Origin of the sequence: Enterobacter sp. RIT418 (assembly GCF_003057745.1) — a bacterium.
In the GTDB taxonomy this organism is placed as follows: Bacteria; Pseudomonadota; Gammaproteobacteria; order Enterobacterales; family Enterobacteriaceae; genus Enterobacter.
Map to the genome: position 1 here is coordinate 396,331 of NZ_QBJD02000001.1, position 56,269 is coordinate 452,599.

Genomic DNA, 56,269 nt, shown 5'->3' on the forward strand with positions numbered 1-56,269 from the left:
CAGCGGTGATATAAGGCTCGCATTCGGCGGCGTTGATAATCAGAGTCTGGATTTTGTCTCCGCCGCCGCGCAGCTTGGTGCCGGTCGGGAAGCCCGCGCCGCCCAGCCCGGCCACGCCGAACTGATGGATACGTTCGATGAGCGCCTCGCGGCTGTGGGCGCGATAGTCGCTCCAGCCGTCACGATCGATCCAGCGATCTTCGCCGTCGGCCTCAATAATCACGCTGAGTTCCGACAGCGCGGAAGGGTGAGCAACGGTATGGGGAGCGATCGCCACCACTTTACCGGAGGTCGGAGCGTGAACCGGCAGCATGCGCCCGCGCCCGAAGGTCAGCGGCTGGCCGCGCAGGACGCTATCGCCTTCCTTCACGCACAGCTCGCCCTCGGCGCCGATATGCTGTTTAAGTGGCATCACGTAGCGCGTCGCCAGCGGAAGCTGGCGCAGCGGCGTGCCGTTGGACTGGGTTTTCATTTCGGGCGGATGAATACCGCCGTCGAAATCCCAGATCTTCTCTTTTCTGAAAGCAGAAAATAACTTAAGCATGTTGTTCCACAGGAATGATACGAACCGGAATGGTTTGAAGATCCCACTTCCAGCTGTCGGTAGTCGTTTCAACCGGGCGCAATTCTATGCACTGCGTCGGGCAGGGGGCCACGCAGAGGTTGCAGCCGGTGCACAGATCCGCCACCACGGTGTGCATGGCGCGGGTGGCGCCGACGATGGCGTCTACGGGGCATGCCTGAATGCATTTGGTGCAGCCAATGCAGTTGGCTTCGTCGATCACGGCCAGCATCCGAACGGGCTCCTGCACGTCTTCGTCACCTTCTGCAGGCTGAGGATCAACGTTCAGCAGCGCGGCAATTTTCAGCATGACCGCTTCGCCGCCGGGCGCGCAGCGGTTAATTTTTTCGCCCTGAACGCCCACGGCTTCAGCATAGGGGCGGCAGCCCGGATAGCCGCACTGCCCGCACTGGCTCTGCGGCAGAAGCTCATCAATTTTTTCGACAACCGGGTCGTCCTCTACCGCAAAACGGCGTGAGGCATAGCCCAGAATGAGGCCAAACACTAAACCCAGCACGCTGAGCGACGCGATGGCAATCCAGATAGTACTCATTACAACTTCACCAGACCGCTAAAGCCCATAAAGGCCAGTGACATGAGCCCAGCGGTCACCAGCGCGATGGCGTTCCCGCGAAACGGCGCGGGGATATCCGCCGCCGCCAGACGTTCGCGGATAGAAGCGAACAGAACCATGACCAGAGAGAAACCGACGGCGGCAGAGAAACCGTAAAGCGCCGACTGCAGGAAGTTATGGCCGAGGTTGATGTTAAGCAACGCAACGCCAAGCACCGCACAGTTGGTGGTAATGAGCGGAAGAAAAATCCCCAGCAGGCGATAGAGCGCCGGGCTGGTTTTGCGTACCACCATTTCGGTAAATTGCACCACCACCGCGATGACCAAAATAAAGGCCAGCGTGCGCAGGTAGATCAGATCCAGTGGGATCAGAATCCAGGTGTCAATCCACCAGGCGCAAATGGACGCGAGGGTCATGACGAACGTGGTCGCCAGCCCCATGCCCATTGCCGTCTCCAGCTTTTTGGAGACGCCCATAAACGGACATAGGCCAAGAAACTTCACCAGCACAAAGTTGTTAACCAGCACAGTGCCGACGAAAAGCAGTAAGTAATCGGTCATTATTTAGCCTGAAATAAAAAAGCCGCCTATTATCGGATAAACCACAACGGGCGACAACAGGTTAACTGTAAGGTTATTACGGATTCACGAACGTATTTTTCACGCGCGTCGAGCGCTTGAAATAGGGCACCAGAAGGGCCGCGGCCAGCAGCGGGAAGAGAAGCTGCCGCACGGCGAGCAGGTCCGAAACCGGTGAAAAGGCAAACGCCTTCACGGCCAGCAGCACGGAGACCAGCAGCCAGATGATGTAATGCTTCGGCACGCTTTTGCGTCGCTTAAAGAAGGCAATCGTCAGCCACAGCGTGTAGTACCACATGGCAATCGCAAACACGAAGGAGACAAACCACATCGTAATGTTCAGCGCGCTCTGCGACATTAAGGTCTGCAGGGCGTGAGGGGTTATTAATGCGGTGGTATAAAGCAGAAGCGCCAGCGATGCGCTTAATAATGCAACCAGCAACCATGCCAGCGGGGCGATTAACCAGCCTCCAATTCTTTCTCCAGGCGATGCGGTCATGAGCTCTCCCATAAGTCTGCGCGAAATGTTGTACGGCTAATTTGCAGGGCGGAGAGTATATAACATTTCGCGCCGATGGCTACTGACTTATACGACGTAGCGCCATACGGACTTCGGCACCTCGCCCACGTTGAACAGACGCCCGCCTGAAACAAGCTCAGCCCGGCGATGGTCGGCGGCGCGATACATATTGATAATGTCCTGATTATCCGACAGCGTGTAGTTCAGGTGATCAAACAGTTTTTCCAGACTCTCAAGCGAATTGATTTTACGAAATTTTAATAAATAGTCCTGAACTGTCATTCTAATAATCTTCCATATAAAAGTGAGTCCTACCCAAGAGGTAATTCGTCAGAATAATAAACGGATTAATAAAGACGTAAACTGCTCACTCAGTTGATGCGCTGAAATTAGGAGTTTTCTCTGAAGAAATTCAGGCATCAGACGATGCCTGGAAAAGAAGGTTAACTCTGTTCAACACCGCTCGCAATAAGTTATCGACAGAACAGTCCATCCGTTATGATTACGTCGGATTACTTAGGCTGTGCGGCCGTAACGGGCTCTGGCGGCTGGTAGTTATCGATATGGCTCGCCACCCCGAGTGAGATAACCGAAACACCCAGAACAACCCATCCCGCTAATTCAATGATTCGAGTAATAATTGACGTCATGATTGGCACTTGCAATTTATCCATAAATTCAGATTGCGGATGTTACAGCGCGTTATTCATCACGGCAAGTGCTTTGGGAACGGTTCCCTTAAACAAAATCAGAAGGTTATATAAATGTAACAAAAATGGCTGACACAGAGTGCTATCTTTAAAGCATTGGCACTGTAATCATCCGTCATGGCGCAGGAAATGCCAGCATGAAATACGAACATCACGAGAGGGTAAGGCTATGAGTGAAAACATTCGTGTCGGACTGGTTGGCTATGGATACGCCGGTAAAACGTTTCACGCGCCGCTGATTTTCGGTACGCCGGGGATGGTGCTGGCCGCGGTTTCAAGCAGCGACGCGGCAAAAGTGCATTCTGACTGGCCCAGCGTTCCGGTGGTTTCCGAGCCTAAGCATCTTTTCAACGATCCAAATATTGATTTAATCGTCATTCCCACCCCTAACGACACCCACTTCCCGCTGGCAAAGGCCGCGCTCGAGGCCGGTAAGCACGTTGTCGTTGACAAGCCCTTTACCGTGACGTTGTCACAGGCTCGTGAGCTGGACGCGCTGGCAAAGGGTCTTGGCAGACTCCTGTCGGTCTTTCATAACCGGCGCTGGGACAGCGATTTTCTGACCGTGAAAGCGCTTATCGCAGAGGGGACGCTGGGGGAGATCTCCTTTTTTGAATCGCACTTCGATCGATTCCGACCGCAGGTGCGGGATCGCTGGCGGGAGCAGGCCGGGCCGGGCAGCGGTATTTGGTATGACTTAGCCCCGCACCTGCTCGACCAGGCCGTAAATCTCTTTGGCCTGCCGGTCAGCCTGACCGTCGATCTGGCCCAGCTCAGGCCCGGCGCCCAGACCACCGATTATTTCCACGCCATCCTCAGCTACCCGCAGCGGCGCGTTGTGCTGCACGGCACGATGGTGGCCGCAGCCGAGTCTGCGCGCTATATCCTTCACGGCACGCGCGGCAGCTACGTCAAGTTTGGCCTGGATCCGCAGGAAGATCGCCTCAAAAGCGGCGAGCGCCTGCCGCAGGAGGACTGGGGTTATGACATGCGCGACGGCGTGTTGACGCGCGCGGAGGGGGAGATCATGGTGGAGGAGACGCTGCTGACGATCCCGGGGAACTATCCGGCGTACTATGCAGCCGTCCGCGATGCGCTCAACGGCACGGGCGAAAATCCGGTCCCGGCAAGCCAGGCGATTCAGATTATGGAGCTGATAGAACTGGGGATAGAATCTGCCAAACATCGCGCCACGCTTTGTCTGGCATAACGTAGAGATATTTTGTAGGCCGGGTAAGGCGTAGCCGCCACCCGGCAAAAAGGTTTACGCAGCGGACACCTTGTCCCGCAGCGCCTGCTTCTCTTCCTGCGTGAGGAAGGCCATCTCCAGGCCGTTAATTTGCGCCTGGCGAATCTGCTCGCGGCTCAGGCCGGCCTGTGGCGCGGCGATGTTGTATTCATGGATAATATCCACGCCCTGAACCGCCGGATCGTCCGTGTTCAGCGAGGCCAGCACGCCGTGTTCAAGGAACGTTTTCAGCGGATGCTTATCCAGCGTCGCCACGGTGCTGGTCTGAATGTTGGAGGTCAGGCAGGATTCAATCCCAATGCGCTGCTCGGCGAGGAAATCCATCAGCGCGCGATCTTCAACCGCCTTGACGCCGTGGCCGATGCGCTCTGCGCCCAGCTCGCGGATTGCCTGCCAGATGCTTTCCGGACCGGCGGCTTCACCCGCGTGTACGGTAACATGCCAGCCCGCGTCGCGCGCGCGATTGAAGTGGGAGAGGAAGAGGCTGCCCGGGAAGCCCAGTTCATCCCCCGCGAGATCCACGGCGGTGATGCGATCGCGGTGCGCCAGCAGGGCATCAAGCTCCTGAAGGCAGGCCGCTTCGCCGAAGGTGCGGCTCATAATGCCAATCATGCGGGCCTGAACGTCGAAGGCCTCGCAGCCTTCGCGAACGCCCTCAATGACCGCTTCCACTACGCCCGCAACGGGCAGGCCGTGGGTCATTGCCATATAGCCCGGCGAGAAGCGCAGCTCAACGTAGTGAAGGCCATTGCGGGCCGCATCCTCAATGTTCTCAAACGCCACCCGGCGGCAGGCGTCCAGCGAGGCCAGCATCTTCACGCCCCAGTCGAGTTTGCTCAGAAAGCTGACCAGGTCGGGCTCGCTGGAGGTGACCTGAACGTGCGGGATGAGCGTTTCGAGCGTTTGGGCTGGAAGCGTTAAGTTGAACTGGCGGCCAAGATCGAGGATGGTTTGGGCACGAATGTTGCCGTCAAGGTGACGATGAATGTCGGTGAGGGGAAGGCGTGTATCAATCATGGTCGCACTCTTTTCTGGTTAAAGTGCGCCACATTATAAAAACAAAACGAGGCAAAAAGCTATTTGCGCAAGGGAATATTCCGTTGCGCAAATGGTTTACAGAAGAGCGTTAATCCCCGCGATAAGCCGCTGAACGCCTTGCTCAAGCTTGGCGCGCGGGCAGCCCGCGTTCAGGCGTACGAAACCACTTCCTTCAGCTCCGTAGGTATATCCCGGCATGATCGCCACCTTTTGCTGCTCGATCAGTACTTTTTGCAGCGCGTGCTCGTCGATATTCAGCGGGCGTAAATCAATCCAGGCAAGATAGGTCGCCTCCGGCGGCTGCCAGCCCAGTTTCGGAAAAGCACTGTTTAACGCGTGCGCAATGTAGTGCAGATTTTCTTCCAGATAGCCGCGCAGGGCGTCCAGCCACTCCGCTCCCTGCTGATAGGCAGCGATGTGTGCGGTAAGCGCCAGCACGGAAGGGGAAGAGAGCCCGTCGCGGCCCTTAAGGGCGCTCAGGTAGGCATTGCGGCTTTCCGCATCGCCGATAAGCCCGTACACGCCGGTAAGCGCAGGGATATTGAAGCTTTTAGAGCCGGACGTCAGCAGCGCCCATTTTCCCTGCGCCACCGCGCTCCACGGCGTGTGTGCGTGATTGCTCCAGACCATATCCATATGGATCTCATCGCTGATTACGGCGACGCCGAAGCGGGCGCAGAGCGCGGCCATGGTCGCCAGCTCGTCCCGCGTCCAGACCTTACCGGTCGGATTTTGCGGGCTGCACAGCAGCAGAATTTTGTTCTCTGGCTTCGCCAGCTCGGCTTCAAGCGCTGCCATGTTGCCCAGCCAGCCCGAGGCGCTTTTCTCCATTGCAATCGGCACAACGCGGCGCCCGTTGCCCTCGATGGCTTTATAGAACGCATCGTAAGCGGGGGTATGAACCACAACGCCGTCACCGGGATTTGACCAGATGCGGATCAGCTCGGACGCCATGTAAATGACGGACGGGCCGTAAACCACGGATTCGGTATCGATATGACAGCCAAAGCGCTGCTGGAACCAGTGGGCCACGGCGGCCAGAAACTCATCGTTTTTCCAGCGGCTGTAGCCAAACACGCCGTGGTTAATGCGCTGGTGCAGCGCCTCGGTGATGCAGGGGGCCGTGGCAAAGTCCATATCGGAAATGGTAAAGGGCAGCAGGTCGGCGGCGCCAAAGCGGTCGGCGACGTAGTCCCACTGCGTACACCAGGTGCCGTGGCGATCCACGACGGTGGAAAAATCAAACATGACGGTGCTCCTAAAAGTAAAACCCCCTCGTGGCGAGGGGGCGAGGCATCAGGCTTCTACTGTTCGCATCAGGGTGGCCAGCTCGTCCTTCACTGACTGCACCTGCGGGCCGATGACCACCTGCAAATTGTGCTGATTCAACTGTACCACGCCGATAGCCCGGTTGGCTTTGAGCGCGTCGGTGTTCACTTTAGACATATCCGCTACCGACAGGCGCAGGCGGGTAATGCAGTTATCCAGCGAGGTAATATTATCCGCGCCGCCCAGCGCCGCCAGAATGGCCGGGGTGTTATAGCCGGATTTCCCGACCGTGCCCGCCACCGCCTGCTCTACGCTGGCGGTATCCACGTCGCGACCCGGCGTTTTCAGGTTAAAGCGGGTGATAGCGAAGCGGAAGATACCGTAGTACACCGCAAACCAGATAGCCGCCACAACCGGCACCAGATACCACTTGGTGGAGAGGCCGTGCAGAATGCCGAACACCACGAAGTCGATCACGTTGCCGTCGGTGTTGCCGATGGTTACGCCCAGCACGGCCATCACGGTGAAGCCCAGGCCGGTCAGCACGGCGTGGATCAGGTACAGCACCGGCGCGACGAACAGGAACAGGAACTCGATTGGCTCAGTTGTACCGCCCACAACGCAGGCAATTACGCCGGAGATCAGCAGGCCTTTAATCTTGTGACGGTTTTCCGGGCGAGCGCAGTGGTACATCGCCAGCGCCGCGCCCGGCAGGCCGCCGAGGAAGGCCGGCATTTTGCCCTGAGACAGGAAGCGGGTAGCGCTCTCGGAGAAGCCGTGCGTCGTTGGGCAGCTCAGCTGCGCCTGGAAGATGGTCAGCGCGCCGCTCACGTCGTGGCCGCACACGTCCATGGTGCCGCCCGCTTCGGTAAAGCGGATCAGGGCCACCAGAATATGCTGCAGGCCAAACGGCAGCAGCAGACGCTCGCCGGTACCGAAAATCATCGGGCCGAAATCACCCGCGCCGTTAATGATGCGGCCAATACCGGTAATGCCCATCGCGAAGACTGGCCAAATCAGCGGAATCACCAGGCCGAACAGCCCCATGACCACCAGCGTGATGATCGGCACAAAGCGGGTGCCGCCGAAGAAGGCCAGCGCGTCCGGCAGGCGGATGTTATGGAAGCGCTCGTGCAGCATCCAGATAATCACGCCTGCAATCACCGCGCCGAGGATGCCGGTGTCGATAGACTGAATGCCGATTACGCTCTGGATATTGTTCGCTTTCAGTACGGCTGCGTCGGTGGTCGGCAGAATGCCTTTCGCCGTCAGCCAGAAGTTAACCGCCAGGTTCATGACCGCGTAGCCAACAAAGCCCGCAAATGCCGCAACGCCTTTGTTCTCGCGCGCCAGGCCCAGCGGGATGGCGATGCAGAACATGACGGGCAGGAAGCTGAAGGCAAACGAGCCGACCTTACTCATCCAGATAAAAATCGCCTGCAGCACGGGGTTGCCGAGGAACGGGATGAGGGTAATAACATCGTGACTGCTTAGCGAGCTGCCGATCCCCAGCATGATCCCGCAAAAAGAGAGAAGCGCCACGGGCAGCATAAAGGTTTTACCCAGTTGCTGGAAAAACTCCCACAGCGATATTTTTTGTGCTGCTTTCGCCGTCATAAAACGACTCCTTGGTGGTTTAAACGATAATAACCTGCTTTTGATGGCGAGAAGATAAAACGTTTTACCAAAGTTTAGTGCGCGCTGAATCACATTCCTGTTCTTTGAGTGGTAGTATAAAGAGACCTTATTGATAAAACGTTTTACCGATCTCATTACAGGGAGTCACGCCACGCATGGCTGTAGCGAAAAAAATCACCATTAATGACGTCGCGCTGGCGGCGGGTGTTTCCGTCAGCACCGTTTCGCTGGTGCTGAGCGGGAAAGGGCGCATCTCTTCCGCCACCGGCCAGCGGGTTAACGAAGCCATTGAACAGCTTGGATTCGTACGTAACCGCCAGGCGTCGGTGCTGCGGGGCGGGCAAAGCGGCGTGATTGGTTTGATTGTGCGCGACCTGACCTCGCCCTTTTACGCCGAGCTCACTGCCGGGCTGACCGAGGCGCTGGAAGCGCAGGGAAGAATGGTGTTTTTACTGCACGGCGGGCGGGAGGCGGAGCAGCTTCTCCAGCGGCTGGATATGCTTCTTGCGCAGGGCGTAGACGGCGTCATCATTGCCGGGGCGTCCGGCGTGGGGAGCGAACTGTGCGAGCGTGCCGCAGCGAAGGGCGTACCGCTGGTCTTTGCCTCGCGCGCCAGCTACCTGGATGAAGCCGATACGCTGCGCCCGGACAACATGCAGGCGGCGCAGATGCTCACCGAGCATCTGATCCGTCGAGGCCATCAGCGCATTGCCTGGCTCGGCGGGAAAAGTTCCTCCCTCACGCGCGCCGAGCGCGTCGGGGGCTACTGCGCCACGCTGATTAAGTACGGCCTGCCGTTCCACAGCGAATGGGTGGTGGAGTGTGAGTCCAGCCAAAAGAGAGCGGCAGAGGCGATAGGCACGCTGCTGCGCAGCAATCCCACCATCAGCGCGGTGATTTGCTATAACGACATCATCGCGATGGGTGCGTGGTTCGGCCTGCTGCGCGCGGGACGCCAGAGCGGCGAAGGCGGCGTGGAAACGTTCTTCGGCCAGCAGCTCGCGCTCGGAGCCTTCGCCGACGTGGGGGAAAACGCGCTCGACGATCTGCCGATAGTCTGGGCGACCACGCCCGCTCGGGAGATGGGCTACACCCTGGCAGACAGAATCATGCAGCGGATTGAAAAGGCGGACGTGCAGGTCGGACACCAGATCGTAGCGGCACGGCTGGTGACGGTGAAATAAACGCAACAAGCTGGAATCGTAGGCCGGGTAGGGTGCAGCGCCACCCGGCAATAAAAAGCCCCTCGTCGAGGGGCTTTGTTTTTACTGCTGTGGTGCCGGAGGCGCTGCCGGTACCGCGGGCTGCGGCGCGCCCAGGGTTGGCATACCAAACATACCGACAAAGTCTTCCAGCGGCATTTTATCGCCGTTCAGCGTAACCTGGCCACTTGCGTACTGCAGGCTGGTGGAAATGGTGTTGTCTTCCACCTTGGTGATGCGGAACATCTGGCCCATCGCCGCCAGGCCTTTCACCTGCTGGCTCGCCAGCTTGCCGGCGTCCTCATCCCCGTAGCCTTCCAGCTTCGCAATCTGGGTCATAAACTCGGTCGCCATATCCATCGGAATGGTCAGCTTGCTGTCGAGCGACTTCATGCTGCGGTCTACTTCCTGCGCCAGCGTCTGCGGCTCGCCCGCGGCGGCTGCCGGATCTTTCAGGAACAGCGACAGGTTAAGGTTGGTTTCGCCCTTGCTGTTTTTCCAGCTCAGTGGCGCAACGGTAATGACAGGTTCGCCCTTGAGCAGGATCGGCAGATTGTTAAACAGCACGGCCATAGCCTGCTGCTGATACACTTCCGGGTTCTGCTGCAGCGCGGCGTCGGTGAGCAGGGCCTGGCTCTCTTTGCCGTATTTCTGGCTAAATTCATGCCACGCTTTGCCGTCGATATTGCCGATCTTCATCGAAAGCCTGCCGGTGCCCAGATCCTGATTCTGCACCTTCAGGCTCTTAAGGGTGTAATCCAGCTGCGTGTTGATGCTCTTGCCGTCTTTGGAAACGTCGGATTTACCGTCGAGATCCATCCCCTCCAGCACCGCCATCTCTTTGCCCTCAACGGCAATGGCGAGCTTTTCAAGGCTCAGCTTTTGGTCGCCAATGCGCTCATCAAAGTCGGTCATGCGGCTGTTGCCGCTGGCTTTGATGTTATTAAAGGTGAGCTGAACCTTCTGGTTGTATTCGTTAACCGCATTGACCAGGCCGCTTCCGGCTTCACCCGTCAGGGAGACGGTTTTACCCTCGCGGTCGGCGTCAAGCTGGAAATTACCGCCGCTGAAGGCCACCTTATCGGTGCCGTTTTCGTAGTTCAGCGCTTTCAGATCGATATCGGAATGGGTATCACCGGAATAGCTGATGCGGGTGTTGATCTCAAACGGGGACGTATTTTTAGCCATGTCAAAGAGCGGTTTCGTTATCTCATTGTTGACCAATACGGTTCTGGCAGACGCCATTGAGGGGATCAGATTAAATCTCTTCAGCTGCGCCAGCGGGAAAGGGCCGTGGCTGACCGCTTCGTCCAGCACCACGCTTTGCCCAGGCTTGAGCCATGAATTTTGGCTGCCCGCGACGGGCTTCACCACGACCTGCATATGGCTGGTAAAGACGCCGCGCTGGTAATTCTGGTAGCTCAGCTCAATGCCCGCTTCAGGCGCGCTGCGCTTAATTTCGCTGTTTGCCTGCGCCATCATCTCGGCCAGACGGCCTTCCAGCTGCTTGCCGGTAAACCATGAAGCACCCGTCCAGACCACGCCTAAAGCAACAATTACGCCTACCGCTACGACCGATTTTTTCATTGCGATTATCCCTAAAATGAAACCAGGCGGTCCATAACCGCCCGGTGATAAAGTCTTTATCTAGCTTAGCAACATTTGTTAAAAAATTCAGTAAACGGCCTATAGCTTATTGAAAACGCGCGCCAGGCGGCCGGTGCCGCTCACGCTGACCGGAGATTCATTTGCCGCCACGAATGCCGACTCGCCGGGCTTAAGGACAAGACGCTGCTCGCCCTTGTGCAGGGTAGCTTCGCCTTCCACGCAGAACAGGATTGCCGCGCTCTCCTGAGCGATAGCCGTTTCTGTCTGGCTCAGATCGTGCAGTGAGAACGCAAAATCCTCTACAGGAATAGGGAAGTCCAGCTCCGCGCCGTGCTGCACGGGCCGGGTCAGCAGCTCGGCCGCCGGCTTGGCGACAAACTTGACGTTGGCAACCAGCTCGGGGATGTCGATATACTTCGGCGTCAGGCCCGCGCGCAGTACGTTGTCGGAGTTGGCCATGACCTCGAGCGCGACGCCCTGCAGATAGGCGTGCGGCGTTTCTGCGAACAGGAACATCGCTTCGCCCGGGTTCAGCTTCACCACGTTCAGCAGCAGCGGGGAGAACAGGCCGCTGTCGTCAGGATAGAATTCTGAAATGAGGCGGATCGTGTCCCACGGCTCGCCCTGATGGTCGTTCAGCGCGGCCTTAAGCACCGCCAGCGCGTGCGATTTCTCCTCGTCCTGCATGTTCAGCAGGCTGGCAAACAGCTGGCTCAGGCCTTCGGCGTTCGGGTTTTCCAGGAAGTGGGCGATGGCGTTGTTGGCGCCCGCGACAGGTTGGAGCAGGGAAATGATCTCTGAAAATTCCCGGAAGGCGTTCATCGCCAGGAAGGGGGTCAGGGCGAAAACCAGCTCCGGCTTGTGGTTAGGATCTTTGTAGTTACGCTCTGCGGCGTCTAGCGGGATGCCGGCGTCATTCTCCTTCGCAAAGCCAATCTCAGAGGCTTTTTTATTCGGGTGAACCTGAATGGAAAGCGGCTGGTCGGCGCACAGAACCTTAAACAGAAACGGCAGTTCACCGAAGCGATTCGCCACCTTTTCGCCCAGCAGCGCGGCTTTATCCGCGTCGATTGCGTCGCGCAGGCTGCGGGTTTCACCGTTTGCGTCAGCAATTTTTGAGCTGCTCTTCGGGTGCGCGCCCATCCACAGTTCTGCCATCGGCAGGTTATCCGGGTTGGCGATACCGTAGAGATCCGTTAACGCAGTTTTACTTCCCCAGGCGTAGTTTTGCACCGAGTTGATGAGTTTTTGCATTATCAAGCCCTGATTTTAATGTGAAATTAACTTCGCGTATTAAAGCAATAAACCGCGTGGAAGTAACCTTCGGATGCAAAAAGTCGTACTAGTCTCAGTTTTTGTTAAAAAATTGTGTAGGATAAGCTAACTCGCTTTTAAGCCGGGCAGCGGAACATCTGCCCTCACTAACCAGACCGAAGCAGTAAGTGAGAGAACAATGTCGAATAAACCCTTCCATTATCAAGATCCTTTCCCGCTGAGTAAGGATCAGACCGAGTATTACCTCTTAACCCGCGATTACGTTTCCGTCTCTGAGTTCGAAGGCCAGGAGATCCTCAAGGTTGACCCGCAGGCGCTCACGCTGATGGCGCAGCAGGCCTTCCACGACGCCTCCTTTATGCTCCGTCCCGCGCACCAGCAGCAGGTTGCCGATATCCTGAGCGATCCGCAGGCCAGCGAAAACGATAAGTACGTTGCGCTGCAGTTCCTGCGCAACTCCGATATTGCCGCCAAGGGCATTCTGCCAACCTGCCAGGACACCGGCACGGCGATCATTACCGGCAAAAAAGGCCAGCGCGTCTGGACCGGCGGCGGTGACGAAGCGGCGCTGGCGCACGGCGTTTACAACACCTACACCGAAGACAACCTGCGCTATTCGCAAAACGCGGCGCTGGACATGTACAAAGAGGTTAATACCGGCACCAACCTGCCCGCGCAGATTGACCTCTACAGCGTGGACGGCGACGAGTACAAATTCCTGTGCATCGCCAAGGGCGGCGGCTCGGCCAACAAAACCTATCTCTACCAGGAGACCAAAGCGCTGCTCACTCCCGGCAAGCTGAAGAACTATCTGGTTGAGAAGATGCGTACGCTCGGCACCGCGGCCTGCCCGCCGTACCACATCGCGTTTGTGATTGGCGGGACCTCGGCGGAAAGCACCCTGAAAACCGTGAAGCTGGCGTCAACCAAATATTACGACGGCCTGCCAACCGAGGGTAACGAACACGGCCAGGCGTTCCGCGACGTGCAGCTTGAGCAAGAGCTGCTGACCGAAGCGCAAAACCTGGGGCTCGGCGCGCAGTTTGGCGGTAAATATTTCGCTCACGACATCCGCGTGATCCGCCTGCCGCGTCACGGTGCGTCTTGCCCGGTCGGCATGGGCGTCTCCTGCTCGGCGGATCGCAACATCAAGGCGAAGATCAACCGCGACGGCATCTGGATCGAAAAGCTGGAAAATAACCCGGGAAAATACATCCCTGAAGCGTTGCGTAAAGCGGGCGAGGGCGAGGCGGTACGCGTTGACCTGAACCGTCCGATGAACGAGATCCTGGCGCAGCTTTCCCAGTACCCGGTCTCGACGCGCCTTTCTCTGAACGGCACGATTATCGTCGGCCGCGACATCGCGCACGCGAAGCTGAAAGAGCGCCTGGACAACGGCGAAGGCCTGCCGCAGTACATTAAGGATCACCCGATTTACTACGCGGGCCCGGCGAAAACGCCTGAGGGGTATGCGTCCGGCTCGTTAGGTCCGACCACGGCGGGCCGCATGGACTCTTACGTTGATCAGCTTCAGGCCAACGGCGGCAGCATGATCATGCTGGCGAAGGGCAACCGCAGCCAGCAGGTGACGGACGCGTGCCACAAGCACGGCGGCTTCTACCTCGGCAGCATCGGCGGCCCGGCAGCGGTGCTGGCGCAGGGCAGCATCAAGAGCCTGGAGTGCGTGGAATATCCGGAGCTGGGTATGGAAGCCATCTGGAAAATTGAAGTGGAAGACTTCCCGGCGTTTATCCTGGTGGATGACAAAGGCAACGACTTCTTCAAGCAGATCCAGTCTTCACAGTGTTCTGCGTGCGTGAAGTAATCTGACCACATTACCCGACCACCGTTTCCGGTAGGTCGGGTAAGCGCCACCCGACGCATAAAAGAGCGCACAAAGCGCCATATCGTTTCCCAGAAGTCATCAATACTTATCCTTCAGGCATGTGAGCAATCCCATCTTTGTTATCAAGGAGAAAGTAATGACTACGGTACGCCATGAGAAAGACTCGATGGGCGCAATCGAGGTTCCGGCAGACAGGCTATGGGGCGCACAAACCCAGCGTTCGCTGGAGCATTTCCGTATTTCTACCGAAAAGATGCCCGTCTCGCTGATTCAGGCGCTGGCGCTTACCAAGCGCGCGGCGGCTAAAGTGAATCAGGATTTGGGCCTGCTGGCGGCAGAGAAAGCCACCGCCATCATCAGCGCCGCCGACGAAGTGCTGGCGGGCAAGCATCCCGAGGAATTTCCCCTTGCCATCTGGCAGACCGGCTCCGGCACCCAGAGCAACATGAACATGAACGAGGTGCTGGCGAACCGGGCCAGCGAGCTGCTGGGCGGCGTGCGCGGGATGGAGCGAAAAATCCACCCGAACGATGACGTCAACAAAAGCCAAAGCTCTAACGACGTCTTCCCGACCGCGATGCACGTGGCGGCGGTTATCGCTATTCGCGAACAGCTTATTCCGCAGCTGAAGGTTCTTAAAACCACGCTTAATGAGAAAGCGCAGGCCTTCCGCGATATCGTCAAAATTGGCCGTACGCACCTGCAGGACGCCACGCCGCTGACGCTCGGCCAGGAGATCTCCGGCTGGGTGGCGATGCTGGAGCACAGCCTTAAGCACATCGATAATAGCCTGCCGCACCTGTCGGAGCTGGCCCTCGGCGGTACGGCGGTCGGTACCGGGCTCAATACCCATCCGGAGTACGCGGTGCGCGTTGCCGAAGAGCTGGCGGCGATTATCGGACAGCCATTCGTGACCGCACCGAATAAGTTTGAAGCGCTGGCGACCTGCGATGCGCTGGTCCACGCCCACGGCGCGCTGAAGGGGCTGGCGGCGTCGCTGATGAAAATCGCCAACGACGTGCGCTGGCTGGCCTCCGGCCCGCGCTGCGGCATCGGCGAAATCAGCATTCCTGAAAACGAGCCGGGCAGCTCGATCATGCCGGGGAAAGTCAATCCGACCCAGTGCGAAGCCATGACCATGCTCTGCTGCCAGGTGATGGGCAACGACGTGGCCGTGAACATGGGCGGCGGGTTAGGCAACTTCGAGCTTAACGTCTATCGCCCGATGGTGATCCACAACGTTCTGCAATCGGTTCGCCTGCTGGCGGACGGCATGGAGAGCTTTAACGCGCACTGTGCGGTCGGCATTGAGCCTAACCGCGAGCGCATCAGCCAGCTGCTGAACGAGTCGCTGATGCTGGTAACGGCGCTCAATACCCATATCGGCTACGATAAAGCCGCCGAAATTGCCAAGAAGGCGCACAAGGAGGGGCTCACGCTCAAGGCCTCCGCGCTGTCGCTGGGCTACCTGACGGAGGACGAGTTTGACGCCTGGGTCCGGCCGGAAGCGATGGTCGGAAGCCTGAAATAGTTACTCTGCAACGTACAGGTGTAGCCGCGGAATGATAAGACGCAGCGGCTGCGCCTGGGGCTTATAGCGATGCTGAACGTTTTCGGCATCGTAGTTCAGCAGCTCGCCAATATCCGGCACCGCCGCTCCCTGGTCCTCGTCATAGAGCGCAATCAGCGGCGTCGGGCAGGCATACTGCACCTGCTTTTGTTCCCCGGAATACCAGACGCGAGCGATGGGCTGCACCTTCACGGGACGTTTGATCTTCAGGCGGGCCTGCGGCGGCAGCGACGCAATGCTTTGATACTCCTGCTCCAGACGCTCGATCCACTGCTCGCGGGACCACGGCGCTACCGTCCGCGGCGCGCGCAGGCTTTTTTCGAGCAGGGCGAGAACCTCATTGCGGGTAAAGTTTTTGATGATGTGCTTGTTGGCCCAGCCAAAGCGCAGCGTGGCGGGACGGCGCAGCGTCGTCAGCGTGCGGTAGGCGTTAAGCGTGATCAGCCCGGGCAGCTGGCGGTGCACCCACTCAAAGCGGGCGGCGGGGGCCAGGCCTGACTCTACGGTCACGATCTTTTCAAATGCGGCTTTCAGCGCGTTGATATGGGCGATCTGCGCTTCCAGCGACTCCCGCGTCTGCGCATCGGTTTGCAGGCAGATAACGCCGGGCAGGCGCACGGCGGCCTTGCTGCTGCGGTTTTCCGACTGTTGCTGGATAAACAGATGACGATAGTGCGCAAGCGCCAGCGTCAGCCCGGCGCTGCCGATATGCTGTTTCACTTCAATGGTCGCCAGCGGATCGTGCTCAGCGCCCTTGACCACGTCGGGCAGGGAAAAAACGCGCGCGGCCAGCAGCCGGCAGCTCTGCAAATGCTCTGACAGGGTGAGCAGCGCGTGCTCGATTTCCCGGAAGGTGGTGTTCAGCCGCTCGATGAGATCGTAAGTCGCCATAGTGCCTCTCATTAGTTACAACATACTTACGGTATAGCACAGCACGCCGGGTCAGGCCAGCGTGCGGTTAAGGTCATGCAGGAACGGGAAGGGGAATGTTGTGGTAGACCGGCCACTGAAAGGTAAAGCATGCGCCGCCAAGCTCGCTCTCGCCGCAGCGAACGGACCCACCCAGTGCCTGCGCGATGGAATGGACAATCGCCAGCCCAAGGCCGCAGCCGCCCGTGGCGCGGTCGCGGCTTGGATCAAGGCGCACAAAAGGCTCGAACACCTTCTCGCGCTCCTCGGCGGCAATGCCGGGGCCGTCATCTTCAACCGTCAGCGTGGCCTGGCTTCCCTGCAGATCTAAACCGATCCGCAGGGTTGTGACACTGTAACGCATGGCGTTGTTGACCAGATTATCCAGGACGCGCTCCATCAGGCGCATATCCAGCGCCCCGTAATCTCCCGGTGCTAGGGCGGTCAGCAGCGTGCGCTGCGGATTAACGCTTTGAACATCTTCGATGTGGGTGCGTACCCAGGCGGGCAGATCCAGCGTGGTGAGATTGAGTTCGGTTTGCGGTCGGTCCAGGCGCGCGTAGGTCAACAGCTCTTCTATCAGCGCTTCAAGCTGGCCGATATCGCGATTGAGCGCCAGAGACTCCGCCTCGGTAAGGTTCTCGCTCATCTCGAGGCGGTATCGCAGGCGTACCAGCGGGGTACGTAGCTCGTGAGCAATACCGTCAATCAGCTGTTTCTTACTGGCAATCAGCGCGTTGATGTTATCCGCCATCTGGTTAAAGGCAATCCCCAGGCGGTCGAAGCTGGACCCGCTGTCGAAATGTATCCGCTCGGCCAGATGCCCTTCGCCAAAACGCTGCGCGGCGGATTCCAGCTTCAGCATGTCCTGCCAGTGCGGGCGCATCCAGATGAAGACCGGAAACGCGAGGGAAATGGCGATAAACGCCAGCAGCGCCATGTCCAGCAGCCGCATCTGGTGCAAATAGTAGAGATAGGGCACAGGCCCCACGGCCAGCACGTAGTGGCTGCGGGGAATGCGCTGAATGAAGGTGTACTTCTCGTCAAGCGCCACGATATCGCCGTCGCGCAGGCGCTGCATGGCAGGCGCGTCTAAGTCGAAATCCTTAAGTGGTTCGATACGAAGATCGAATGACAGGTTCAAATCCAGCTCTTTCATCGTCCGCGCCCAGTCGTGCGGCGGAATTTCCCGCAGTTCGCTGCGCATCAGGTAGAGCGAACTTTTCATCAGATCGTCCAGCGACTGCCGGCCCGCGCGCTCGGCGGTGAACTTATAGACCAGCCCGACCAGCATGGTCATCACCAGAAAGCAGACAAACAGCAGAAGATAAAACTGGACGAACAGCTTTTTCATGGAGTCTCACCGCTCTTTATTAGGACATGACGTAGCATGGGCCGAGGGCTGGTGAATATCCACCAAATTATGCTTTCACGCAATATGTGGCACGCCGTTTTGCAGGGAGGAAAAGGCGAGCACTCTCTCGCCTTCAGTTTCCAAATGACTTTGAATGTGCCCGGTTTCTTTCCGCAACGAGTTCAGCGTAAGCGGCTTCGAGTATCCATAGACAGTTTGCGCCATCGCGCGTTGTCAGCAATGCCATCCGGGTACGGTGGTAGAACGCATCAATTTCGGTCCATGTTTTCTCCGCTGGGGGAGTACAAACAATTTCGCTCCCGAGCATATGAGGCCATTTCCCGGCATCAATGGTCCGCAGGGCTTCTAGCGTAACGCTGGGATTGGTGCCAAGTGCAGCCGCCATTGCATCCTCAAGCAGCAGCGCCTCGCTCGCGTTTGCAACCGCGGCTAACGCGGGCGTCTGATTGAGCCACTGTGCATCACCCGCTGTCACGCCGCGTAACGCAACGGGCCAGTTAACCGTGCCAGCAAATACGGGCAGCGTAATCCCTGTGAACAGTAGAACAGCCGCCGCGCGCTTCACCTCACCACCTCTAACTCACCGCCTTCGCGGAGGATTTTCCTGCGCGTTTTCAATGAGAGAATAATGCACCCTGCTGAAGCATAACCCGCCGGTCCCGTTATGTGTTCACCATGTATGCGAAACGCTGAACGCCCGAAAGTGTCACCCGACGTTTGTTCAAGAATAATGGTCACAGGCCCCACGGAGTTTGAATGCCCCGCAATTTTATACGTGCCGCGCGGTAGCGGACCAAGTCCCTTGACGTGCTGTCTGTCAGGATTATTTTTATTCGTCAGGGCACCCGAGTAGCCGGTTTTTATCAGCGTACCGTCTTTGTATATTTTCCCGGTTGACTGCTCATATTTCCATGCCATTACATTTATTCCTTATGCAGTTACGCGGACGTTCCATCCGTCCCGGTGTATTATATTTCCATCGGCATAGCGCCAGGTGATTTTTTCGTAAAGCATCTCAATAAGCTCTATGTGTCCATGCTTCTCATTGCTGGCGTCTTTAATATCCAGCATCAAAGGACATACGCTAATGATTTTTACCCCTTCCATATATGTTGAGAAGTATTCGACTTCCTGCCCGGCATCGTTGATCTTATAAAATCTCACTTCTGCAGATTCGAGACGCTGACCAGTCGCAACGGCTTTATACAGATAAGGGCTCGATGCATCGATCTCTTTATAAAAGAGAAGGGCGAATGCGCTCGCAGGCCTGTTGCCTTGCCGCTATGCATGTCTGTGGGCTGCATAACACCATGATTTATGCCGATTATTTCAATGGCGCCTTCTCTTCCTTTCACCGCCACCGAACCCTGGATGGGCATACCGCCCTCATCCTTTAGCCATAAGTAGGCTGGAATTGCCATGTTAACTCCTTTTAATATTTCCTCATAATATGCGCGAATATTAATAAGTGATCGGTAAGAGAAGATATTAGGCAGGAAGTGCTATATGTAATATATCCCATGGCATGCGAGAAAGATTTTTTATTTTGATGTTGTAATATACATTCCTTAATGTCTCGATTAATAAGGGGGCGCGTTATGATAAGATGTATTAGGAAACCTTGTTGAAAAATTCAAAATTTATTTCGGAAATATTTAACGCCTGCAGTACCTCTCGGTATTTTCAGGCGTATTTAAGCACTATTATGCAGATTGCAACGCAATCAGGTTTCCCAGGCGTGCGGCGCAAACAGGTAGCCTTTGTTACGCACGGTCTTAATGCGATACGGTTCCGTTGCATTATCCAGCAGCTTCTTGCGCAGGCGCGAAATGGCAACGTCCACGCTGCGGTCCATTCCATCGTAGCTTACGCCGCGCAGGTTTTTCAGCAGGGCGTCACGATCCATGATTTGCCCGGCGTGCGTGGCCAGCTCCCACAGCAGGTCGAAATCTGCCGTTGAGAGCGCGACGGGCTCGCCGGAAAGCATCACCTGGCGGTTAACCGGATCGATAGAAAGGGTGCCGAAACGCATCGCTTTATGCGGCGTCAAAGAAGAAGGCGCAGGCTCGTGTTCATTGCTGGCGCGCTGGCGCAGGTGCAAGCGCAGGCGTGCCAGCAGCACGGCGGGAGGCGTGGTTTTGAGGATATAATCATTTGCCCCCATCTCCAGCGAAAGAATGTGGTTCATATCGCTGTCCAGCGAGGTTAACAGCACGATCGGGCCGTGCCACTGTGCCCGCAGGTCCCGGCAGAGCGTCATCCCGTCTTTACCGGGCAGCATGATATCCAGCAGCACCAGATCCGGGTTTTCGCGCATGACCACCTCTTCTGCGCGATCGCCGCGAGGCTCAACAATAACGTCCATATCGTGTTTGCCGAGATAGGCAGCAATCAGTTGCCCAACCTCTGGCTCATCTTCCACATAAACAATCTTATTCATACAGCGTCTGTTATGGCGAAAAATGCCAACATACACCGCAGAACCTTAACCTTCCATTAATCTTTCAAAATTAACGCCGGTTCCGCTATGCTGCGTTTTATTGTTACTCGAATGTTATAGGGAAAGCGATGGGACTGCTGCTCAAAGCCGCGCTGGGAGCGCTGGTGGTGTTGCTGATTGGCGTGCTGACGAAAACGAAGAATTACTATATTGCCGGACTTATCCCGCTGTTTCCGACCTTTGCGCTGATTGCGCATTACATCGTGGCGTCAGAGCGCGGCATCGAGGCCCTGCGCGCCACCATCGTGTTCGGCATGTGGTCGATTATTCCCTACTTTTTGTATCTCCTGTCGCTGTGGTATTTCACCGGCGTGATGCGGCTGCCGCTTGCCTTGGGCGGCGCCGTGGTCTGCTGGAGCCTCAGCGCCTGGGTCTTAATCTTCTTCTGGAGCCGATTCCACTAGCGCAGCGGGCGCCCGCCATCCACGGCAAAGGTTCTGCCAGTGACATAACAGCTGGTGAGCAGGTAGTCGATCAGGTCGATCACCTCTTTTTCGCCGGGCGCGATCTTCATCAGCGATTTATTGAGCGCCTGCTGACGGTACTCCGCGTCATCGCCTTCGTTAAACAGAATCATCGCCGGGGCAATGGCGTTCACCTTAACCTCCGGAGCCAGCTTGCGGGCAAACGAGCGGGTCATATTATCCAGCGCGGCTTTGCTGGCCGCGTAGGCAATATGCTTGTCGCTCCCGCGCTCCACGACATAATCCGTAAAATGAATAATATCTCCGGCCGCGTGCCCGTGGCCGCGCAGCAGTTCCTGCAGAGCATGGTTGAGCAAATAAGGGGCGTTGACGTGGATTTGCAGCATGCAGGAGAGCGTTTCGCCGAGCGGCGTGCCGGGCGTTTCTGCCTGCCATGCGCTGGCATTGTGAACGATCGCCCGCAGCCCGCCGGTTTCAGCTTTTACCTGCTCGGCAAAGCGTAGAATGCCTTCGTCCGTGGAAAAATCGGCCTGAATACAGACGGCGCCCGCTTTGCGTAGCCCCTCAATGGAAGGGTATTCGTTACGATAGCTGACGATAACCGGATGGCGGAGGTTGAGGAAGTGATGGGCGAGGGCGAGGCCGATGCGTCGGCCTCCTCCGGTAATCAAAATTGGGCGTTGCTGTGCGTTTCCCATCATTTTCTCCTTTCAGTTCAACAATGGGAAAGGTTTGATTATCCCATTAACATCCACGTTGCCGGCACGGCCGCGACCAGTAGCAATCCAATCAACGCCATTTCGCGGCGCTTCAGCGCGTTTTCCAGCTGGTGGGTACGACGCGCGTAGATAAACACCAGCAGGCCGGGCGCGTACAACACCACAGACAGCAGCAGGTGCATCGGACCGGAAGCATATAACAACCATAGCCCGTAAATGCAGGCACCGACACCGACAACATAGTGTGCCGGTCGGGTAGCGATTTTTAACAGATATGCGCCGACGAGGAAATAGGGTACCAGAATCATTTCGGACGCGATGGTCAGCAGGATGTTGTAGTCCGAACCTGTGAGCCAGATCAGCACCAGGCAGACCTGCACGCTAATGTTGGTCAGCCACAGCGACGCCGAAGGCGCATTGTTTTTATTCTGGCGCGCGAACAGGCGCGGAAACGCCCGGTGCGTGGCGGCCAGGAACGGTACTTCTGCCGCCATGATCGTCCAGCTCAGGTAAGCGCCGCATACGGAGACGATCAGCCCAGCGGCAATCACCACGTCACCCCATGGACCAAGCATTTTCACCATCAGCCCGGCCATTGACGGGTTACGCATCTCCGCAAGCTCAGGACGTGCGACCACGCCGAGCGAGAGCAGCGTGACCAGCAGATAAACGCCCAGCGCCGCTAAAACGGCCAGCAGCGTGGCGCGTCCTACGTCGCGCTTGTTGCGCGCGCGGGCGGAAACCACCACCGCGCCTTCCACGCCGATAAACACCCACAGCGTGATCAGCATGGTGTTTTTCACCTGTTCCCAGACGGGAACGCCTAGCGCGAGGCCGGTGAAGTCAAGGTTGAAGACGTCCAGACGAAAGGCGATAAACGCCAGCACGATGAACAGGCCCAGCGGCACCAGCTTGGCGAGCGTCGCCACGAGGTTGATGCTGGCTGCGGTCTGAACGCCGCGCAGAATAAGCAGATGGACAATCCACAGCAGCACCGATGCGCCCACGATGGACTGCCAGGTGTTACCGTCGCCGAAAATACGCAGCTCGGGCGTGTCGGTAAAGAAACTGAGCGCCGAGAAGACGATCACCAGATACGATACGTTGGCGATCACCGCACACAGCCAGTAGCCCCAGGCGGAGCAGAAGCCAATCAGCTCGCCGAAGCCCGCGCGCGCGTAGGTGAAAATGCCGCCGTCAAGATCGGGGCGAATGCGCGTTAACAGCAGCATCGCAAAGGCCAGCAGCAGGATCCCCACGCCGGTAATGCCCCAGCCAATCAGCAGCGCGGCAGGGCTGGCGACCGCCGCCATGTTCTGCGGCAAACTGAATACGCCCGCGCCCAGCATTGAGCTTAAAACGAGTGCAGTCAAAGCACTCAGGCCAAGTTTCTTTTCCATTGGCTTCCTGTTATGAAAGGTCGAAATCCAGAATAATTATTTCGCACAGGCGCATAAAAATGGTGGATCACACTAAGGCGCGGAATTTTACGGAGAGTCGTGAAGGCATGCAATGATGTGCAACAGAAATTCACATAAAAGTGACAAAAAAAGGGGCAGCATAGCGCTACCCCTGAAGTAAACGACTCGTTATTTGTACAGGTCGGCGCTGATGGTCATGTTGTTACCGCGTTCCTGCCACTGGCGGGTAATGTGGTAATACTTCGCGCCTTTCTTCGCCGCACGCTTGGCAACCTGATAAGACACTTCCGTTCCGTTGCCGTAGTTGCCGGTAAACTTGATGCTGTCGAACGGGACCATCTGCGCAGCAGTGGCGTTGTTCAGCTCTTCAACTTTGGTGCCGTCCGGTAGCGTGACGGTGTAACGGCCACCTTTGGTGGTTTGCGTTTCAAAGAAGCGGCCCACTTCAGCGCTCGGTGACGCCGTGGTGGCGACGCCTGGAATTTCAACTTTCTTCGCTTCTTCACCGCCTTTCGCTAACGCCGCGCGGCCCGCGTCGGAATCAGCAGGGATAGCGTCCGGGCTTTGCAGCACGCGTTTTTTCGCATCTTTTTTATAGATAAATGCGGTAATACGCTGGTTGCCGCCCTGGTTAGCATCAACCTGACGCACGATGTAGAAGGAGTAAGCGCCTTTCGCCTTCGCGGCCTTGGTGATGACGTCATTGACTTCCGGCTGGCTGCGGTAGAAACCCTGAACGGTCACGGTGTCGTACGGCTCCAGGGCAATAGCCTGATCTTTAGGCAGTTCAACGATACCGTTAATCACGCGGTTTTTTGGCTCATCGGCCGACGGCGCATTTTCTTTATACAGCGCAATCGTCACGCGCTGGTTGCCGCTGTTGCCCTGATCGGATTGATCGAGCACGTAGAATGAGGCAGCGCCGTTTTTATCGGCGGCTTTGGATGCCGCGTTAACCGCGTCACCAATGGAGTTGTAACGACCCACAATGACCGTCTGGTCAAAAGGTTTTAACGCTGCCGCTTGCTCCGGCGTTAACTCTGTCGCGGCATTCGCAGACAGGGCGGTCGCAGAAAGAAGAGCGGACGCCAGGAGTGTGTTCTTAAGCTTCATAAAAATAGTCCTTCGCCTTGCGCAAACCATGTACTGGTATTGTTGTTAATTTGAAAACGGCCTCGATTATGGCATTTAAATCCTATTGCTGTCTGCGCCATTTTTCACACCCCGTGCCCATGGCGTGATGCGATTCGATAACATTTGCTCATATGTTGAAAAAACAGACGTTTGACAAGTAAAACTGATAAAGCATATGACTTTTACAAGTTAATTTAATGTTAATGAGTTGTTCTGTTATGGGGCTATATCATGTTTTTACCGCTTCGCTTGCGCGATTTATCGGTTCTGGCAATGATTTAAAGGTAAATATCGCTGTCAGCGACGCCGATCGCCTATTTTTCACAGATAAAGTAAGAAATAGTGTTTTCAGGCGGTAGATCGCAGGCGGTATTTTCAGTAGGTTATAGAAAGTTTGTTACTGTTTTATTTTCCGGGGTTTATCATTCTTCGCGGCTGTCAATAGCGCGAAAAATGACACGGACCGCGGGCATTTATCGACAAACCATCATCAATAACCGATGGAAGGGAAAACTATGCGTATTGGGGTACCAAAAGAACGGTTTGCCAATGAGACCCGCGTAGCGGCCACGCCGAAAACGGTGGAGCAACTGCGTAAACTGGGTTTTACCGTCGCGATTGAAAGCGGCGCGGGCAAGCTGGCGAGCTTCGACGATGAAGCCTTTATTCAGGCTGGCGCGGAAATAGTGGACGGTGCTGAGGTGTGGCAATCACCGGTCATATTAAAGGTGAACGCGCCGGAAGAGAGTGAGATTGCCCTGCTGAACGCAGGCACCACGCTGGTAAGCTTCATCTGGCCTGCCCAGAATCCTGAGCTGATGGAAAAACTGGCGGCGCGCGGCGTGACCGTGATGGCGATGGACTCCGTGCCGCGTATTTCGCGCGCGCAGTCGCTGGATGCCTTAAGCTCGATGGCTAACATCGCCGGCTACCGCGCGATCGTCGAGGCGGCACACGAGTTTGGCCGCTTCTTTACCGGTCAGATCACTGCCGCGGGCAAAGTTCCCCCGGCGAAAGTGATGGTGATTGGCGCCGGCGTGGCCGGCCTTGCCGCCATCGGCGCGGCGAACAGCCTGGGGGCGATCGTTCGCGCCTTTGATACCCGCCCTGAAGTGAAGGAGCAGGTACAAAGTATGGGCGCCGAGTTCCTTGAGCTGGACTTCAAGGAAGAGGCGGGCAGCGGCGACGGCTACGCGAAGGTGATGTCTGAGGCATTCATCAAAGCGGAAATGGCGCTTTTCGCCGCGCAGGCGAAAGAGGTCGATATTATCGTTACCACGGCGCTTATTCCGGGCAAACCGGCACCGACGCTGATCACCCGCGAAATGGTGGATTCCATGCAGCCGGGCAGCGTCATTGTCGATTTGGCCGCGCAGAACGGCGGCAACTGTGAGTACACCGTGCCGAACCAGGTGACCACCACCACCAACGGCGTGAAGGTCATCGGCTATACCGATCTGCCGGGCCGTCTGCCTACGCAATCCTCCCAGCTGTACGGCACCAACCTCGTCAACCTGCTTAAGCTGCTGTGCAAAGAAAAAGACGGCAACATTACCGTTGATTTTGACGACGTGGTCGTGCGCGGCGTAACGGTCGTGCGCGAGGGCGAAATCACCTGGCCTGCGCCGCCGATTCAGGTTTCCGCGCAGCCTCAGGCGGCACCGAAAGCCGCGCCAGAACCCAAAGAACCGGCAAAACCGGCTTCTCCATGGCGCAAATACGCCATCATGGCGTTGGTCATCGTCCTGTTTGGCTGGCTGGCAGACGTGGCGCCGAAAGAATTCCTCGGCCACTTCACCGTCTTCGCGCTCTCCTGCGTGGTGGGTTACTACGTTGTGTGGAACGTTTCCCATGCGCTGCATACGCCGCTGATGTCGGTCACCAACGCCATCTCCGGCATTATCGTGGTGGGGGCGCTGCTGCAAATTGGTCACGGCGGCTGGATCAGCTTCCTGAGCTTCATCGCGGTGCTGATCGCCAGTATCAATATATTCGGTGGTTTCACCGTGACTCAGCGCATGCTGAAAATGTTTCGTAAAGGCTAAGGGGTAGCATATGTCTGGAGGATTAGTGACGGCCGCATACATTGTGGCTGCAATCCTGTTTATTTTCAGCCTGGCGGGGCTTTCCAAACACGAAACGTCTCAGCAGGGAAATAACTTTGGTATCGCCGGGATGGCGATTGCGCTGATTGCCACCATCTTCGGGCCGGACACCGGCAACGTGGCGTGGATCCTGGTGGCGATGATCATCGGCGGTGCGATTGGTATTCGCCTGGCAAAACGCGTTGAGATGACCGAGATGCCGGAGCTGGTGGCGATCCTGCACAGCTTCGTGGGCCTGGCTGCAGTGCTGGTGGGCTTTAACAGCTACCTGTACCACGAACCGGGCATGGAGCCGATCCTGGTGAACATCCACCTGACGGAAGTGTTCCTCGGCATCTTCATCGGTGCGGTGACCTTCACCGGGTCGATTGTGGCCTTCGGCAAGCTGCGCGGTAAGATTTCGTCTAAACCGCTGATGCTGCCTAACCGCCACAAGCTGAACCTGGCGGCGCTGGTGGTCTCTTTCCTGCTGATGGTGATCTTCGTGCGTACCGAAAGCGTGGGCCTGCAGGTTCTTGCCCTGCTGGTGATGACCATCATCGCGCTGGCGTTTGGCTGGCATCTGGTCGCCTCGATCGGCGGGGCGGATATGCCGGTTGTGGTATCCATGCTGAACTCCTACTCCGGCTGGGCGGCCGCGGCGGCAGGCTTTATGCTGAGCAACGACCTGCTGATCGTGACCGGTGCGCTGGTCGGTTCCTCCGGTGCGATTCTGTCCTACATCATGTGTAAGGCGATGAACCGCTCGTTTATCAGCGTCATTGCGGGCGGTTTTGGTACCGACGGCTCATCTACCGGTTCCGATGAGGAAGCGGGCGAGCACCGCGAAATCAGCGCGGAAGAGACGGCGGAAATGCTGAAAAACTCGCACACGGTCATCATCACCCCAGGCTACGGCATGGCGGTGGCGCAGGCGCAATATCCAGTGGCGGAAATCACCGAGAAGCTGCGCGCTCGCGGCATCAAGGTGCGCTTCGGTATTCACCCGGTTGCGGGGCGTCTGCCGGGCCACATGAACGTGCTGCTGGCGGAAGCGAAAGTGCCTTACGACATCGTGCTGGAGATGGACGAAATCAACGATGATTTCTCCGATACCGACACCGTGCTGGTTATCGGTGCTAACGACACCGTGAACCCGGCGGCGCAGGACGATCCGCGCAGCCCAATCGCCGGAATGCCGGTGCTGGAAGTGTGGAAGGCGCAGAACGTGATTGTCTTCAAACGTTCGATGAATACCGGCTACGCAGGCGTTCAGAACCCGCTGTTCTTCAAGGAGAACACCCACATGCTGTTTGGCGACGCCAAGGCCAGCGTGGATGCGATTTTGAAATCACTCTGACAGGGTAAAGCCCGGTGGCGCAAGCTTACCGGGCCTGGCAATCCGTAGGCCGGGTAAGGCGAAGGTGCCACCCGGCAAAAAAAAACCGCCGGTATCCCGACGGTTTTTTTTCATCTTACGGATTAATCGTCTTCGTCGTCGTCCAGCTCAACCGGCGTCTGGTACTGATCCGGCTTGATGACCAGCAGGTCACAGCGCAGGTGGTCGATCACCTGTTCTGCGGTATTGCCCAGGAACGCGGCTGAAATGCCGGTACGCCCCACGGTGCCGAGCACCACAATCCCCGCCTGCAGATGCTCTGCCAGATCCGGGATCACTTCTTCAGGCAAGCCTTTTTCCACGTGCGTCATTTTTTCATCGATGCTGAACTTCTGGCGCAGCGCTTTCATCGCCAGCAGGTGCTGGCCGCGAATGGCGTCGTTATAAACGCTGGGGTCAAACTCCGGAAGTTCGATAGCGATGTTGATAGGCGTTACCGGATACGCGCCGACAAGATGCACTTCGGTGTGGTTAACCTGATCGGCAAGCTGAATGGTCTCCTTCACCAGCTTCTCGTTCAGCGAATTGTGATAATCCTCTTCGCTTGCCAGGTTGACGGCAACGACCGCTTTTCCGCCTTCCGGCCACGGCTGGTCTTTAACCATCCACACCGGGCACGGGCATTTGCGCAGCAGGTGCCAGTCGGTTGGGGTGAAGATAACGGACTCCAGCTTGTCGTGCTGGTGCGCCATTTTCAGCAGCAGGTCGTGTTCGCCGGAGATGACTTCCTGAATGATGGCTTCGAAAGGTCTGTTGTGCCAGACAACTTTGATCTCAATAGGGACGCCCGCTTCCAGGTAATATTTCGCCTGCTCGCGGATCCACGCGGTACGTTGACCGATCACGCCCTGACGCATTGCGGTGCGCTCGTCAGGCGACAGAAGGGTGGTCATTTCGTATGAGAAGTCATAGATCGGCAAAAACGCTTTGATTTTGCCACCAATCCGTTGATGTAAATACACAGCACGCCGTAATGCGGGTTGATCGTCCTGGTTAGGATCGATGGCCACCAGCATGTTTTGATACTTTGCCATACAGGTCTCCTTACAACTGTCACCACAGTCTGTAATTCAAAGAGTAACCTATATATGTTGAATGAAACAGGGGGGAGAAGTTTGCCAGATCAATAATTACGAAAATTTATCGATCTGGCATCGGCGGTGCGGGGAGCGTTAGGCCACGTTGCGAGCGTGACCGGCGAGGATCGCCAGCGCTTCACCGTTTTCAATGGTGATGTACTTACCTTTTACGGCCAGCATACCGCTTTTCTGGAAACGTCCCAGCAGGCGGCTGATGGTTTCAACCGTCAGGCCCAGATAGTTACCGATATCGCCACGCGTCATGGTCAGGCGGAATTCGCGCGGGGAGAAACCACGCTCCGCGAAACGGCGGGAGAGGTTATAGATAAAGGCAGCCAGACGCTCTTCCGCGTTCTTTTTGGACAGCAGCAGGATCATGTCCTGATCGCCTTTGATCTCGCCGCTCATCAGGCGCATCATCTGCTGACGCAGGTTAGGCATTTTACCGGACAGGTCGTCCAGCGTTTCGAACGGGATTTCGCAGACCATTGAGGTTTCCAGCGCCTGAGCGAAGCTCGGGTGGTGCCCCGTACCGATAGCGTCAAAGCCGACCAGATCGCCCGCGAGGTGGAAGCCGGTGATCTGCTCATCGCCCTGTTCGGTGATGGTGTAGCTTTTAATGGTGCCAGAACGGATAGCATAGAGCGATTTAAGTTCGTCTCCCGCCTTAAACAGCGTCTGCCCTTTCTGAATAGGCTTCTTGCGCTCGATAATATTATCAAGCTGATCGAGCTCATGCTCATTCAGGGTAAACGGGATACAGAGCTGGCTGATGCTGCAATCCTGGCAATGGATAGCACAACCGCCAGACTGAATGCGTCGTATAATTCGCTTTTCCGGGATCATAGGTTTGCTCAAGCCTTAATTGATATTGGTCAATTTTAACATCTTTTTGGTAAGTACGTAAGCCTGGCAAACCGCCAATAAAGACAAGAGAGGGCAACGTGTTGCCATCTCTTTGATATTCCACAGATTTAATAAGGATTTTTAGCCTAACCGGAAGAAAATTAAGCACTAAAAGCCTGGCATTTAGAGCAAAAGATACCCTTCATGGCGCAGCAACCACTCCTTGCGCTGCACGCCGCCGGCATAGCCCGTCATGGTGCCGTTGCGGCCAATCACGCGGTGGCAGGGGACGACAATGCTGACGGGGTTAGAGCCATTCGCCGCGCCCACCGCGCGCGCGGCGCCTGCGCGCCCAAGCTGCTCCGCGAGCTGGCCGTAGTGCATGACGTGTCCACAGGGGATCGCGCGCAGCGCCTGCCAGACTTCGCGCTGGAAAGGCGTTCCTCCCGTCGCGGTGGGCAATTCATTGATGATGCCAAGATCGCCTTCAAAGTAAGCCGTAAGCTTATCGCTCAGCCCGCCGGGGTTAGTCGCGCCAATGCGTTCGTAACCCTGAGCGCGATAATGAATGTTGAGTAACTCCACCATGCGGTCGCTATGCTCTTCCCATTCGACGGCGCGCAGATTGAACTGCTCGTCCGCGAGCACCCACAGCGGCCCAAGCGGGGTGTCGATTTTATCTTCGAGTAATCTCAGCATCCTCTTATCCTATGTGTTCGAGCCTGGCGCGCTTCGCGATCCTGTCGGCAGATCGACACAATATCACGCCAGCGGCGTTTTCAGCCATACTCTGAAATGGTAAGACGCATTCTCTTTAAATAAGTGGATGTTAATTCTGGGGTAATATTGAGAGGGGAAATAAGTCAGAACCAGACAATAAAAAAATAGAGCCTGTCGACATCAAACAGACCCTATAGAACACACAGCAGTATATCCTTTCGCATATCCCGCGAGTTTTGTCCATCAGGCAGGTATAATGAGTTATAACAGTTAATCGCCAAAAAGAAAGTAAATTGAGTGATTGATTTCACGTATTTTTAACTTAAATTTTATATTTTATCGATGCTGAAATTTTAATTAAGGAACGTTTAATCTTTTCGTTTGCTTATTTGATATATTCTCTCGGTAATTATTTATTAATATTACTTATATTACGATCTTCCCGGTCATTGAGACATGCATCGGGCGCGGGTATAGTACAGGCTCAGATGTAGCCGGAGGATTTCCATGAACCCTGACGACAAATCCCTTTTTCTTGACGCCATGGAAGATGTCCAGCCCCTGAAGCGCTGCGCGGATGTCCACTGGCAGCCGGGCCGCAACGCGCGTCCTCGCCAGGAGATCGACACCGAGCAGTTGGATAACTTCCTGACCCTGGGTTTTCTGGAACTGCTGCCGCTTGACGAGCCGCTGGCGTTTCAGCGAGAGGGGGTACAGCAGGGGGTTATTGATAAGCTCCGCGCAGGTAAATACTCCCGCCAGGCCAGCCTGAACCTGTTACGCCAGCCCGTTGAGCAGTGCCGGCAGATGCTGTTTTCCTTTATCCGCCAGGCAGTCCGCGACGGGCTACGCAATCTGGTGATTGTTCACGGTAAAGGGCGTGAGCAATATTCCCATCCTAACGTGGTGCGCAGCTATCTGGCGCGCTGGCTTGCGGAGTTTGACGACGTGCAGGCGTTTTGCGTGGCGCTGCCGCATCACGGCGGCAGCGGGGCGTGCTACGTATCGCTGCGTAAATCAGATGAGGCTAAGCAGGAGAACTGGGAGCGGCACGCCAAGCGCAGCCGCTAGCCTCCTGATAAACGCGGGCGATTTTACTCGCCCGCGCTTTCATTCAGAACGTTTCCCAGTGGCTATCGCCCGTGCCCGCGCTGGCGGTTGCCGGTCGCAGGAGCTGCGGCGTTTTAATGGCTGCGGCGCGTGGAACCGCGGCGTTTTCCTGCACGTTCAGGCGAAACGCCGCCACGGCCTGGCGCAGCTGCTCGGACTGATCTTCCAGCGCGGCCGCGGCCGTAGCGGATTCCTGCACCAGCGCGGCGTTCTGCTGGGTGACGCTGTCCATCTGCGATACCGCCAGGCTCACCTGCTCAATTCCGCGGCTCTGCTCGTCGGACGCGGATGAAATTTCCCCCATAATATCGGTCACGCGGGTGACGGCAGCGACGATCTCTTTCATCGTATCGCCCGCCTCGCTGACCTGCTCAGAGCCGGTATTGACCCGGTTCACGGAGTTCTCAATCAGCCCTTTGATCTCTTTTGCCGCCTGCGCGCTGCGGCTTGCCAGCGTGCGTACTTCGCCCGCCACCACGGCGAATCCGCGGCCCTGTTCTCCGGCGCGGGCGGCCTCCACGGCGGCGTTAAGCGCCAGGATATTGGTCTGGAAGGCGATGCTGTCGATCACGCCGGTGATGTGGGCGATTTGCTGCGAACTGTCGGCGATTTCGGTCATCGTGCGCACGACGTTATCCACCACGCGGCCGCCGCGCGCGGCGGTATCGGAGGCGTTCTTGGCCAGCAGCGTGGCCTGGCGCGCGTTATCGGAGTTCTGTTTGACCGTGGCGGTCAGCTCTTCCATGCTGGCTGCGGTCTCCTCGAGCGACGCGGCCTGCTGTTCGGTACGGGCGGAGAGATCGTTGCTGCCCGCCGCAATTTCACCTGCACCGGTATAGATTGCGTCGGTGCTGCCGCGCACCGCGCTCACCGTGCTCACCAGCGACTGCTGCATCTCGTCCAGCCCGGCGGCCAGCTGGCCCATTTCGTTATGGCCGGAGAGGGGAATGGTGCGGGTCAAATCACCGCCCGCGATGGTGCGAATATGGTCCATAATGGTTTTAAGCGGCCTTAACAGCAGATGCTGCAGGCCCTGCCAGATCACGACCAGCACGGCGATAACGGCAAGGAAAATGCCCGCAAGCGTCCACTGCATCTGGGTAAAGCTGCTCTGGTTTTCTTCGGCGGCAGCCTTAAGCAGGGTATTGTTTTCCGCGCGCCAGCGGGTGTAGACCGTCTCCATATTATCCTGCGCCTGCTGGGCGTCGAGGTCACCGTAGGCCTGGTAGTTATCCGCACGCAGGTACTCAATCGACAGGCGCATCACCTCATGCATCTGGCTCCAGGATTTCTGCATCTCCTGCGTGAGCGCCGCGTTTTGGCCGTTCACCTGCGGCATTTTTTGCCAGGCGCCGTAATAGGCTTCCGCTTTGGTCAGAGAATCGCTGGCCGTGCCCAGCAGTTTATTGATGGCCTCCAGGGACGCCGGATCGCGCTGGTTTTTCAGATAGCGAATCGCCACGCGGGTGACGGTGACGCGGGTTTTCACCAGCGTGTTAACGCTGTCGCTTAGGCTCTCCTGCTGTGCGTTCAGCACCCCGGAGTTCTGGAAGTTATGTCGGTCATTGTTGACGGCGGAATAGAACAACCCGCCCGTGACAACTTGCAGCAGACAGAATATGGTGAGAGCAAAAATAATTCCGGTAATCACGTGCAGATTTTTTAGCATGGGTTACGTCCGTTATATTGGCTGGGGTTACCTAACTACTATCGTCGTAGCGAAATTAAACTTTAATTTAACTATTGCTTAACTAATGGTTCCGTCACGGAACCTCTTGTAAACCCGAATTTTTTAATGAGGAAGGTCACGATGAGCAGCATCGATCAAAGCGGAACCTGGACGTTAGGCACGCGCACCGTTAAGCGACTTGGCTATGGCGCAATGCAGCTGGCCGGGCCCGGCGTTTTTGGCCCGCCGAAGGATAAAAACGCGGCGCTGGAGGTGCTTCGTGAAGCGGTGGCGCTGGGCGTGAACCATATCGATACCAGTGATTTTTACGGCCCGCACGTGATCAACCAGCTTATTCGCGAGGCGCTCCATCCTTACCGGGACGATCTGACAATTGTGACGAAAATCGGCGCGCGGCGCGGTGCCGATGCCGCCTGGCTGCCGGCGTTTTCCGCGCAGGAGCTGACGCAGGCCGTGCATGACAACCTGCGCAATCTGCAGCTCGACGTCCTGGACGTGGTTAACCTGCGGATCATGTTTAGCGCACACGGTCCGGCGGAGGGATCGATTGCCGAGCCGCTCGCCGCGCTGGCGGAGCTACAGCAGCAGGGGCTGGTCCGCCACATCGGCCTGAGCAACGTAACCGCCGCGCAGGTGGCCGAAGCGCAGAAGACGGTGTCCGTGGTCTGCGTGCAGAACATGTACAACATTGTGAACCGCGGTGACGATGCGCTGATCGACTCCCTTGCGCAGCAGGGCATTGCGTACGTGCCGTTCTTCCCGCTGGGCGGCTTCACGCCGCTGCAATCATCCGGGCTACAGGCCGTCGCCGATTCGCTGGGCGCGACGGCGATGCAGGTCGCGCTGGCCTGGCTGCTCCAGCGCTCGCCGAATATTCTGCTCATCCCTGGAACGTCTTCCGTGGCGCATCTGCGGCAAAACCTGGCGGCGGCGGAACTTGTTTTACCTCAGGAAGCCCTCGACACGCTAAACGCACTGGTGGAGTAAATATGGACTTTAAGGCAGTAAAGCTTCAGGCGACGATCGCGCCGCGCGGATTCTCCGACGCGGCGCCCGTTCCGCTCACGGACGGGACCCTTCAGGCGCGAAAAGACGCTATTCTTGCCCGAATGGCGGCCGAAGAATTTGACGCGCTGATGATTTATGCCGATAAGGAGCACGGCGCGAATTTTGAATACCTGACCGGTTTTATTCCCCGCTTTGAAGAGGGGCTGTTAATGCTTAAGAAAAGCGGAGAGGCGACCGTTATTCTCGGCAATGAAAATCTGAAGATGGCCGCACACTGCCGTATTCCGGTTACGCTGAAGCACAGCCCTTATTTTTCTTTGCCTAACCAGCCGATGGAAAATGATTTACCGCTGGAAACGCTGCTGCGGGAAACGGGCTTGCAAACAATACATCGCGTTGGGCTAGTCGGCTGGAAAATGTTTACCTCTGCGCGTGCGAATAATAAGCAGCTTTTCGATCTGCCTTATTTTATTGTCGACGCTATTCGCCGCAGCGTTTCAGAAACTGCCGTCCTTGAAAACGCGACGCCTCTTTTTATTGACGGTGATATCGGCGCGCGCACGACTAATAATGCCAACGAAATTGCCCACTACGAATACGGCGCGAATCTTGCCTCGACCTGCATGCTTAACGCCATGAACGCGGTGGTTCCGGGCATTCGCGAGGCCGATCTCGGCGCCGCGCTTGCGGCGGAAGGGCAATATCATTCGGTCGTGACCATTGCCGCCGGCGGGCCGCGCTTTGAAAAAGCCAACCTGTACCCGACGCACAGGCCGATACGGCGCGGCGAGCCGCTTTCGATGACGACCGGATTTAAGGGCGGATTATCCAGCCGCACCGGGTTTGTCATTGCCGATGAAAGCGAGCTGCCGGAGACCCAGAAAGATTATCTCGACCGCGTCGCCAAACCCTATTTTGCGGCCGTCGTCGCCTGGCTTGAAAATATCCGCATCGGCATGACGGGTGGAGAGATATATTCGCTGATTGAGACCGTACTGCCGAAAGAAATATACGGCTGGCACCTTAATCCGGGCCATCTCAGCGCGGACGAAGAGTGGATGTCATCCCCCATTTTTGACCGCTCCGTACAAACCCTGAAAAGCGGCATGATCCTGCAAATCGATATCATTCCTTCCGTGAAGGGCTATTCCGGGACCAGCGCGGAGGAGAGCATCGCCCTGGCGGATCGCGATCTTCAGGCCGAGATCCGGCGTGATTATCCTGAACTCTGGGCGCGCATCGATACCCGCAGGCGCTACATTCGCGACGTGCTTAAGATTCAATTGAGTGACGACGTTATTCCATTGTCCAATACGGTGGCGTATTTACGGCCTTTCTTCCTGGCGAAGGAAAACGCGTTTACCTGCTAAATGCCCGTCGGCAAATCTGTAATAAAGAGCATGGTTATTTTTAACGTTGTCGGCCATGCTCTCTGTATTCGCACTGTAAAACACGGAAGCGCCATCCATGCGCAATGTCCTGATCCCGCTCGCCGCAGCCGTCGCCGTTCTGGTGTTTGGCTTTTTTATTCTCAACGCCCAGCTATGGTATTCAGCGCGGGCAGACGGCTTGGCCGGCGCGCGGTTTGCCGTCAAAAATATGGACGCGATTCTTGGCGAAGCGCGTCTTGCCACCCGCGCGGCGAGGGGCATTGCGCAAAAGGGATGCGGCCAGGACGGGCAATTCCAGCTCGGCGCCGAGGCCGCGCTGCAGCCACATCTGCGGACGATTTTCATTCTCCAGCAAGGGAAAGTAGCGTGCTCGTCGCTGTCCGGCAACCGCGTGCTGCTGACGAACGTAGCCGACTTGCCGGACGCACCGCTGCTGCTGTTGCCCACGGAAAAGGTGGTAAACGGCGCGCCGGTTCTGCTTTATCAGACCCATGCTGATGGCAACCGGATTGTGGCCACCATCGGCGATCGCCATATTCAGGAGGCGCTGGATATTCCCCTCAAAGGCGTGGCCTATACGCTACGGGTGGGCCACAGCGTTATGGACGCGTCGGGCAACGTGTCGACGGAACTAGCGCCAGCACCGGGCGTGGGCCGCGTAGCGGCTGCGGGCGACCCGTACAGCATTGAATACAATCACCCTCCGATGCTGAGCGTACAGAGGCTGGTCAGGCAGGGGGGCGGCATCCTGCTCTTTCTGCTGCTTATCGCCTGCCTCTCTGCCTATGTTGTCTACAAATACCTGAACAAAAATACGCTTCCCGAGGAGTCGCTTCGCCGCGCGATTGCAAAAGGGGAAATCGTTCCGTTTTATCAGCCCGTCGTCAACGGAAGGGAAGGCACGCTGCGGGGCGTGGAGGTGCTGGCCAGGTGGAAGCACCCTAAAGCGGGCTATATTTCCCCAGCGTCGTTTATTCCGATTGCTGAAAAATCCGGCCTGATTGTGCCGCTAACGAAGAGCCTGATGGCGCAGGTTGTTGCCCACATGAACGCGATTTCCAGCAAGCTGCCTGAAGGTTTTCACGTCGGGATTAACTTTAGCGCGTCGCATATCACCTTACCTACCTTTGTAAATGACTGTCTTGACTACAAAAACAGTTTCAGCAGGAAGGATTTAAACCTGGTGGTTGAGGTGACGGAACGCGAGCCGTTGAACGTTGACGAACATCTTGTCCAGACGCTGAACGCGCTGCATGAGAACGGTTTCGCCATCGCGCTGGATGATTTTGGCACCGGTTATTCCGGGCTCTCTTATCTGCACGATCTGCACATTGACTACATCAAAATCGATCGCAGCTTTGTGAGCAGGGTAAATGAGCACGATGAATCCACCCGCATTCTCGATTGCGTGCTGGATCTGGCGCGAAAGCTCTCTATCAGCATCGTCGCCGAAGGCGTGGAAACCCGCGCCCAGCTTGACTACCTCAACCGAAATAACATTACCTTCCAGCAGGGATACTATTTCTTTAAGCCCGTTCCCTTTGCCGGTTTGATACACATTTTGCTGTCGAAGCCCAGGGTGAAGGTGATTGTTGAATAACTGACCAAACGATTTGCCCTGTCGAAATTAAAACCCCCGCACTTCAATGCGTTTGGCTTAATCCCCCAGAAAGCGGCTTGATCGCTGTCCAGGATCCGTAATACTGTATATAAATACAGTAAATGGTGAATAGGGCATTTATGAGCACTCTCATTTCTTATCATTCCGGGCAAAACGTGGAACTGCCGCTGTTCGTCGAGCGCGTTCCCTGCGGCTTCCCTAGCCCTGCGCAGGACTATGTGGAGGAGCGTCTCGACCTTAACCGGCTGGTGGTCAGACACCCCAGCGCGACCTATTTTGTGAAGGTGAGCGGAGACTCAATGATTGGGGCGGGGATCGGCGACGGCGATCTGCTGGTGGTCGATCGATCGCTGGATGCCGTGCATGGCGACATCATCGTGGCGTCGGTCGGCGGAGAGTTCACGGTAAAGGAGCTGCAAACGCGCCCCGCGCTTCGCCTGGTGCCGCACAATCCCGGCTATAGGCCGATTGTCTTTCAGTCCGAGGAGGAGCTACAGATCTTCGGCGTCGTCACCCACACGCTTAAAACGTATAAACATGTTCGCGCTGGTTGACGTCAATAGCTTTTACGCGTCCTGCGAGACGGTTTTTCGACCGGACCTGAAAGGGAAGCCGGTGGTGGTGGTTTCCAATAACGACGGCTGCATCATTTCGCTTTCGCGGGAGGCTAAACGGCTCGGCATCAAAATGGGAGAACCCTATTTTAAATTCAAAGAGAAGGGCTATCCGGTACAGGTTTACGTGTTTAGCTCGAACTATGCGCTGTATGCCGATCTCAGCAGCCGCGTGATGCAAACGCTGACGGATATGGCCCCGGCAATTGAGATTTACTCCATCGATGAGGCCTTCGTCAGCGTATCGGGCGTTAACAACTGTATGTCGCTGGAGGCATTTGGGCATCAAATGCGCGATAGCGTCTATAAAAACACCGGTTTGACGGTGGGCGTGGGCATTGCCCCAACGAAAACCCTGGCAAAGCTGGCGAACTTCGCGGCTAAAAAATGGCCTTCAACGGGCGGCGTTGTCGATTTATCCTGCCCCGAACGGCAGCGCAAGCTGCTGGCGGCCGTCCCCGTTGAGGAAGTGTGGGGCGTAGGGCGGCGCATCACGAAAAAGCTTAACGCCATGGGGATCGCGACGGCGCAGGATCTGGCAGCAAGCTCGCTATGGGTTCTTAGAAAACATTTCAACGTTGTTCTGGAACGCACGGCCCGCGAGCTGCGCGGCGAGTGCTGCCTGGGGCTGGAGGAGTTTGCCCCCACAAAACAGCAGATCGTCTGTAGCCGCTCGTTTGGGCACCGCATTACGGAATACGTTGAGATGCACCAGGCCATCTGCGCGTATGCGGAGCGCGCGGCGGAAAAGCTGCGCGGGGAACGCCAGCACTGCCGCCTCATCAGCGTGTTTTTACGCACCAGCCCGCATGCGGACAATGAGGTTTATTACGGCAATCAGGCGTCAACGATACTCATGACCCCGTCCAATGACACGCGCGATATTATCCGCGCCGCGACGACGGCGCTGGATCGCATATGGATCGATGGGTATCGCTACATGAAGGCGGGCGTGATGCTGGCCGATTTTTTCAGCAGCGGCGTCGCGCAGCTGAATTTGTTCGATGCCCAGCAGCCGCAGGCCAACAGCGCGGCATTAATGGACGTGATCGACAGCCTGAATCATTCCGGGAAAGGCAAGGTGTGGTTTGCCGGCCAGGGCATTGAGAAAGCCTGGAAAATGAAGCGTGAAATGCTTTCTCCGGCGTATACGACGCGGTATGCGGATTTGCCGGTAGCGAAATAACGCAGCACGCTAACTGCCTGCACCCGCGGTACGGGCAGTTGGCGTGCTGTTCAGCATTACTTCTTATTGAGCATCGACTTTAAATCGGCAAACGGATTGTACGTAGCCGCGCCCACGTCCTTCTGCGCATCTTCACCCGCCACGACGGTGGTGCCGTACTGGTCGGCTTCCGTGTACTTTGAGTGCTCGTGGTCGTGGCAGAACAGGCACAGCAGCTCCCAGTTGCTGCCGTCGGCCGGGTTATTGGTATGATCGTGGTCGATATGGTGGACCGTGAGTTCACGAAGGTTTGAGTAAACAAACTCGCGCGAGCAGCGCCCGCATACCCACGGGTAGATTTTTAAGGCTTTTTCACGGTAGCCGCTTTCAAGCTGCGCGTAGTTTCTTGGGATTAAGGCCATGGCCGATGTTACCTGTGACGAAGGGTCCCTTCGCGGGACGAAAGCGTAAGAATAACGCAAAGCGAGGGCGGGATGAAGCGATCGCCGCCGCGCGCTGGCCGTGCCAAATCAACGAGGTGTGGATTACAATGCGCAGGCTATTAAATCCTTAACGTGAGATGCACCGCGTGACCGCCATGGAAAATATTGCTCTTGAGTATCGCCGTTTCGGCGAGCCTGACGTCGTTCTGCAGGCTGAATCCGTTGTCCCCGCGGCGCGGCTGGCAGGGCATCTTCGGGTGCGCATGCTGTTCGCTCCCGTTAATGCCTCCGATCTGATCCCCATCACCGGCGCGTATCGCCACCGGACGCCGCTGCCCGCCGTGGCCGGTTACGAAGGCATCGGCGTTGTCACCGACGCGCCCGCTGGGTTCGCGCATCTGCTGGGCAGGCGCGTCCTGCCGCTGCGGGGGGAGGGTACGTGGCAGCGCGTTGTTGATTGTCCGGCTGAGTATGCGGTTCCCGTGCCGGCAGAGATGGATTCGCTGCTCGCCGCTCGCGCGTATATCAACCCGCTCGCCGCGCAGATGATGCTCACGCGCTATTCTCCTCGGGGGAAAACGGTGCTTTTAACCGCAGCCGGATCGGACTGCGCTATCCTACTCGGCCAGTGGGCGCTGAACGCGGGAGCGCTGGCGGTCTACGGCATTCACCGTTCCCCCATTCATGCCGACAGGCTGGCCGCGATGGGGATTATCCCGATCGCGCAGGATGATGCGGCAGCCGTTCGCGAGGCCGCCGTGCGCGCGGAAGTGACGTATGACGCCACCGGCGGTAGCCTGGCAGAAGCCATCCTGAGCGTCATGCCGGAGAAGGGTATTTTTGTCTGCTACGGGCTGCTTTCAGGGCAGACGTTCCGCCAGCGCCAGGCGTTGCCGCGCGTGGAATGGTTTCATATTCGCAACTACCTGGATGCGCTAGACGCGCCGGCCTGGCAGGCGCAGTTCATGCAGATCTGGCCTAAGCTTCGCGCCAGCCGGTACAGCGATGCGGCGCTGTTCCCGCTGGCGGAATGGCGGGCGGCGCTGGGCGCATACCGCGAGGCCGGAAGGCTCAGCAAGCCCATGCTGGCGATGGAGGGCTGAGCCCGGGCGCTATTTGTGGCTCATGTCGCTCAGCAGAATGGCGATGCTTTGCCCGCCTTCCGTTTGCTCCAGGCCAATCTTCACGATAATGGTCAGCGGAACGGAGAGCAGCATGCCGACGGGGCCGAGCAGCCAGCCCCAGAAAATCAGCGACAAGAACACCACCAGCGTGGACAGCCCCAGGCCGCGCCCCATCATCCGTGGTTCCAGAATGTTGCCGAAAACGAGGTTAATCGCCAGATAGCCTGCCAGCAGGACAAGCGCATCGTAAAACCCGCTGAACACCAGCACCTGGAGGATCGGCGGAATGGCTGCCAGCACGGAACCGATGTTGGGGATATAGTTGAGCGCGAAGGCCAGCAGCCCCCAGACAAACGCAAAGCGCACGTCCAGCGCGACGAGCATTGCCCAGACAACAAGCCCCGTCACCAGGCTGATGGCCGTTTTCAATACCAGGTAGCGAGAGACGCTGTCCAGCGCCCGCTGAATGGCTCCCATACCTTCCACGGGGCGGACCATGATCTGCTGCAGCTTGGCGGGCAGCTGCGGCACCTCCAGCAGCATAAAGACCACCGTCAGAAACAGCAGGAATATCGACGTCATCGCATTGGAAAGCTGCGTCAGCAGGCCGGTGACGAGCGTCATCGCGGCATTCGGATCGATATACTTCAGCAGCTCCTCCACGGAGATTTCAATGCCCGCGCGCTGCAGCCAGGGTTCAAGCTGCAGCAGGGGGATCGCCAGCGATGAACGGTATTTCGGCAGGGTGCGCGCCAGCTCGTTCAGCGAGGTGCCCAGGTACGCCACCAGCAGCACCATAGCGCAAATAATAATGCTGATAAGCAGCGTAATCGCCAGCACGCGTGGGATGCGCAGGCGAACCATGCGCTGCACCAGCGGGTTCAGGATCACGGCAATAAACAGCGCCAGAATGAAGGGCACGATGATATCGGCGGCAAAGCGAACGCCGGTGAGAATGATCACCAGCATGCCCAGCATAATAACGATCTTCAGCCCGTTCAGCGTAATGATGGGTTTGGCCATGGAATGTCCTGATTAAACTTTTTATTTATAATAGAGCCTAACCACCTCGCAATAAACTAACCAAAATCAAACGAACTGGGTAAAGAATTGAAAAGGCTTTGAGTAAAATCTTAGCTTGTGGTACAAATTACGCGTGTTCAACTACTGAGGACAATTTTCATCCGCAAAGACGAGAAGCAACAACGCGGATAATTGTAATTTTATGGACAATTTGTTCAGGACCTATTTTTCAAACAACACCGCAGTATTCTCTACTTCTTTTAGTCTCCTTTCTGCTGAGCAACACTGGCGCAACGCGCTATAGTCACGTCTTCTGCCTGAGCTGGCGCTATGCGCTTAGCTGACCAATCGTATTTCAAATTTTAGGTTTGCTGTCTGCAGCGAGCCACGATGGACAATATTCTCAAGCAGGAGAAGACTATGTTTTACTGGATTTTATTAGCTCTGGCGATCGTCGCTGAAATTACAGGCACGCTGTCTATGAAATGGGCGAGCGTCAGCGACGGCAACACCGGCTTTATTTTAATGCTGGTGATGATTTCACTCTCCTATATTTTTCTCTCCTTCGCGGTGAAGAAGATTGCGCTGGGCGTGGCGTACGCCCTGTGGGAAGGTATCGGTATTTTATTGATTACCCTCTTTAGCGTTATGATATTTGATGAAGTGTTATCGCCGATGAAAATTGCTGGCTTGACCACGCTGGTCGCGGGCATCGTGCTGATTAAATCGGGTACGCGTAAACCGACGAAACAGCAGAAGGAGAGCGCACATGCAGCAGTTTGAATGGATCCACGCTGCCTGGCTGGCCCTGGCCATCGTGCTGGAAATTGTCGCGAATATCTTTTTGAAATTTTCAGACGGTTTTCGTCGTAAAATGTATGGCCTGATGTCGATTGCGGCGGTGCTGGGCGCGTTCAGCGCCCTGTCGCAGGCGGTTAAAGGTATCGATCTTTCGGTGGCATACGCCCTGTGGGGCGGATTTGGTATCGCCGCAACCCTGGCCGCGGGCTGGGTGATGTTCGGGCAGCGTTTAAATAACAAGGGCTGGATCGGCCTGGTGCTGCTGCTGGCGGGCATGATCATGATAAAACTCGCCTGATTAGCGGGTCGTCACGTAACGGGCAGCGAATTTCGCTGCCCGTTTTGTATTCTGCTATTGAGCCAGCGCCTCGAGCCTGTCGCGGAAACCGGTCACCGAGAGCGCGCGGTTATCGGCTCGCCACCGGTCCTTGGCCGCCGGGGCAGAGCTTTGAACGCCAATCAGCTGCCAGCCATTTTCAGTTTTCAACATAAGCGGCGAACCGCTATCGCCCGGCAGCGTATCGCACTGGTGCGACAGTACGCTGTTCTGCGCCCAGCCGGTGACCAGACAATCCGTATGCGTATAAAGCGTGTCCAGATGATCGACCGGATAGCCCGACTGCGTGACCTTGCGATCCGCGGCCTTTAGCGCGGCGGTCAGCGCGGCTTTATCGCCGTCAAAGAGCGGCAGCGGGGTGATGCCGGACGGCGGGTAGCGCAGCACGATCAGGCCAAAATCCCACGAGGCCGCGCCCGGGGGCACAATCCAGCCGTCGCCGTCAGGCTTTAGCCGTTTACCCAGTGAAGGATCGACCCGGCCTTCAATACCGTGGATCTCATAGCGCCACATCCCTTTTTGCGAGACGAAGCGCAGGGCAACGGCTTTGTCCGGCCTGCCGTTTGGCGGCGTGAGCAGACAGTGGCCTGCGGTCAGCGCAAGTTGAGGGGTGATGAGCGTGGCCGTACAGAGGTTGCCGCTGGCGGTTTCCAGCTGCCCAATCGCATCCCAGGGAGCCTGGGTCGGATCGGTAACGCGCGTGCGGTCGTCATGACCGAAAAAAAGCGTTTTTACGTCCTTCGCGCTGATGCCGTCATCATCGCCGTCATCCGCATGTGAAAAGCCCGCAAAAAGAGTCAACGTTCCCAGTAACAACACTACAGATTTACGCATATCACACTCTGGTGGGGGTAATTATGATTATTAAAAGTGAACCCTATGAAAATACTATAGACGGGACGGCGCGAAAGTGGGAGTAAAATCAGCGTGCTACATTCATGAAAGATAAAAATGGCTGGCGATGATCGCGCATAAAATTAGCACGATAAGAATGAACTCAAACCGATAGCGTCGCAGCATACGCCCTCCGGATAAAAAAACGGCGCCGATCCTTTTCCGGTTCAGCGCCGGTTTACCAACGTGCCCCGAAGGGCACGGTTCAGCCTGTACGCTTACGCAGCTGGCTGTGCAGCCGGTTTAGCAGCTTCGTGTTTTACTGCTTTTTTGTGATGCTTTTTAGCAGCCTGAGCTTTCTGCGCTACAGCAGGCTTAGCGGCTGCTTTGTGGTGCTTTTTAGCGGCCTGGGCTTTCTGCTCTGCAGCAGGCTTAGCGGCTTTTTTGTGATGCTTTTTAGCGGCCTGGGCTTTCTGCTCTACAGCCGGTTTAGCGGCTTTCTTGTGGTGCTTTTTAGCCGCCTGCGCTTTCTGTTCGGTTGGCGCTGCGGTCGCTGGAGCAGCGGCGTCTTTTTTCGCTGCGGCTTTGTGATGCTTCTTGTGGTGAACCGCTTTTGCAGGTGCCGCGGTAGTTGTGGCCGCTGGCGCTGCAGCAGGTGTTGCGGTTGCGGTAGTCTCAGCAGCAAACGCAGCAGAGGACAGACCCATAGCAGCGGCAACAACCAGAGCTAATACTTTATTCATTCTCATACCCTCGAATTTGGTTTTTCATGTAACCCCACTGCGGGGCCGTTGAAAGAACTATATCCCTGTAAACTCGGGGTTTCCGTGAGTGATTGGTATCGGCGTGTAACGGAATGTACAGCGCCGGGCAATAACCCGGCGCGCGGTCTTACAGATAGCGTGCGGTCAAGTGTTCGCGGAAATAGCGGATGTTGAGATCCTCCCCCGTGGCCTGGGTTATCAACTGCGAGGTGCTAAAGCGGCTGCCGTGCTGCCAGATGTTCTGGCGCAGCCAGTCGAACAGGGCGGAGAAATCCCCCTGTGCGATAGCGTCCTGCAGGCCGGGAAGGGCATTTTTGGCGGCGCTGAACAGCTGCGCGGCGTACATCGCGCCCAGCGTGTACGACGGGAAGTAGCCAAAGCCGCCGTCGGTCCAGTGGATATCCTGCATGCAGCCGTTTCGGTAGTTGTCTTTCGTCGACAGCCCGAGCCACGCCTGCATTTTCTCATCCCAGAGCGCCGGAATGTCATCCACCTCAATGTCGCCATTAATGAGCGAGCGCTCAATCTCATAGCGCAATACCACGTGCGCCGGGTAGCTCACCTCGTCGGCATCTACGCGGATATAGCCCGGCTTCACGCGCTGGTTCCAGGCGATGAAGTTTTCCTCGCTGAACGCCGCCTGGCTGCCGAAACGGGCGTGCACGGCAGGGAGAAGATGCTTGAGGAACGCCTCGCTGCGGCCGAGCTGCATCTCAAAGAACAGGCTTTGTGATTCATGAATTGCCGTCGAGCGCGCCAGCGCAACGGGCTGACCGGCCCAGGTGCGCGGCAGGTTCTGCTCGTAGCGGGCGTGCCCCGTTTCGTGGATCACGCCAAACAGCGCGCTGAGCAGCTCATTTTCATCATAGCGGGTGGTGATGCGTACATCTTCCGGCACGCCGCCGCAGAAGGGGTGCGCGCTTACGTCCAGGCGCCCGCCGTTAAAATCGAAGCCGAGCATCGTCATGGCTTCCAGCCCCAGCTCGCGCTGGGTGGCGGTCGGGAAGGGCCCCTGTGGGGGGACGAACGACCGCTGGGCCTGCTTATCTACAACGTTTGCCAGCAATTCCGGCAGCCAGCTTTTCATGTCGGCAAACAGCGTATCGAGGCGGGCGCTGGTCATGTCCGGCTCAAAAATATCCAGCAGCGCATCGTAAGGCGAGCAGCCTTTGGCCTCGGCGCGCAGGCGGGCCTCTTCGCGGCTCAGCTTGACGACCTCCTTCAGGTTGGCAGAAAAGCCCTGCCAGTCGTTCGCCGGACGCTGCGTGCGCCAGGCGTGTTCGCACCGACTCCCCGCCAGCGATTTGGCCTCTACCAGCGCTTCCGGCAGCAGCGAGGCCTGCTGGTAATGGCGCGTCATCTCGCGAAGGTTGGCCTGCTCAATATCGTTCAGATCTTCCTCTGCAGCCGCCTCCAGCCATTCACCGACCCGTTTATCGGTCAGGATCTGGTGCTGAAGCACGCTCATTTCGGCCAGCGCTTCACCGCGCGCGGCGCTGCCGCCCGGCGGCATCATGGTAAACATGTCCCAGCTGGCGATGGAGGAGAGGTGCGAAAAGCGGGAGAGGCGCTGGAAGGTGCGGGTGAGTTGCTGGTAGCTGTTGTTTTTCATGAAGTCCTCGTGTCTGAATCAGCCGATGACAAAAATTAGCATCGGCTCGATTTAAACACGAAGAGGGCTGAAAGTTAATGCAGACGTTTATGCAGGCTGGCACCGACCAGCAGCGCCGCACACAGCATCAGCGCAATAAACCCGCCGACGCCGTTCCAGCCGTAGTGATGCCAGAACACGCCGCCTGCCGTCCCGGCAATGCTGGAGCCGAGATAGTAGCTGAACAGATACAGTGAAGAGGCCTGGCCTTTCGCGCGGCGCGCGCGCGGGCCGATCCAACTGCTGGCAACGGAGTGCGCGGCGAAGAACCCGGCGGAGAAAAGCAGCATGCCCGCGAAAATGAGCCACAGGGAAGAAAATAGCGTCAGCAGCAGGCCAAGCAGCATCACCGCCGTGGAGACCAGCATCACCGGGCCGCGGCCAAAGCGCGCGGTCATCGCCCCGGCTTTTGGCGAGCTCCAGGTGCCGGTGAGATAGGCCACGGAAAGCAGCCCCACAACCGCCTGGTTTAAGTGCCACGGCGAGAGCATCAGCCGGTAGCCAATATAGTTAAAGAGCGTCACGAACGCGCCCATCAGCAGGAAGCCCATCAGGAACAGCCGCGGCAGGCCTTTGTCGCGCCAGTGCAGGCGGAAGTTGATAAACAGCGTTTTCGGGCGCAGGGAGGTAGGGCGAAAATGCCGCGACTCCGGCAGGATTTTCCAGAACATTAGCGCCGAGGCGAGGGCAAAGCAGCCTATCACCGCCAGCGCAATGCGCCAGGTGAAGAAGTCGGTAAATACCCCGCTCAGCAGGCGTCCGCTCATCCCGCCGATCGAGTTCCCGCTGATATACAGCCCCATTGAAAACGCCACGAAGCTGGGGTGGATCTCTTCGCTAAGGTAGGTCATCCCGACGGCGGCCACGCCGCTGAGCGACAGCCCAATCAGCGCGCGCATCAGCAGGATGCCGTGCCAGCTGGTCATCATCGTCGAAAGCAGCGTACACACGGAGGCCAGCATCAGAGCGGTGACCATCACCGGCTTGCGGCCAATGGCATCGGACAGCGGGCCGGTAAACAGCAGGCCGATGGCCAGCATGCCGGTGGAAATCGAGAGCGAAATACTGCTGCTGGCGGGGGATACGCCGAACTCGTGGGAGAGCACGGGCAGAATCGGCTGGACGCAATAAAGCAGGGCAAAGGTTGCCAGTCCCGCCGAGAAGAGCGCCAGCGTTACGCGCATAAACAGAGGGGTACCGCGTTTTATAAACTGAACCGGCTGCGATGGGGCGGATAAATCATCGACGTCGCTTGCCGGTGCGATATCAATGGAGGTTGTACGACTCACACAATTTCCTTGCTTAACATCCCCGTGATTCAGGTGACGGGTAAGACCACGCCTTAAGGGTATGAAAATGTAAATATTCTGTCTAATATATTAATAATCTCAAATGATACTTTTAAAATATGAATATCGAGCTGCGTCATTTACGCTACTTCGTCGCCGTGGCGGAAGAGCTGCATTTTGGCCGGGCCGCCGCCCGGCTTAACATCTCTCAGCCTCCGCTTAGCCAGCAAATCCAGATCCTCGAACAGCAGGTTGGGGCGCGGCTGCTGGCGCGAACCAACCGCAGCGTCAGCCTGACGGCGGCGGGCGCGCAGTTTCTTGCCGACAGCCGCCAGATCCTCGCCATGGTGGAGGAAGCTGCCGCCAGAGCGGAACGCCTGTACCTGGGCGAGGCGGGCGAGCTGCGCATCGGCTTCACCTCCTCGGCGCCGTTTATTAGCGCCGTGTCGCACACCCTTTCGTCGTTCCGCCGCCATTACCCGGACGTGCACATTCAGACGCGAGAGATAAACACCCGCGAGCAAATCGCCCCCCTGAACGACGGCGCGCTCGACCTGGGGCTCATGCGCAATACGCAGCTGCCGGACTCTCTGGCGCGGCAGGTCATCCTGCGCGAGCCGCTGATGGCGATGATCCCGCGCGATCATCCTCTCGCCGCGCGGCCAGTCGTCACGCTGGCGGAGCTTGCGAAGGAGCCGTTTGTCTTTTTCGATCCGCAGGTGGGCACAGGCCTGTATGACGATATTCTTGGCCTGATGCGGCGCTACGGTCTTGTGCCCTCTATCGCTCAGGAAGTGGGAGAGGCGATGACGATCATTGGCCTGGTCTCGGCGGGGCTTGGCGTTTCTATTCTTCCCGCCTCGTTTAAGCGGGTACAATTGCAGGAGATGCGCTGGGTCCCGCTTGCAGAAGAGGATGCCGTCTCGGAAATGTGGCTGGTGTGGTCGAAGCATCGCGAGGAGAGCCACGCTGCGCAGCGCTTTAAAAACCAGCTGATTAGCGCGTCGCAGGCCGGTTAATTCAGGGAAAAGTGAGCAAAAATGTGCGTCAAATCACATGGCTAAGTAAAAATTTGACGACGCCTGGTGAAGTGCTTCACCATAGCCCACAGTTTATTTCGAAGCTCGAAAATAAGGGAGTACGAGGTGGTTGCTGATAGTCAGCCAGGGCATATCGATCAGATCAAGCAAACCAATGCGGGCGCGGTGTATCGCCTGATTGATCAGCTTGGCCCGGTTTCGCGTATCGATCTTTCGCGTCTTGCGCAGCTGGCGCCCGCCAGTATCACCAAGATTGTTCGCGAGATGCTGGAAGCGCACCTGGTGCAGGAAACGGAAATTCAGGAGCCCGGCAGCCGCGGCCGTCCGGCGGTGGGGCTGGTGGTTGAGACCGAAGCGTGGCATTACCTGTCGATGCGCATCAGCCGGGGAGAAATTTTTCTCGCCCTGCGCGATCTGAGCAGCAAGCTGGTGGTGGAAGATCAGCTCGACCTGCCGCTCGACGTCGGCCACTCCCTGCTGGACGCCATTATTACCCACATCGATCGGTTCTTTATTCGCCACCAGCAGCGCCTCGAGCGCTTAACCGCCATTGCGATCACCCTGCCGGGCATCATTGATACCGAAAACGGCATTGTGCACCGCATGCCGTTTTATGAGGGCGTAAAAGAGATGCCGCTGGGCGAGGCGCTGAGAAACCATACCGGCGTGCCCGTCTATATCCAGCACGACATCAGCGCCTGGACGATGGCCGAAGCGCTGTTCGGCGCCTCTCGCGGCGCGCGGGACGTGATTCAGGTTGTTATCGATCACAACGTGGGGGCGGGCGTCATTACCGACGGGCGGCTTCTCCATGCGGGAAGCAGCAGCCTGGTCGAAATCGGCCACACGCAGGTCGATCCCTACGGCAAGCGCTGCTACTGCGGCAATCACGGGTGTCTGGAAACCATTGCCAGCGTGGAGAGCGTGCTGGAGCTGGCGCAGGTTCGGCTGAGCCAGTCGATGAGCTCCTCGCTGCACGGCCAGCCCCTGACGGTCGAATCCCTGTGTGCCGCCGCGCGGGAAGGCGATCTGCTGGCGAAGGACATTATTACCGGCGTGGGTAACAACGTCGGGCGCATTCTCGCCATTATGGTGAATTTATTTAATCCGCAAAAAATCCTCATCGGCTCGCCGCTTGGCCAGGCGGCGGATATATTGTTCCCGGCAATATCGGCCTGCATTCACCAGCAGTCGCTTCCGGCCTACAGCCAGAAGATCGTGGTGGAAAGCACGCAGTTCTCTAACCAGGGGACGATGGCCGGCGCGGCGCTGGTAAAAGACGCTATGTACAACGGCTCGCTGCTGATTAGGCTATTGCAGGGTTAACTCTTTCCCGCAGATGCAAGAAAAATTGCGCTATCTCAAGCCTGATAGCGCACACATCCCGTAGACTTCCCCCTTTGAATTATTTACCTGGTTTATATTTCCGAAGCATACCCAAGAGGTGGAGTGAGTCATGCTTAAGCGTTTCTTTGTTACGGGTACAGATACCTCTGTCGGGAAGACCGTGGTCTCCCGCGCGCTACTGCAGGCCCTGGCGGCGAGCGGTAAATGCGTTGCCGGGTACAAGCCCGTCGCAAAAGGCAGTAAAGAGACGCCAGAGGGGCTGCGCAATAAGGACGCCCTGGTCCTGCAAAGCGTCTCATCCCTTGAGCTGCCATATCACGCGGTGAACCCCATTGCATTAAGCGAAGATGAAAGCAGCGTGGCCCACAGCGGCCTGATCAATTACGGCCTGCTGTCTGACGGCCTGGCGAACCTGAGCGATAAGGCTGACCACGTCGTCGTTGAAGGCACCGGCGGATGGCGCAGCCTGATGAACGATTTACGTCCGTTATCGGAGTGGGTGGTACAGGAACAGCTCCCGGTCGTGATGGTGGTGGGCATTCAGGAAGGGTGCATTAACCATGCGCTGCTGACGGCGCAGGCCATTGCCAATGACGGCCTGCCTTTCATCGGCTGGGTGGCAAACCGCATCAACCCAGGGCTTGCGCACTACGCAGAAATCATTGACGTCCTGAGTAAGAAGCTGCCCGGACCGCTGGTGGGGGAGCTGCCTTATCTGCCGCGCGCCGAGCAGCGCGAGCTAGCGCAGTACATCGATCTCGCGGCCTTCGGCGGCGTGCTGTCCGTAGATAGAGTCGTGGCGTAACGTCCGCGACAGCACGGACGCCACCACGCAGGCGACCAGCAGGCCGGGCAGTAAAAAATACTGCCCGGTCATTTCACAGACCATCAGCGCAGACATGATCGGCGCATGGGTCGTCGCCGCAAGCAGCGTCGCCATCCCCGTTAATCCCAGCAGAATCGCCGTCTCCGAGCCTGGAAGCCCCCACGCGAAAAGCTGCGCAAACAGCATGCCCGTCGCCATGCCGACAAACAGGGTTGGCGTAAAAACGCCTCCCGGCGCGCCCGAGCCGCTGCTGGCGAGCACCGCCAGCAATTTGCAGATGAATACGCCCACAATCACCGACAGCAGCGGCGGCGAGATCAAAAACGCCTGCACCACGCTGTAGCCGTTGCCCCAGACCTTCGGCGTCAGCAGCGATAGCAGCCCGACGATCAGCCCGCCCAACGCCAGCTGCCACGGGGGCGAAAGCCGAAGGCGCAGGAACAGCGCGTGGCTGGCGTCCATCAGCCACATCAGCAGCGGGCCGCAAAGCCCGGCGAGCAGCCCCGTTCCGACGATAAGAGAATAATCCATTGCGGTCAGCGTTTCGCTGAGATGAACGTCATACAGCGTATTGGCCCCCGGGCTGAGCAGCCGCGTGGTCAGCAGCGCGACCACGGCGGCAATCACCACCGGGCCGAGCGAGGCCAGCATGAGGGTGCCAAATAAAATCTCGGCGATGAAAAGGCTTCCCGCGAGCGGCGCGTGGTAGGCGCTTGCCATCCCCGCGGCCGCTCCGCAGGCGATCCACAGCTTCCACTCCGATTTAGGGGTGAAGCGGCGGGCAAACAGCGAGGCGGCGAGGGCGGCGAGCAGGATCATCGCGCCCTCCCGGCCGATGGCGCTTCCGCTGGACACCACCAGCAGCGATGCGAGGGATTTCACCAGGCTGGCCGCGTAGTCAAATTGGCCATCTCCCGTTTCCAGCGCTTCCATATAGTCCGTCGGCGCGTGTGGGCGCTGCGCCGTCATTCGCTGCCATCCCCACAGGAGCAATCCCGCCGCCAGCCCGCCCAGGGCAGGCGTCAGCGCGCGTCGCCAGGGCGAGAGGGCCGCCGCCGCGTTAACCAGGCTGCCGCTTTCGTTACTGAGAAACAGCCATTCCAGCAGATACATGGAATGGCGAAAGATCGCCACGGCGAGGGCGGCCAGAACGCCGGTGACGGTGGCTATCAGAAGTCGGCGAAACATCGCCCGGATGTCAGGGTAAGCGTGAAGGCGCTGCATGGGTTACGCATCAACGGGAAAGATACAATATTGTGGCGGCAAATCGCGGGGTTAGCAAAAGTTATGCGTGCGAAAAAAAACCGGGCAGCGCCCGGTGTGGAGGTTAGCTGTCGCTGTGGATATTGAGCGCCCGCCGCGTGCGGCCCGAGCTGAGGTATTCCGCAATGTAGTCCTGCGAGATTTCGCCGTTGTAGCGTCCGTCTTCGTCCACGATCGGCATCCAGCTGGTGTTGCTCTCATACAGGCGGGAGAGCACCACGCGCAGGTTGTCTTCCGCCTTGCCGGTCATGCGGAACGGGTGCAGCAGATCCGCGCACGTGCCGCTGGCGTGGCGCGCTTCACGGCGCTTCACAAATCCCAGCGGCTTGCCGTGTTCATCGACCACGGTGATGGCGCGAATGTCGTTATCATCCATCAGCGCAAACGCCTCCGGCAGCGGGGTAGAGCTGCGGACCGTAATCGTCGGCTGTTGGTCCGTGACGTCGCCCGCGGAGACCAGCAGCAGGCGCTTCAGGGTGCGGTCCTGCCCAACGAAGGAGCCGACAAACTCGTTCGCCGGCTTCGCCAGCAGCTCGTCCGGGCTGGCGCACTGCACGATGCGCCCCTGGCGGAAGACGGCGATGCGGTCGCCCAGCTTCAGCGCTTCGTCAATATCGTGGCTCACCAGCATCACCGTTTTCTTCAGCTTGCGCTGCATCTCGAGGAACTGGTTCTGGATCACCTCGCGGTTGATTGGGTCGACCGCGCCGAACGGTTCGTCCATTAGCAGCACCGGAGGATCGGCCGCCAGCGCGCGGATCACGCCGATACGCTGCTGCTGGCCGCCGGACATTTCGCGCGGATAGCGGTTGAGGAACTTGTGCGGGTCCATCGCCACCATGTCCATGAGCTCCTCGGCGCGGGATTTGCAGCGGGCTTTATCCCAGCCCAGCATGCGCGGCACCACGGTAATGTTCTCTTCGATGGTCATGTTCGGGAACAGGCCAATCTGCTGGATCACGTAGCCAATGTTGCGGCGCAGGGTCACGGTGTCCATTGCGCTGGTGTCTTCGCCGTTGATCAGGATCTTACCGCTGCTTGGCGCAATCAGGCGGTTAATCATCTTCAGCGTAGTGGTTTTGCCGCAGCCCGACGGGCCGAGCAGGACGCACATTTCACCTTCCGGCACGTTCAGATTAACGTTGTCGACGGCCTTAAACGTCTGGCCGTGCTTCTGTGAAAATTGCTTGGTGAGGTTTTCCAGTTTTATCATTATCGAATCCCCTTCGGAGTCAGAGCCACCTGCAGACGGTGCAGCAGCCAGTCGAGCACGATGGCTAAAAGACAAATCATCAGCGCGCCCGCAATCAACATACGAATATCGCTTCCGCCGATGCCGTTAAGCAGCAGCAGGCCAAGGCCGCCCGCGCCGATGACGGCGGCAATTGCCATGACGCCGATATTCATCACCACGGCGGTGCGGATCCCGCCGAAAATGACCGGCAGCGCCATCGGGATTTCAACCCAGCGCAGACGCTGCCAGAAGGTCATCCCGATCCCGCGGCCCGCCTCGCGCAGTCCCGGCGGCAGGCTGTCCAGCGCCGTGTGGGTGTTACGCACAATTGGCAGCAGCGAATAGAGAAACACCGCGGTCACGGCGGGCAGGGCGCCAATCCCCTGACCGATTAGCGAAAAGAGCGGGATCATCAGGCCAAACAGGGCAATAGACGGAATGGTCAGCACGATGGTCGCAATCCCCAGCACCGGCGTCGCCAGCCATTTGTGCCGGACGATTAAAATCCCCAGCGGAACGCCGATGATAATCGCCAGCCCCACGGCCAGCGCCACCAGCCACAGGTGCTGCAGCGTCAGCGTTAAGAGATAGTCCCAGTTATCAATAATGTAGTGAATCGTCTCCATAGCGCCTCCTACAGCAACTGTTTGCTACGCAGGAAATCACGGGCGACCTGCTGCGGTGACTGATGGTCAATATCCACCTTCTTGTTTAGCTCGGTGATGACGTCGTTATTGAGCTGGGCGGAGAGGGTGTTAAGCGCCTCTTCGAGGCCCGGATTGGCCTCCAGCGTGTCTTTGCGCACCACCGGGGTAACCGCATAGCTCGGGAAAAAGCCTTTATCATCTTCCAGCACCTTCAGGTCGAAGCCCTTCACGCGGCCGTCGGTGGTGTAGATGAGGCCAGCGTCAACGAAGCCGTCGCGCACGGCGTTATACACCAGGCCCGGGTCCATCTGGCGGATCTGCGGGCGATCCAGCGCCATGCCATACGCCGCCTGCAGCGGCTTCATGCCGTCGCTGCGCCCGGCAAACTCCAGGTCCAGCCCGAGCAGCCAGTTGTTGTCCGGGTCGGTTTTACGAACCTGCTCAATCTTCGCCACCATCTCCGACATGGTGTTGATATGCTCCGCTTCGGCGCGCTTGCGCTGCATCGCGAAGGCGTAGGTGTTGTTCATATCTGCGGGCTTGAGCCACACCAGGCCGTGCTTCGCGTCCAGGCGTTTCACGGTCTCGTAGGACTCCTCTGGCGACATACGCTTGTTGATGTGGTTGAAGATAATCAGCGACGTACCGGTGTATTCCCAGGTCATGTCAATCTGCTTGTTGATCATCGCGTTGCGGGAGATGACGGTGGCGATATTGGTCTGCGGCTGTACCTGAAACCCTTTTTTCTGCAGATATTGCACGGTCATCGCCGAGAGGATGTGCTGCTCGGTAAAGCTTTTGGTGGCCAGTATCAGCGGGGCGGCGAGCGCCTGGCTGGAGAAGAGCGCGGCGGCGCACAGCGCCGTCAGGCTGGAAAACAGTCTCATACACAGCTCCTTGTTATTGTTATCGGGCCAGGTGCGGGCTCATCAGGCGGCCCAGCGCGGCCAGCAGCGTATCCAGAATCATAGCGAACAGGGCCGTGGCCGCCGCGCCGAGGATCAGCGTCGGAAAATCGTTGAGGTAGATGCCCGGGAAAATCAGCTCGCCGTAGCTGCTGGCGCCGATTAGGAACGCCAGCGGCGCGGTCCCCACGTTAATGGCCGTGGCGATGCGGATGCCGGACAGCATCACCGGCCACGCGTTAGGGATTTCAACCTGGCGCAGGCGCTGCCATTTGGTCATGCCGATGCCGTTTGCCGCTTCCAGCAGCGACGCGGGCACGGAGCACAGCCCGGCGTAGGTGTTTCTGACGATAGGCAGCAGCGAGGCGAGGAACAGGGCGATGATCGCCGGCTTATCGCCGATCCCAATGACCACCATCGCCAGGGCGAGGACCGCCAGCGGCGGAAGCGTGTTGCCGACGTTAAAGATCTGCATCACGTATTCCGCAACGCCGCGCGCCGCCGGGCGGCTCAGCAGAATGCCGCTCGGAATACCGACCAGCAGCGCGAAGAACATGGATGAGAATACGAGGATCAGGTGCTGTTGCCCGAGGTAGAGCAAATCAACCTGACGCGCCTTGATCGTTTCCAGCCCAATTCCCCAGACGAGGAGGGCGAGGACCACGATAATCGCGCCGACGAAGAGCAGCGAACGTTTAAGTAATGGGTGCATTGCGGTGTGTCTCCCTGTGCGCATGCGTTATAGCAACCGCCGGTTGCCTGTTGTTATGCCATGTTTCGGCAGGGGTCATTCAGCTATAGCAAGGGAATGGGAAGGGTTCCAGCGAAGGGGTAAAAAGAGTAACCCTATGATAGTAAGGAGATCTTAGTTTAAGCCTTATGGGATAAGGGCTGTCAGCGGGTGGGCAGAATAGTCTTAAAGAGAGTCGCCTAAGGTGACGTTGTCACCTTAGGCGTGCCGGATGTCATTATCGGCCGACCGCTGCGCGCACCTTTCGGACGCGCCATGAGATGCGGGCAATCGAGAACGCGGCGACGAGGACCAGCATTATTCCCAGGGCAAGCATGGCGTTAAATCCAAACCCTCTGAAAAGGAGCAGTCCCGCAATACCGCCGGTAATAAAGGAAAAAAGGGTCGTCAAATGGGTTTTGAGCTGGCTCTTTTGGGCCGCCGAATCTTTAGAGTAATCCCGACGGAGCATGGCAACCGCAACGGAGGCCAGAGATATGCCCGCATCGGTCAGCGTGCCGGTAATATGCGTCGAGCGTACCCGCCCCCCAGAAAGCTGAGTCGAGGTGGAGTTATGTACCCCCATCAGCCCGCAGAGGAAAATAATAATTTCACGGTTCGTGGCGAATGAATGAAAATAGATTTCGTACAGCGACACGCCCCCCAGCAAGAGACCTTCAGCAAAAAGAACCTGACTGAATATCAGCCGAACGTTGTGGGTTATTCCCCAAAGGACAGTGATTCTCGCAATAATTGCGCCCGTGACAAACGACAGGATAATGGCGCTAAAGAATAGAATGTCGCTAAGATCGGTAGCGGAGACTTCGCTGGACAACTGTGAGGTGTTGCCCGTCATATGGGAAGGGAAAAAGCCAAAAGCCCCCAGCGCGATAGCATTCAACACGCCCGCTGAGGTTGCCAGCCAGAGCGCGAGCCGGCGATCTTCCCCATGCGTTCGTTCTTTCTTTAGTTTAATCAGCAAAGAATACCTCCGGATTAAGCTTTGCCTGATTTCTCACGCTAGCAAAACGATGCTGCTGGCTGACCAGGATATTGCTTAATTATTATTTGATCGGAAAGTATTCGAGGTTTTGTAATTAATTAAACGCTTACGGTGAAGATGCGTGACCGGATGCTAAAGGGTAAGCAAAACTGAACTCAG

The 56,269-nt window shown here is 57.5% G+C and carries 54 protein-coding genes and 1 pseudogene (1 of these 55 cut by a window edge); 19 read left to right on the forward strand and 36 right to left on the reverse strand.

Annotated features, from left to right (window positions below; translation table 11 throughout):
* The 6 genes from rsxC to blr form a co-directional block, all read right to left on the reverse strand.
* Positions 1-544: the beginning of an electron transport complex subunit RsxC gene (gene rsxC, locus DBY73_RS02005; RefSeq protein WP_112009543.1), read on the reverse strand. The gene continues 1,478 nt to the left of window position 1, outside the view; only the first 544 of its 2,022 coding nucleotides appear in the window; the start codon lies at positions 542-544; the stop codon falls past the left edge of the window.
* Complete coding sequence (rsxB, locus tag DBY73_RS02010) at positions 537-1,115, reverse strand: electron transport complex subunit RsxB (protein WP_112009544.1); 579 nt, start codon at positions 1,113-1,115, stop codon at positions 537-539. Before rsxB ends, rsxC begins: the two co-directional genes overlap by 8 nt.
* Positions 1,115-1,696 (reverse strand): electron transport complex subunit RsxA, encoded by a 582-nt coding sequence (gene rsxA, locus DBY73_RS02015; RefSeq protein ID WP_112009545.1) that lies wholly within the window; start codon positions 1,694-1,696, stop codon positions 1,115-1,117. The genes rsxB and rsxA overlap by 1 nt, the downstream gene beginning before the upstream one ends.
* Positions 1,697-1,772: 76 nt before the next feature.
* Positions 1,773-2,213 (reverse strand): DUF2569 domain-containing protein, encoded by a 441-nt coding sequence (locus DBY73_RS02020; RefSeq protein ID WP_112009546.1) that lies wholly within the window; start codon positions 2,211-2,213, stop codon positions 1,773-1,775.
* Between the two features lie 87 nt (positions 2,214-2,300).
* Entirely contained in the window at positions 2,301-2,516 is a 216-nt protein-coding gene (ydgT, locus tag DBY73_RS02025) for a transcription modulator YdgT (RefSeq protein WP_000217941.1), read from the reverse strand.
* A gap of 230 nt (positions 2,517-2,746) precedes the next feature.
* Entirely contained in the window at positions 2,747-2,884 is a 138-nt protein-coding gene (gene blr / locus DBY73_RS02030; RefSeq protein ID WP_181573190.1) for a division septum protein Blr, read from the reverse strand.
* A 229-nt stretch (positions 2,885-3,113) separates the two neighbouring features.
* Here blr and DBY73_RS02035 point away from each other — a divergent pair, with 229 nt between their 5' ends.
* Positions 3,114-4,154 carry an oxidoreductase gene (locus DBY73_RS02035; RefSeq protein ID WP_112009548.1) on the forward strand — a complete coding sequence of 347 codons (1,041 nt, stop codon included), beginning with the start codon at positions 3,114-3,116 and terminating at the stop codon, positions 4,152-4,154.
* Between the two features lie 54 nt (positions 4,155-4,208).
* Here DBY73_RS02035 and add read toward each other — a convergent pair whose 3' ends face one another.
* The 3 genes from add to malX form a co-directional block, all read right to left on the reverse strand.
* Positions 4,209-5,210 carry an adenosine deaminase gene (gene add / locus DBY73_RS02040; RefSeq protein WP_112009549.1) on the reverse strand — a complete coding sequence of 334 codons (1,002 nt, stop codon included), beginning with the start codon at positions 5,208-5,210 and terminating at the stop codon, positions 4,209-4,211.
* 96 nt (positions 5,211-5,306) lie between these two features.
* Entirely contained in the window at positions 5,307-6,479 is a 1,173-nt protein-coding gene (locus tag DBY73_RS02045) for a MalY/PatB family protein (protein ID WP_112009550.1), read from the reverse strand.
* Between the two features lie 48 nt (positions 6,480-6,527).
* Positions 6,528-8,117 (reverse strand): maltose/glucose-specific PTS transporter subunit IIBC, encoded by a 1,590-nt coding sequence (gene malX / locus DBY73_RS02050; RefSeq protein ID WP_112009551.1) that lies wholly within the window; start codon positions 8,115-8,117, stop codon positions 6,528-6,530.
* 176 nt (positions 8,118-8,293) lie between these two features.
* On the opposite strand from malX, the gene DBY73_RS02055 reads away from it, so the two are divergent.
* Positions 8,294-9,322 carry a Mal regulon transcriptional regulator MalI gene (locus DBY73_RS02055; protein ID WP_112009552.1) on the forward strand — a complete coding sequence of 343 codons (1,029 nt, stop codon included), beginning with the start codon at positions 8,294-8,296 and terminating at the stop codon, positions 9,320-9,322.
* An 81-nt stretch (positions 9,323-9,403) separates the two neighbouring features.
* On the opposite strand, the gene DBY73_RS02060 is transcribed toward DBY73_RS02055, so the two are convergent.
* Positions 9,404-10,927 (reverse strand): YdgA family protein, encoded by a 1,524-nt coding sequence (locus tag DBY73_RS02060; protein WP_112009553.1) that lies wholly within the window; start codon positions 10,925-10,927, stop codon positions 9,404-9,406.
* 99 nt (positions 10,928-11,026) lie between these two features.
* Positions 11,027-12,202, reverse strand: coding sequence for a mannose-6-phosphate isomerase (gene manA / locus DBY73_RS02065; RefSeq protein ID WP_112009554.1), 1,176 nt, complete (start codon positions 12,200-12,202; stop codon positions 11,027-11,029).
* 199 nt (positions 12,203-12,401) lie between these two features.
* Here manA and fumA point away from each other — a divergent pair, with 199 nt between their 5' ends.
* Together fumA and fumC are read left to right on the forward strand one after the other, a co-directional pair.
* Positions 12,402-14,048 carry a class I fumarate hydratase FumA gene (gene fumA, locus DBY73_RS02070; protein WP_112009555.1) on the forward strand — a complete coding sequence of 549 codons (1,647 nt, stop codon included), beginning with the start codon at positions 12,402-12,404 and terminating at the stop codon, positions 14,046-14,048.
* A gap of 157 nt (positions 14,049-14,205) precedes the next feature.
* Positions 14,206-15,600 (forward strand): class II fumarate hydratase, encoded by a 1,395-nt coding sequence (gene fumC, locus DBY73_RS02075; RefSeq protein ID WP_112009556.1) that lies wholly within the window; start codon positions 14,206-14,208, stop codon positions 15,598-15,600.
* Here the strand turns inward: fumC and tus are convergent, their stop codons facing one another.
* From tus to rstA, 6 genes and pseudogenes are all read right to left on the reverse strand, one after another.
* Positions 15,601-16,530: a DNA replication terminus site-binding protein gene (tus, locus tag DBY73_RS02080; RefSeq protein WP_112009557.1), complete on the reverse strand. Its 930-nt coding sequence runs from the start codon at positions 16,528-16,530 to the stop codon at positions 15,601-15,603.
* 73 nt (positions 16,531-16,603) lie between these two features.
* On the reverse strand, positions 16,604-17,902 hold the full coding sequence (gene rstB / locus DBY73_RS02085; RefSeq protein WP_112009558.1) for a two-component system sensor histidine kinase RstB: 1,299 nt from the start codon (positions 17,900-17,902) through the stop codon (positions 16,604-16,606).
* Positions 17,903-18,035: 133 nt separating this feature from the next.
* Positions 18,036-18,488, reverse strand: coding sequence for a hypothetical protein (locus tag DBY73_RS02090; protein WP_112009559.1), 453 nt, complete (start codon positions 18,486-18,488; stop codon positions 18,036-18,038).
* On the reverse strand, positions 18,485-18,841 hold the full coding sequence (locus DBY73_RS02095) for a tlde1 domain-containing protein (RefSeq protein WP_112009560.1): 357 nt from the start codon (positions 18,839-18,841) through the stop codon (positions 18,485-18,487). The genes DBY73_RS02090 and DBY73_RS02095 overlap by 4 nt, the downstream gene beginning before the upstream one ends.
* Before the next feature lie 12 nt (positions 18,842-18,853).
* Positions 18,854-19,344 (reverse strand): annotated as a pseudogene (gene tssD, locus DBY73_RS02100) (type VI secretion system tube protein TssD).
* A 302-nt stretch (positions 19,345-19,646) separates the two neighbouring features.
* Positions 19,647-20,363: a two-component system response regulator RstA gene (gene rstA / locus DBY73_RS02105; protein ID WP_112009561.1), complete on the reverse strand. Its 717-nt coding sequence runs from the start codon at positions 20,361-20,363 to the stop codon at positions 19,647-19,649.
* A gap of 128 nt (positions 20,364-20,491) precedes the next feature.
* On the opposite strand from rstA, the gene DBY73_RS02110 reads away from it, so the two are divergent.
* On the forward strand, positions 20,492-20,827 hold the full coding sequence (locus DBY73_RS02110) for a GlpM family protein (RefSeq protein ID WP_112009562.1): 336 nt from the start codon (positions 20,492-20,494) through the stop codon (positions 20,825-20,827).
* On the opposite strand, the gene folM is transcribed toward DBY73_RS02110, so the two are convergent.
* From folM to ydgH, 3 genes are all read right to left on the reverse strand, one after another.
* On the reverse strand, positions 20,824-21,546 hold the full coding sequence (gene folM, locus DBY73_RS02115; protein ID WP_112009563.1) for a dihydromonapterin reductase: 723 nt from the start codon (positions 21,544-21,546) through the stop codon (positions 20,824-20,826). The genes DBY73_RS02110 and folM overlap by 4 nt on opposite strands.
* 38 nt (positions 21,547-21,584) lie before the next feature.
* The gene (locus DBY73_RS02120; RefSeq protein ID WP_112009564.1) at positions 21,585-22,967 is read right to left on the reverse strand and encodes an amino acid permease; all 1,383 of its coding nucleotides are present in this window, start codon (positions 22,965-22,967) and stop codon (positions 21,585-21,587) included.
* A 189-nt stretch (positions 22,968-23,156) separates the two neighbouring features.
* Positions 23,157-24,101 carry a DUF1471 family protein YdgH gene (gene ydgH / locus DBY73_RS02130; protein WP_112009566.1) on the reverse strand — a complete coding sequence of 315 codons (945 nt, stop codon included), beginning with the start codon at positions 24,099-24,101 and terminating at the stop codon, positions 23,157-23,159.
* 536 nt (positions 24,102-24,637) lie between these two features.
* Here ydgH and pntA point away from each other — a divergent pair.
* A complete protein-coding gene (gene pntA, locus DBY73_RS02135; RefSeq protein WP_112009567.1) occupies positions 24,638-26,167 on the forward strand; it encodes a Re/Si-specific NAD(P)(+) transhydrogenase subunit alpha in 1,530 nt (509 codons plus the stop codon).
* A 10-nt stretch (positions 26,168-26,177) separates the two neighbouring features.
* Positions 26,178-27,566 carry a Re/Si-specific NAD(P)(+) transhydrogenase subunit beta gene (gene pntB / locus DBY73_RS02140; RefSeq protein WP_112009568.1) on the forward strand — a complete coding sequence of 463 codons (1,389 nt, stop codon included), beginning with the start codon at positions 26,178-26,180 and terminating at the stop codon, positions 27,564-27,566.
* 122 nt (positions 27,567-27,688) lie between these two features.
* Here pntB and uspE read toward each other — a convergent pair whose 3' ends face one another.
* From uspE to ogt, 3 genes are all read right to left on the reverse strand, one after another.
* On the reverse strand, positions 27,689-28,639 hold the full coding sequence (uspE, locus tag DBY73_RS02145; RefSeq protein WP_112009569.1) for a universal stress protein UspE: 951 nt from the start codon (positions 28,637-28,639) through the stop codon (positions 27,689-27,691).
* A 138-nt stretch (positions 28,640-28,777) separates the two neighbouring features.
* Complete coding sequence (gene fnr, locus DBY73_RS02150; protein ID WP_112009570.1) at positions 28,778-29,530, reverse strand: fumarate/nitrate reduction transcriptional regulator Fnr; 753 nt, start codon at positions 29,528-29,530, stop codon at positions 28,778-28,780.
* Between the two features lie 183 nt (positions 29,531-29,713).
* Positions 29,714-30,229: a methylated-DNA--[protein]-cysteine S-methyltransferase gene (ogt, locus tag DBY73_RS02155; RefSeq protein WP_112009571.1), complete on the reverse strand. Its 516-nt coding sequence runs from the start codon at positions 30,227-30,229 to the stop codon at positions 29,714-29,716.
* 528 nt (positions 30,230-30,757) lie between these two features.
* Here ogt and smrA point away from each other — a divergent pair.
* Positions 30,758-31,321: a DNA endonuclease SmrA gene (gene smrA / locus DBY73_RS02160; protein WP_112009572.1), complete on the forward strand. Its 564-nt coding sequence runs from the start codon at positions 30,758-30,760 to the stop codon at positions 31,319-31,321.
* A 43-nt stretch (positions 31,322-31,364) separates the two neighbouring features.
* On the opposite strand, the gene DBY73_RS02165 is transcribed toward smrA, so the two are convergent.
* Positions 31,365-33,029, reverse strand: a complete 1,665-nt coding sequence (locus tag DBY73_RS02165) for a methyl-accepting chemotaxis protein (RefSeq protein WP_112009573.1) — start codon at positions 33,027-33,029, stop codon at positions 31,365-31,367.
* Positions 33,030-33,170: 141 nt separating this feature from the next.
* Here DBY73_RS02165 and DBY73_RS02170 point away from each other — a divergent pair, with 141 nt between their 5' ends.
* From DBY73_RS02170 to umuC, 5 genes are all read left to right on the forward strand, one after another.
* On the forward strand, positions 33,171-34,037 hold the full coding sequence (locus DBY73_RS02170; RefSeq protein WP_112009574.1) for an aldo/keto reductase family oxidoreductase: 867 nt from the start codon (positions 33,171-33,173) through the stop codon (positions 34,035-34,037).
* A 2-nt stretch (positions 34,038-34,039) separates the two neighbouring features.
* On the forward strand, positions 34,040-35,428 hold the full coding sequence (locus DBY73_RS02175; protein WP_112009575.1) for a M24 family metallopeptidase: 1,389 nt from the start codon (positions 34,040-34,042) through the stop codon (positions 35,426-35,428).
* Positions 35,429-35,525: 97 nt separating this feature from the next.
* On the forward strand, positions 35,526-37,049 hold the full coding sequence (locus DBY73_RS02180) for a cyclic diguanylate phosphodiesterase (RefSeq protein ID WP_112009576.1): 1,524 nt from the start codon (positions 35,526-35,528) through the stop codon (positions 37,047-37,049).
* A gap of 140 nt (positions 37,050-37,189) precedes the next feature.
* On the forward strand, positions 37,190-37,624 hold the full coding sequence (gene umuD, locus DBY73_RS02185) for a translesion error-prone DNA polymerase V autoproteolytic subunit (protein ID WP_112009615.1): 435 nt from the start codon (positions 37,190-37,192) through the stop codon (positions 37,622-37,624).
* On the forward strand, positions 37,608-38,870 hold the full coding sequence (umuC, locus tag DBY73_RS02190; RefSeq protein ID WP_112009577.1) for a translesion error-prone DNA polymerase V subunit UmuC: 1,263 nt from the start codon (positions 37,608-37,610) through the stop codon (positions 38,868-38,870). Before umuD ends, umuC begins: the two co-directional genes overlap by 17 nt.
* A 56-nt stretch (positions 38,871-38,926) precedes the next feature.
* Here umuC and yajD read toward each other — a convergent pair whose 3' ends face one another.
* A complete protein-coding gene (yajD, locus tag DBY73_RS02195; protein ID WP_112009578.1) occupies positions 38,927-39,271 on the reverse strand; it encodes an HNH nuclease YajD in 345 nt (114 codons plus the stop codon).
* A gap of 176 nt (positions 39,272-39,447) precedes the next feature.
* Between yajD and DBY73_RS02200 the strand changes: the two genes are divergently transcribed.
* A complete protein-coding gene (locus DBY73_RS02200; RefSeq protein WP_112009616.1) occupies positions 39,448-40,395 on the forward strand; it encodes a zinc-dependent alcohol dehydrogenase family protein in 948 nt (315 codons plus the stop codon).
* 9 nt (positions 40,396-40,404) lie between these two features.
* Here DBY73_RS02200 and DBY73_RS02205 read toward each other — a convergent pair whose 3' ends face one another.
* Positions 40,405-41,439, reverse strand: a complete 1,035-nt coding sequence (locus DBY73_RS02205; protein ID WP_112009579.1) for an AI-2E family transporter — start codon at positions 41,437-41,439, stop codon at positions 40,405-40,407.
* Positions 41,440-41,859: 420 nt separating this feature from the next.
* Between DBY73_RS02205 and mdtJ the strand changes: the two genes are divergently transcribed.
* The gene (gene mdtJ / locus DBY73_RS02210; RefSeq protein ID WP_112009580.1) at positions 41,860-42,222 is read left to right on the forward strand and encodes a multidrug/spermidine efflux SMR transporter subunit MdtJ; all 363 of its coding nucleotides are present in this window, start codon (positions 41,860-41,862) and stop codon (positions 42,220-42,222) included.
* Positions 42,209-42,538 (forward strand): multidrug/spermidine efflux SMR transporter subunit MdtI, encoded by a 330-nt coding sequence (gene mdtI / locus DBY73_RS02215; RefSeq protein WP_112009581.1) that lies wholly within the window; start codon positions 42,209-42,211, stop codon positions 42,536-42,538. Before mdtJ ends, mdtI begins: the two co-directional genes overlap by 14 nt.
* Before the next feature lie 54 nt (positions 42,539-42,592).
* Here the strand turns inward: mdtI and DBY73_RS02220 are convergent, their stop codons facing one another.
* The 4 genes from DBY73_RS02220 to DBY73_RS02235 all read right to left on the reverse strand — a co-directional run bounded on the left by DBY73_RS02220 (position 42,593) and on the right by DBY73_RS02235 (position 47,115).
* Positions 42,593-43,411: a serine protease gene (locus DBY73_RS02220; protein ID WP_112009582.1), complete on the reverse strand. Its 819-nt coding sequence runs from the start codon at positions 43,409-43,411 to the stop codon at positions 42,593-42,595.
* 278 nt (positions 43,412-43,689) lie between these two features.
* Positions 43,690-44,154, reverse strand: a complete 465-nt coding sequence (gene asr, locus DBY73_RS02225) for an acid resistance repetitive basic protein Asr (protein ID WP_112009583.1) — start codon at positions 44,152-44,154, stop codon at positions 43,690-43,692.
* A 148-nt stretch (positions 44,155-44,302) separates the two neighbouring features.
* Positions 44,303-45,787 carry a carboxypeptidase M32 gene (locus DBY73_RS02230; protein WP_112009584.1) on the reverse strand — a complete coding sequence of 495 codons (1,485 nt, stop codon included), beginning with the start codon at positions 45,785-45,787 and terminating at the stop codon, positions 44,303-44,305.
* A gap of 74 nt (positions 45,788-45,861) precedes the next feature.
* A complete protein-coding gene (locus DBY73_RS02235) occupies positions 45,862-47,115 on the reverse strand; it encodes an MFS transporter (RefSeq protein ID WP_112009585.1) in 1,254 nt (417 codons plus the stop codon).
* Between the two features lie 119 nt (positions 47,116-47,234).
* Between DBY73_RS02235 and DBY73_RS02240 the strand changes: the two genes are divergently transcribed.
* The 3 genes from DBY73_RS02240 (at position 47,235) to bioD (ending at position 50,307) form a co-directional block, all read left to right on the forward strand.
* The gene (locus DBY73_RS02240) at positions 47,235-48,134 is read left to right on the forward strand and encodes a LysR family transcriptional regulator (protein ID WP_112009586.1); all 900 of its coding nucleotides are present in this window, start codon (positions 47,235-47,237) and stop codon (positions 48,132-48,134) included.
* 126 nt (positions 48,135-48,260) lie between these two features.
* Complete coding sequence (gene mlc / locus DBY73_RS02250) at positions 48,261-49,481, forward strand: sugar metabolism global transcriptional regulator Mlc (protein WP_112009587.1); 1,221 nt, start codon at positions 48,261-48,263, stop codon at positions 49,479-49,481.
* A 130-nt stretch (positions 49,482-49,611) separates the two neighbouring features.
* Positions 49,612-50,307, forward strand: a complete 696-nt coding sequence (gene bioD / locus DBY73_RS02255) for a dethiobiotin synthase (protein WP_112009588.1) — start codon at positions 49,612-49,614, stop codon at positions 50,305-50,307.
* On the opposite strand, the gene clcB is transcribed toward bioD, so the two are convergent.
* From clcB to DBY73_RS02285, 6 genes are all read right to left on the reverse strand, one after another.
* Positions 50,242-51,552 carry a voltage-gated ClC-type chloride channel ClcB gene (gene clcB, locus DBY73_RS02260; RefSeq protein WP_112009589.1) on the reverse strand — a complete coding sequence of 437 codons (1,311 nt, stop codon included), beginning with the start codon at positions 51,550-51,552 and terminating at the stop codon, positions 50,242-50,244. The two genes, bioD and clcB, sit on opposite strands and share 66 nt — an antisense overlap.
* Before the next feature lie 103 nt (positions 51,553-51,655).
* Positions 51,656-52,804, reverse strand: a complete 1,149-nt coding sequence (gene osmV / locus DBY73_RS02265; protein WP_112009590.1) for an osmoprotectant ABC transporter ATP-binding protein OsmV — start codon at positions 52,802-52,804, stop codon at positions 51,656-51,658.
* Positions 52,804-53,451 carry an osmoprotectant ABC transporter permease OsmW gene (gene osmW, locus DBY73_RS02270; RefSeq protein ID WP_112009591.1) on the reverse strand — a complete coding sequence of 216 codons (648 nt, stop codon included), beginning with the start codon at positions 53,449-53,451 and terminating at the stop codon, positions 52,804-52,806. The genes osmV and osmW overlap by 1 nt, the downstream gene beginning before the upstream one ends.
* An 8-nt stretch (positions 53,452-53,459) precedes the next feature.
* Positions 53,460-54,359: an osmoprotectant ABC transporter substrate-binding protein OsmX gene (gene osmX / locus DBY73_RS02275; protein WP_112009592.1), complete on the reverse strand. Its 900-nt coding sequence runs from the start codon at positions 54,357-54,359 to the stop codon at positions 53,460-53,462.
* Between the two features lie 19 nt (positions 54,360-54,378).
* Positions 54,379-55,089 carry an osmoprotectant ABC transporter permease OsmY gene (osmY, locus tag DBY73_RS02280; RefSeq protein WP_112009593.1) on the reverse strand — a complete coding sequence of 237 codons (711 nt, stop codon included), beginning with the start codon at positions 55,087-55,089 and terminating at the stop codon, positions 54,379-54,381.
* A 256-nt stretch (positions 55,090-55,345) separates the two neighbouring features.
* Positions 55,346-56,089 carry a YoaK family protein gene (locus tag DBY73_RS02285; protein WP_112009594.1) on the reverse strand — a complete coding sequence of 248 codons (744 nt, stop codon included), beginning with the start codon at positions 56,087-56,089 and terminating at the stop codon, positions 55,346-55,348.
* Positions 56,090-56,269: the final 180 nt, after the last annotated feature.

What these genes read in the sequence shown, in the direction of transcription:
- rsxB (WP_112009544.1), bottom strand. Translation starts at nt 1,115, where the DNA reads ATGAGTACTATCTGGATTGCCATCGCGTCGCTCAGCGTGCTGGGTTTA.
- rsxA (WP_112009545.1), bottom strand. Translation starts at nt 1,696, where the DNA reads ATGACCGATTACTTACTGCTTTTCGTCGGCACTGTGCTGGTTAACAAC.
- DBY73_RS02020 (WP_112009546.1), bottom strand. Translation starts at nt 2,213, where the DNA reads ATGACCGCATCGCCTGGAGAAAGAATTGGAGGCTGGTTAATCGCCCCG.
- ydgT (WP_000217941.1), bottom strand. Translation starts at nt 2,516, where the DNA reads ATGACAGTTCAGGACTATTTATTAAAATTTCGTAAAATCAATTCGCTT.
- blr (WP_181573190.1), bottom strand. Translation starts at nt 2,884, where the DNA reads ATGACGTCAATTATTACTCGAATCATTGAATTAGCGGGATGGGTTGTT.
- DBY73_RS02035 (WP_112009548.1), top strand. Translation starts at nt 3,114, where the DNA reads ATGAGTGAAAACATTCGTGTCGGACTGGTTGGCTATGGATACGCCGGT.
- add (WP_112009549.1), bottom strand. Translation starts at nt 5,210, where the DNA reads ATGATTGATACACGCCTTCCCCTCACCGACATTCATCGTCACCTTGAC.
- DBY73_RS02045 (WP_112009550.1), bottom strand. Translation starts at nt 6,479, where the DNA reads ATGTTTGATTTTTCCACCGTCGTGGATCGCCACGGCACCTGGTGTACG.
- malX (WP_112009551.1), bottom strand. Translation starts at nt 8,117, where the DNA reads ATGACGGCGAAAGCAGCACAAAAAATATCGCTGTGGGAGTTTTTCCAG.
- DBY73_RS02055 (WP_112009552.1), top strand. Translation starts at nt 8,294, where the DNA reads ATGGCTGTAGCGAAAAAAATCACCATTAATGACGTCGCGCTGGCGGCG.
- DBY73_RS02060 (WP_112009553.1), bottom strand. Translation starts at nt 10,927, where the DNA reads ATGAAAAAATCGGTCGTAGCGGTAGGCGTAATTGTTGCTTTAGGCGTG.
- manA (WP_112009554.1), bottom strand. Translation starts at nt 12,202, where the DNA reads ATGCAAAAACTCATCAACTCGGTGCAAAACTACGCCTGGGGAAGTAAA.
- fumA (WP_112009555.1), top strand. Translation starts at nt 12,402, where the DNA reads ATGTCGAATAAACCCTTCCATTATCAAGATCCTTTCCCGCTGAGTAAG.
- fumC (WP_112009556.1), top strand. Translation starts at nt 14,206, where the DNA reads ATGACTACGGTACGCCATGAGAAAGACTCGATGGGCGCAATCGAGGTT.
- tus (WP_112009557.1), bottom strand. Translation starts at nt 16,530, where the DNA reads ATGGCGACTTACGATCTCATCGAGCGGCTGAACACCACCTTCCGGGAA.
- rstB (WP_112009558.1), bottom strand. Translation starts at nt 17,902, where the DNA reads ATGAAAAAGCTGTTCGTCCAGTTTTATCTTCTGCTGTTTGTCTGCTTT.
- DBY73_RS02095 (WP_112009560.1), bottom strand. Translation starts at nt 18,841, where the DNA reads ATGGCATGGAAATATGAGCAGTCAACCGGGAAAATATACAAAGACGGT.
- rstA (WP_112009561.1), bottom strand. Translation starts at nt 20,363, where the DNA reads ATGAATAAGATTGTTTATGTGGAAGATGAGCCAGAGGTTGGGCAACTG.
- DBY73_RS02110 (WP_112009562.1), top strand. Translation starts at nt 20,492, where the DNA reads ATGGGACTGCTGCTCAAAGCCGCGCTGGGAGCGCTGGTGGTGTTGCTG.
- folM (WP_112009563.1), bottom strand. Translation starts at nt 21,546, where the DNA reads ATGGGAAACGCACAGCAACGCCCAATTTTGATTACCGGAGGAGGCCGA.
- DBY73_RS02120 (WP_112009564.1), bottom strand. Translation starts at nt 22,967, where the DNA reads ATGGAAAAGAAACTTGGCCTGAGTGCTTTGACTGCACTCGTTTTAAGC.
- ydgH (WP_112009566.1), bottom strand. Translation starts at nt 24,101, where the DNA reads ATGAAGCTTAAGAACACACTCCTGGCGTCCGCTCTTCTTTCTGCGACC.
- pntA (WP_112009567.1), top strand. Translation starts at nt 24,638, where the DNA reads ATGCGTATTGGGGTACCAAAAGAACGGTTTGCCAATGAGACCCGCGTA.
- pntB (WP_112009568.1), top strand. Translation starts at nt 26,178, where the DNA reads ATGTCTGGAGGATTAGTGACGGCCGCATACATTGTGGCTGCAATCCTG.
- uspE (WP_112009569.1), bottom strand. Translation starts at nt 28,639, where the DNA reads ATGGCAAAGTATCAAAACATGCTGGTGGCCATCGATCCTAACCAGGAC.
- fnr (WP_112009570.1), bottom strand. Translation starts at nt 29,530, where the DNA reads ATGATCCCGGAAAAGCGAATTATACGACGCATTCAGTCTGGCGGTTGT.
- ogt (WP_112009571.1), bottom strand. Translation starts at nt 30,229, where the DNA reads ATGCTGAGATTACTCGAAGATAAAATCGACACCCCGCTTGGGCCGCTG.
- smrA (WP_112009572.1), top strand. Translation starts at nt 30,758, where the DNA reads ATGAACCCTGACGACAAATCCCTTTTTCTTGACGCCATGGAAGATGTC.
- DBY73_RS02165 (WP_112009573.1), bottom strand. Translation starts at nt 33,029, where the DNA reads ATGCTAAAAAATCTGCACGTGATTACCGGAATTATTTTTGCTCTCACC.
- DBY73_RS02170 (WP_112009574.1), top strand. Translation starts at nt 33,171, where the DNA reads ATGAGCAGCATCGATCAAAGCGGAACCTGGACGTTAGGCACGCGCACC.
- DBY73_RS02175 (WP_112009575.1), top strand. Translation starts at nt 34,040, where the DNA reads ATGGACTTTAAGGCAGTAAAGCTTCAGGCGACGATCGCGCCGCGCGGA.
- DBY73_RS02180 (WP_112009576.1), top strand. Translation starts at nt 35,526, where the DNA reads ATGCGCAATGTCCTGATCCCGCTCGCCGCAGCCGTCGCCGTTCTGGTG.
- umuD (WP_112009615.1), top strand. Translation starts at nt 37,190, where the DNA reads ATGAGCACTCTCATTTCTTATCATTCCGGGCAAAACGTGGAACTGCCG.
- umuC (WP_112009577.1), top strand. Translation starts at nt 37,608, where the DNA reads ATGTTCGCGCTGGTTGACGTCAATAGCTTTTACGCGTCCTGCGAGACG.
- yajD (WP_112009578.1), bottom strand. Translation starts at nt 39,271, where the DNA reads ATGGCCTTAATCCCAAGAAACTACGCGCAGCTTGAAAGCGGCTACCGT.
- DBY73_RS02200 (WP_112009616.1), top strand. Translation starts at nt 39,448, where the DNA reads ATGGAAAATATTGCTCTTGAGTATCGCCGTTTCGGCGAGCCTGACGTC.
- DBY73_RS02205 (WP_112009579.1), bottom strand. Translation starts at nt 41,439, where the DNA reads ATGGCCAAACCCATCATTACGCTGAACGGGCTGAAGATCGTTATTATG.
- mdtJ (WP_112009580.1), top strand. Translation starts at nt 41,860, where the DNA reads ATGTTTTACTGGATTTTATTAGCTCTGGCGATCGTCGCTGAAATTACA.
- mdtI (WP_112009581.1), top strand. Translation starts at nt 42,209, where the DNA reads ATGCAGCAGTTTGAATGGATCCACGCTGCCTGGCTGGCCCTGGCCATC.
- DBY73_RS02220 (WP_112009582.1), bottom strand. Translation starts at nt 43,411, where the DNA reads ATGCGTAAATCTGTAGTGTTGTTACTGGGAACGTTGACTCTTTTTGCG.
- asr (WP_112009583.1), bottom strand. Translation starts at nt 44,154, where the DNA reads ATGAATAAAGTATTAGCTCTGGTTGTTGCCGCTGCTATGGGTCTGTCC.
- DBY73_RS02230 (WP_112009584.1), bottom strand. Translation starts at nt 45,787, where the DNA reads ATGAAAAACAACAGCTACCAGCAACTCACCCGCACCTTCCAGCGCCTC.
- DBY73_RS02240 (WP_112009586.1), top strand. Translation starts at nt 47,235, where the DNA reads ATGAATATCGAGCTGCGTCATTTACGCTACTTCGTCGCCGTGGCGGAA.
- bioD (WP_112009588.1), top strand. Translation starts at nt 49,612, where the DNA reads ATGCTTAAGCGTTTCTTTGTTACGGGTACAGATACCTCTGTCGGGAAG.
- clcB (WP_112009589.1), bottom strand. Translation starts at nt 51,552, where the DNA reads ATGCAGCGCCTTCACGCTTACCCTGACATCCGGGCGATGTTTCGCCGA.
- osmV (WP_112009590.1), bottom strand. Translation starts at nt 52,804, where the DNA reads ATGATAAAACTGGAAAACCTCACCAAGCAATTTTCACAGAAGCACGGC.
- osmW (WP_112009591.1), bottom strand. Translation starts at nt 53,451, where the DNA reads ATGGAGACGATTCACTACATTATTGATAACTGGGACTATCTCTTAACG.
- osmX (WP_112009592.1), bottom strand. Translation starts at nt 54,359, where the DNA reads ATGAGACTGTTTTCCAGCCTGACGGCGCTGTGCGCCGCCGCGCTCTTC.
- osmY (WP_112009593.1), bottom strand. Translation starts at nt 55,089, where the DNA reads ATGCACCCATTACTTAAACGTTCGCTGCTCTTCGTCGGCGCGATTATC.